The sequence below is a fragment of the Paracoccus marinaquae genome (genome assembly GCF_018860165.1).
Lineage (GTDB): Bacteria > Pseudomonadota > Alphaproteobacteria > Rhodobacterales > Rhodobacteraceae > Paracoccus > Paracoccus marinaquae.
The window spans coordinates 1-54712 of sequence record NZ_JAHKNG010000023.1 but is presented as its reverse complement, the minus strand read 5'-3'; the positions used below and the strand labels follow the sequence as shown (position 1 = coordinate 54712).

The 54712-nt window shown below is 67.0% G+C and carries 59 protein-coding genes (1 of these 59 cut by a window edge); 26 read left to right on the top strand and 33 right to left on the bottom strand.

What is annotated here, in order from left to right; translation table 11 throughout:
- Positions 1-211, bottom strand: partial view of an aromatic amino acid ammonia-lyase gene (locus KNW02_RS13205; protein ID WP_216033748.1) — the start only. Its footprint begins 1238 nt before the window's first position; only the first 211 of its 1449 coding nucleotides appear in the window; it begins with the start codon at positions 209-211; the stop codon falls past the left edge of the window.
- Between the two features lie 191 nt (positions 212-402).
- On the opposite strand from KNW02_RS13205, the gene KNW02_RS13200 reads away from it, so the two are divergent.
- On the top strand, positions 403-1203 hold the full coding sequence (locus tag KNW02_RS13200; RefSeq protein ID WP_216033747.1) for a helix-turn-helix domain-containing protein: 801 nt from the start codon (positions 403-405) through the stop codon (positions 1201-1203).
- On the opposite strand, the gene KNW02_RS13195 is transcribed toward KNW02_RS13200, so the two are convergent.
- The 7 genes from KNW02_RS13195 to KNW02_RS13165 all read right to left on the bottom strand — a co-directional run bounded on the left by KNW02_RS13195 (position 1167) and on the right by KNW02_RS13165 (position 7500).
- Positions 1167-2048 carry an amidohydrolase family protein gene (locus KNW02_RS13195; protein WP_216033746.1) on the bottom strand — a complete coding sequence of 294 codons (882 nt, stop codon included), beginning with the start codon at positions 2046-2048 and terminating at the stop codon, positions 1167-1169. The two genes, KNW02_RS13200 and KNW02_RS13195, sit on opposite strands and share 37 nt — an antisense overlap.
- Before the next feature lie 27 nt (positions 2049-2075).
- Complete coding sequence (locus tag KNW02_RS13190; RefSeq protein WP_216033745.1) at positions 2076-2894, bottom strand: cupin domain-containing protein; 819 nt, start codon at positions 2892-2894, stop codon at positions 2076-2078.
- 11 nt (positions 2895-2905) lie between these two features.
- On the bottom strand, positions 2906-3556 hold the full coding sequence (locus tag KNW02_RS13185) for a flavin reductase family protein (protein ID WP_216033744.1): 651 nt from the start codon (positions 3554-3556) through the stop codon (positions 2906-2908).
- 68 nt (positions 3557-3624) lie between these two features.
- Positions 3625-4377 (bottom strand): amino acid ABC transporter ATP-binding protein, encoded by a 753-nt coding sequence (locus KNW02_RS13180; RefSeq protein WP_216033754.1) that lies wholly within the window; start codon positions 4375-4377, stop codon positions 3625-3627.
- Between the two features lie 35 nt (positions 4378-4412).
- The gene (locus KNW02_RS13175; RefSeq protein WP_348524730.1) at positions 4413-5351 is read right to left on the bottom strand and encodes an amino acid ABC transporter permease; all 939 of its coding nucleotides are present in this window, start codon (positions 5349-5351) and stop codon (positions 4413-4415) included.
- Between the two features lie 177 nt (positions 5352-5528).
- Entirely contained in the window at positions 5529-6509 is a 981-nt protein-coding gene (locus tag KNW02_RS13170; protein ID WP_216033743.1) for an ABC transporter substrate-binding protein, read from the bottom strand.
- A 217-nt stretch (positions 6510-6726) separates the two neighbouring features.
- Positions 6727-7500 (bottom strand): FCD domain-containing protein, encoded by a 774-nt coding sequence (locus KNW02_RS13165; protein ID WP_216033742.1) that lies wholly within the window; start codon positions 7498-7500, stop codon positions 6727-6729.
- A gap of 233 nt (positions 7501-7733) precedes the next feature.
- Here KNW02_RS13165 and dld point away from each other — a divergent pair, with 233 nt between their 5' ends.
- From dld to KNW02_RS13140, 5 genes are all read left to right on the top strand, one after another.
- The gene (dld, locus tag KNW02_RS13160; RefSeq protein ID WP_348524729.1) at positions 7734-9395 is read left to right on the top strand and encodes a D-lactate dehydrogenase; all 1662 of its coding nucleotides are present in this window, start codon (positions 7734-7736) and stop codon (positions 9393-9395) included.
- 92 nt (positions 9396-9487) lie between these two features.
- Positions 9488-11257, top strand: a complete 1770-nt coding sequence (locus KNW02_RS13155; protein ID WP_216033740.1) for an L-lactate permease — start codon at positions 9488-9490, stop codon at positions 11255-11257.
- 7 nt (positions 11258-11264) lie between these two features.
- On the top strand, positions 11265-12038 hold the full coding sequence (locus KNW02_RS13150) for a (Fe-S)-binding protein (RefSeq protein ID WP_216033739.1): 774 nt from the start codon (positions 11265-11267) through the stop codon (positions 12036-12038).
- Positions 12035-13456, top strand: coding sequence for a lactate utilization protein B (locus KNW02_RS13145; RefSeq protein ID WP_216033738.1), 1422 nt, complete (start codon positions 12035-12037; stop codon positions 13454-13456). The genes KNW02_RS13150 and KNW02_RS13145 overlap by 4 nt, the downstream gene beginning before the upstream one ends.
- Complete coding sequence (locus tag KNW02_RS13140) at positions 13453-14100, top strand: LutC/YkgG family protein (protein WP_216033737.1); 648 nt, start codon at positions 13453-13455, stop codon at positions 14098-14100. Before KNW02_RS13145 ends, KNW02_RS13140 begins: the two co-directional genes overlap by 4 nt.
- A 78-nt stretch (positions 14101-14178) precedes the next feature.
- Here KNW02_RS13140 and KNW02_RS13135 read toward each other — a convergent pair whose 3' ends face one another.
- Genes KNW02_RS13135 through KNW02_RS13120 form a run of 4 tightly spaced genes read right to left on the bottom strand, consistent with a single transcriptional unit; the run spans position 14179 to position 17718 of the window.
- Positions 14179-14952 (bottom strand): ABC transporter permease, encoded by a 774-nt coding sequence (locus KNW02_RS13135; RefSeq protein WP_216033736.1) that lies wholly within the window; start codon positions 14950-14952, stop codon positions 14179-14181.
- Positions 14949-15890 (bottom strand): ABC transporter ATP-binding protein, encoded by a 942-nt coding sequence (locus KNW02_RS13130; RefSeq protein WP_216033735.1) that lies wholly within the window; start codon positions 15888-15890, stop codon positions 14949-14951. The genes KNW02_RS13135 and KNW02_RS13130 overlap by 4 nt, the downstream gene beginning before the upstream one ends.
- A gap of 54 nt (positions 15891-15944) precedes the next feature.
- Positions 15945-17120: an MFS transporter gene (locus KNW02_RS13125; protein ID WP_216033734.1), complete on the bottom strand. Its 1176-nt coding sequence runs from the start codon at positions 17118-17120 to the stop codon at positions 15945-15947.
- A 1-nt stretch (position 17121) separates the two neighbouring features.
- Positions 17122-17718: an NADPH-dependent FMN reductase gene (locus KNW02_RS13120; RefSeq protein WP_216033733.1), complete on the bottom strand. Its 597-nt coding sequence runs from the start codon at positions 17716-17718 to the stop codon at positions 17122-17124.
- A 333-nt stretch (positions 17719-18051) separates the two neighbouring features.
- On the opposite strand from KNW02_RS13120, the gene KNW02_RS13115 reads away from it, so the two are divergent.
- Positions 18052-18777 (top strand): rhomboid family intramembrane serine protease, encoded by a 726-nt coding sequence (locus KNW02_RS13115; RefSeq protein WP_216033732.1) that lies wholly within the window; start codon positions 18052-18054, stop codon positions 18775-18777.
- On the opposite strand, the gene mnmC2 is transcribed toward KNW02_RS13115, so the two are convergent.
- The gene (mnmC2, locus tag KNW02_RS13110; protein ID WP_252733831.1) at positions 18767-19456 is read right to left on the bottom strand and encodes a tRNA (5-methylaminomethyl-2-thiouridine)(34)-methyltransferase MnmC2; all 690 of its coding nucleotides are present in this window, start codon (positions 19454-19456) and stop codon (positions 18767-18769) included. The two genes, KNW02_RS13115 and mnmC2, sit on opposite strands and share 11 nt — an antisense overlap.
- A gap of 29 nt (positions 19457-19485) precedes the next feature.
- Here mnmC2 and KNW02_RS13105 point away from each other — a divergent pair, with 29 nt between their 5' ends.
- Complete coding sequence (locus tag KNW02_RS13105; RefSeq protein ID WP_216033731.1) at positions 19486-20532, top strand: NAD(P)/FAD-dependent oxidoreductase; 1047 nt, start codon at positions 19486-19488, stop codon at positions 20530-20532.
- Between the two features lie 62 nt (positions 20533-20594).
- On the opposite strand, the gene KNW02_RS13100 is transcribed toward KNW02_RS13105, so the two are convergent.
- Positions 20595-21116 carry an NnrU family protein gene (locus KNW02_RS13100; protein ID WP_216033730.1) on the bottom strand — a complete coding sequence of 174 codons (522 nt, stop codon included), beginning with the start codon at positions 21114-21116 and terminating at the stop codon, positions 20595-20597.
- A 68-nt stretch (positions 21117-21184) separates the two neighbouring features.
- Between KNW02_RS13100 and KNW02_RS13095 the strand changes: the two genes are divergently transcribed.
- The 9 genes from KNW02_RS13095 (at position 21185) to KNW02_RS13055 (ending at position 29320) form a co-directional block, all read left to right on the top strand.
- A complete protein-coding gene (locus KNW02_RS13095; protein ID WP_216033729.1) occupies positions 21185-21748 on the top strand; it encodes a DUF4202 domain-containing protein in 564 nt (187 codons plus the stop codon).
- The gene (locus KNW02_RS13090) at positions 21748-22452 is read left to right on the top strand and encodes a sirohydrochlorin chelatase (protein ID WP_216033728.1); all 705 of its coding nucleotides are present in this window, start codon (positions 21748-21750) and stop codon (positions 22450-22452) included. Before KNW02_RS13095 ends, KNW02_RS13090 begins: the two co-directional genes overlap by 1 nt.
- Positions 22453-22655: 203 nt before the next feature.
- Positions 22656-23105, top strand: coding sequence for a cupin domain-containing protein (locus KNW02_RS13085; RefSeq protein WP_216033727.1), 450 nt, complete (start codon positions 22656-22658; stop codon positions 23103-23105).
- The gene (locus KNW02_RS13080) at positions 23102-23491 is read left to right on the top strand and encodes an acyl-CoA thioesterase (RefSeq protein ID WP_216033726.1); all 390 of its coding nucleotides are present in this window, start codon (positions 23102-23104) and stop codon (positions 23489-23491) included. Before KNW02_RS13085 ends, KNW02_RS13080 begins: the two co-directional genes overlap by 4 nt.
- Before the next feature lie 58 nt (positions 23492-23549).
- Complete coding sequence (locus KNW02_RS13075) at positions 23550-25169, top strand: AMP-binding protein (RefSeq protein ID WP_216033725.1); 1620 nt, start codon at positions 23550-23552, stop codon at positions 25167-25169.
- 150 nt (positions 25170-25319) lie between these two features.
- Positions 25320-26462 carry a porin gene (locus tag KNW02_RS13070; protein ID WP_216033724.1) on the top strand — a complete coding sequence of 381 codons (1143 nt, stop codon included), beginning with the start codon at positions 25320-25322 and terminating at the stop codon, positions 26460-26462.
- 69 nt (positions 26463-26531) lie between these two features.
- Positions 26532-27353, top strand: coding sequence for a tryptophan 2,3-dioxygenase (gene kynA / locus KNW02_RS13065; protein ID WP_216033723.1), 822 nt, complete (start codon positions 26532-26534; stop codon positions 27351-27353).
- Between the two features lie 23 nt (positions 27354-27376).
- Complete coding sequence (locus KNW02_RS13060; protein ID WP_216033722.1) at positions 27377-27826, top strand: cupin domain-containing protein; 450 nt, start codon at positions 27377-27379, stop codon at positions 27824-27826.
- 3 nt (positions 27827-27829) lie between these two features.
- Entirely contained in the window at positions 27830-29320 is a 1491-nt protein-coding gene (locus KNW02_RS13055) for a flavin-containing monooxygenase (RefSeq protein ID WP_216033721.1), read from the top strand.
- On the opposite strand, the gene KNW02_RS13050 is transcribed toward KNW02_RS13055, so the two are convergent.
- Complete coding sequence (locus KNW02_RS13050) at positions 29321-30031, bottom strand: GNAT family N-acetyltransferase (RefSeq protein WP_216033720.1); 711 nt, start codon at positions 30029-30031, stop codon at positions 29321-29323.
- Entirely contained in the window at positions 30031-30771 is a 741-nt protein-coding gene (locus KNW02_RS13045; protein ID WP_216033719.1) for a competence/damage-inducible protein A, read from the bottom strand. Before KNW02_RS13045 ends, KNW02_RS13050 begins: the two co-directional genes overlap by 1 nt.
- 104 nt (positions 30772-30875) lie before the next feature.
- On the opposite strand from KNW02_RS13045, the gene map reads away from it, so the two are divergent.
- Positions 30876-31676, top strand: a complete 801-nt coding sequence (gene map / locus KNW02_RS13040) for a type I methionyl aminopeptidase (protein ID WP_216033718.1) — start codon at positions 30876-30878, stop codon at positions 31674-31676.
- Between the two features lie 108 nt (positions 31677-31784).
- Here map and KNW02_RS13035 read toward each other — a convergent pair whose 3' ends face one another.
- A complete protein-coding gene (locus KNW02_RS13035) occupies positions 31785-32378 on the bottom strand; it encodes a YqgE/AlgH family protein (RefSeq protein ID WP_216033717.1) in 594 nt (197 codons plus the stop codon).
- A gap of 103 nt (positions 32379-32481) precedes the next feature.
- Here KNW02_RS13035 and KNW02_RS13030 point away from each other — a divergent pair, with 103 nt between their 5' ends.
- Positions 32482-33258, top strand: a complete 777-nt coding sequence (locus KNW02_RS13030) for a protein-disulfide reductase DsbD domain-containing protein (RefSeq protein WP_216033716.1) — start codon at positions 32482-32484, stop codon at positions 33256-33258.
- Here KNW02_RS13030 and KNW02_RS13025 read toward each other — a convergent pair.
- Genes KNW02_RS13025 through KNW02_RS13005 form a run of 5 tightly spaced genes read right to left on the bottom strand, consistent with a single transcriptional unit; the run spans position 33200 to position 40067 of the window.
- Positions 33200-36583 (bottom strand): efflux RND transporter permease subunit, encoded by a 3384-nt coding sequence (locus KNW02_RS13025; protein ID WP_216033715.1) that lies wholly within the window; start codon positions 36581-36583, stop codon positions 33200-33202. The genes KNW02_RS13030 and KNW02_RS13025 overlap by 59 nt on opposite strands.
- A complete protein-coding gene (locus KNW02_RS13020) occupies positions 36576-37901 on the bottom strand; it encodes an efflux RND transporter periplasmic adaptor subunit (RefSeq protein WP_216033714.1) in 1326 nt (441 codons plus the stop codon). Before KNW02_RS13020 ends, KNW02_RS13025 begins: the two co-directional genes overlap by 8 nt.
- A 55-nt stretch (positions 37902-37956) precedes the next feature.
- Positions 37957-38790, bottom strand: a complete 834-nt coding sequence (locus tag KNW02_RS13015; protein ID WP_216033713.1) for a uracil-DNA glycosylase — start codon at positions 38788-38790, stop codon at positions 37957-37959.
- A 38-nt stretch (positions 38791-38828) separates the two neighbouring features.
- Entirely contained in the window at positions 38829-39539 is a 711-nt protein-coding gene (locus KNW02_RS13010) for a response regulator (protein WP_216033712.1), read from the bottom strand.
- A 9-nt stretch (positions 39540-39548) separates the two neighbouring features.
- Positions 39549-40067 (bottom strand): MarR family winged helix-turn-helix transcriptional regulator, encoded by a 519-nt coding sequence (locus KNW02_RS13005; RefSeq protein ID WP_216033711.1) that lies wholly within the window; start codon positions 40065-40067, stop codon positions 39549-39551.
- Between the two features lie 151 nt (positions 40068-40218).
- Here KNW02_RS13005 and KNW02_RS13000 point away from each other — a divergent pair, with 151 nt between their 5' ends.
- The gene (locus KNW02_RS13000) at positions 40219-41088 is read left to right on the top strand and encodes a branched-chain amino acid aminotransferase (protein WP_216033710.1); all 870 of its coding nucleotides are present in this window, start codon (positions 40219-40221) and stop codon (positions 41086-41088) included.
- Between the two features lie 16 nt (positions 41089-41104).
- Positions 41105-41515, top strand: a complete 411-nt coding sequence (locus tag KNW02_RS12995) for a VOC family protein (RefSeq protein ID WP_216033709.1) — start codon at positions 41105-41107, stop codon at positions 41513-41515.
- Between the two features lie 85 nt (positions 41516-41600).
- On the opposite strand, the gene KNW02_RS12990 is transcribed toward KNW02_RS12995, so the two are convergent.
- From KNW02_RS12990 to KNW02_RS12940, 11 genes are all read right to left on the bottom strand, one after another.
- Entirely contained in the window at positions 41601-41789 is a 189-nt protein-coding gene (locus KNW02_RS12990; protein ID WP_216033708.1) for a hypothetical protein, read from the bottom strand.
- Positions 41790-41853: 64 nt separating this feature from the next.
- Positions 41854-42318, bottom strand: a complete 465-nt coding sequence (locus tag KNW02_RS12985) for a PTS sugar transporter subunit IIA (protein ID WP_216033707.1) — start codon at positions 42316-42318, stop codon at positions 41854-41856.
- A 79-nt stretch (positions 42319-42397) separates the two neighbouring features.
- On the bottom strand, positions 42398-42973 hold the full coding sequence (gene hpf, locus KNW02_RS12980) for a ribosome hibernation-promoting factor, HPF/YfiA family (RefSeq protein WP_216033706.1): 576 nt from the start codon (positions 42971-42973) through the stop codon (positions 42398-42400).
- A gap of 184 nt (positions 42974-43157) precedes the next feature.
- Complete coding sequence (gene lptB / locus KNW02_RS12975; RefSeq protein ID WP_216033705.1) at positions 43158-43907, bottom strand: LPS export ABC transporter ATP-binding protein; 750 nt, start codon at positions 43905-43907, stop codon at positions 43158-43160.
- Entirely contained in the window at positions 43907-44383 is a 477-nt protein-coding gene (lptA, locus tag KNW02_RS12970; RefSeq protein ID WP_216033704.1) for a lipopolysaccharide transport periplasmic protein LptA, read from the bottom strand. The genes lptB and lptA overlap by 1 nt, the downstream gene beginning before the upstream one ends.
- Positions 44384-44402: 19 nt before the next feature.
- Positions 44403-44999 carry a hypothetical protein gene (locus tag KNW02_RS12965; protein WP_216033703.1) on the bottom strand — a complete coding sequence of 199 codons (597 nt, stop codon included), beginning with the start codon at positions 44997-44999 and terminating at the stop codon, positions 44403-44405.
- A 4-nt stretch (positions 45000-45003) separates the two neighbouring features.
- Positions 45004-45948, bottom strand: coding sequence for a KpsF/GutQ family sugar-phosphate isomerase (locus KNW02_RS12960; protein WP_216033702.1), 945 nt, complete (start codon positions 45946-45948; stop codon positions 45004-45006).
- A 9-nt stretch (positions 45949-45957) separates the two neighbouring features.
- Positions 45958-46572 (bottom strand): ribonuclease D, encoded by a 615-nt coding sequence (locus tag KNW02_RS12955; protein WP_216033701.1) that lies wholly within the window; start codon positions 46570-46572, stop codon positions 45958-45960.
- A gap of 292 nt (positions 46573-46864) precedes the next feature.
- Positions 46865-47419: a hypothetical protein gene (locus KNW02_RS12950; protein ID WP_216033700.1), complete on the bottom strand. Its 555-nt coding sequence runs from the start codon at positions 47417-47419 to the stop codon at positions 46865-46867.
- 150 nt (positions 47420-47569) lie between these two features.
- Complete coding sequence (locus KNW02_RS12945; RefSeq protein WP_216033699.1) at positions 47570-47941, bottom strand: helix-turn-helix transcriptional regulator; 372 nt, start codon at positions 47939-47941, stop codon at positions 47570-47572.
- A 213-nt stretch (positions 47942-48154) separates the two neighbouring features.
- On the bottom strand, positions 48155-48781 hold the full coding sequence (locus KNW02_RS12940; protein WP_216033698.1) for a J domain-containing protein: 627 nt from the start codon (positions 48779-48781) through the stop codon (positions 48155-48157).
- Between the two features lie 80 nt (positions 48782-48861).
- On the opposite strand from KNW02_RS12940, the gene KNW02_RS12935 reads away from it, so the two are divergent.
- From KNW02_RS12935 to KNW02_RS12915, 5 genes are all read left to right on the top strand, one after another.
- Positions 48862-49113, top strand: coding sequence for a BolA family protein (locus KNW02_RS12935; protein WP_216033697.1), 252 nt, complete (start codon positions 48862-48864; stop codon positions 49111-49113).
- 81 nt (positions 49114-49194) lie between these two features.
- Positions 49195-50160 (top strand): class II fructose-bisphosphatase, encoded by a 966-nt coding sequence (gene glpX / locus KNW02_RS12930; RefSeq protein WP_216033696.1) that lies wholly within the window; start codon positions 49195-49197, stop codon positions 50158-50160.
- Between the two features lie 77 nt (positions 50161-50237).
- Complete coding sequence (recJ, locus tag KNW02_RS12925) at positions 50238-51974, top strand: single-stranded-DNA-specific exonuclease RecJ (RefSeq protein ID WP_216033695.1); 1737 nt, start codon at positions 50238-50240, stop codon at positions 51972-51974.
- 77 nt (positions 51975-52051) lie between these two features.
- Complete coding sequence (locus KNW02_RS12920) at positions 52052-52744, top strand: metal-dependent hydrolase (protein WP_216033694.1); 693 nt, start codon at positions 52052-52054, stop codon at positions 52742-52744.
- Positions 52741-54540 carry an aminopeptidase P family protein gene (locus tag KNW02_RS12915; RefSeq protein WP_348524728.1) on the top strand — a complete coding sequence of 600 codons (1800 nt, stop codon included), beginning with the start codon at positions 52741-52743 and terminating at the stop codon, positions 54538-54540. Before KNW02_RS12920 ends, KNW02_RS12915 begins: the two co-directional genes overlap by 4 nt.
- The last annotated feature ends 172 nt before the right edge of the window (positions 54541-54712 follow it).

Here is a 54712-nt window from a genome sequence, read left to right as displayed (position 1 = left end):
GGTCGATGCGGGTCGTGGTTTTGAGGCCGACGCTGGTGGTCGCGCCATAGATCCGCTCGCCACGCGCGATGGCGGTATCCAGAGCCTGACGGCCGCGCTCCATCTGATCGATCGCGGTGGCGCCGATGGCCACCCGCCTGCCTTGCCGCGCGACCGCGTCAATCATCTCCAGCGTAAGATTGTGCCCGGTAACTTCGACGATCATGTCCATTCAGGCCCCTCCCGATGCCCGCCCGTTTCGGCAGGCTTTTCAGTGCCGAAAGGCTAGGACGCAGCCTGTCAAAAGGGAAATGCAGATCGGCACCGTTTCATTGGCTGAAACGATCGGTCAGCAAGTGTAACCTCGGCAGGTCGGTCGCGGAAGGGTCTGCGCGCCGAGTTCCAAAAATCAGGGCCGAGATCATGGCATTCGCTCCCGTCCAGGCGGTCACCAAGGCGCTGTCGGTACTGGCCGCGTTGAATCGCGGCGGCCTTTCGACGGTCGGGGACCTGCACGCCAGGACCGGCATCCCCAAGCCGACCATCGTGCGCCTGTTGCAGACGTTGATCGCCGCCGGTTATGTCAATCAGGACGAGAAGACGCGCGGCTATCAGGTCACCTCGGCGATCGAGCAACTGAGCGCCGGCTTCCATGGCGCCCCGATGGTCGTTGAGATGGCGCGGCCCTATGCCGACCAGCTGACCAAGGATATCCTGTGGCCCTGCGCGATCTGCACGCTGGATCTGGACGCGGTGATCGTGAATTACAGCACCATCCCCGACAGCCCCGTTTCGCCCTTCCATGCCTCGCTCGGGCGGCGGCTCAGCCTTGGCGGCCGAGGACTTGGGCGCGCCTATGTCCACTTTTGCCCGCCGAAGGAACAGCAGATCCTGCGCAATATCATGCGGTCCTCGGAGGATCCGGAGAACTATCTCGTCGATGACCGGAATTTCGCGATGACCGTCGCCCAATCACGCGCCCATGGCTATGCCGAGCGGGACGAGCGCCTTGAGCCGCGCAACTCGGGCACCATCGCCATGCCGATCCGGCTGGGTGAGCGTGTCCTGGCGACCTGCGGGGTCACCTATTTCCGGTCGGCCCTGAAGCAGAGCGAGAGCCGAAATGCGGTCATCGAGGCGCTTCGCGCGACGGTGGAGCAGATCGAGGCCCGGCTGGGCGCGGGCGGCTATCCGGTCAGGCCGGACGGGCCGGGGAACCTGTAAAGCCGCGCCGGATTCTCGACCAGGATCCGGCGGGCAAGCGCCTCGTCGGGGACCCAGTCCAGGAATTGCTGCAAAAGCCCTTCCACGGTCGGGGGTGTTCCGGGATAGCGCACGAAGGGGTTGTCCGTGGCCCAGATGAGGCGCTCGGAATTGGCCTCGACAAGGTCATCGTGAAACGGGCGCAGCACGTCGTAATCCGTGCCCGCGACGCGCCGGCAGATCGCCAGCTTGACCCAGACCGCGCCGTCGCGCAGCATGGCCAGAAGACGCTGAAAATCCTTGTGCTCGCGGCCGGCCTCGACATTGAACCCGGCCATGTGGTCCAGAACGACGGGAATTTTCGTCCGCTCGATCACCGGCCACTGGGCGAGGATATCCGCCAGCGGGCCCCAGATCTCGGCATGCATTCCGAATTCGCGCAGCAGCGCCCCGAACCCGCCTTCCAGATCGGACATGGGGACGGTACCCGGCATCCGCTCTCCGTTCGGCAGACGGGTCTCGACAAAGCGCAGGGCCACGATGCCGGCCCAGGTTATTCGGGAAAGCGCTTCCGGGCTGGTCGATTTTCCGGCGACACCGACACCCCGCGCCCGCCCCCTCAGGGTTGCAAGCGACGCTTCCAGCAATGACAGATCGTCGGCATAAGGCGTCGGCTGCACGAGGACAAAACGCGAGACCGAGGCGCGGGCGGCGCGCTCGAGCAGTGAACTCACCGGCGCGAAGGGCGGCTCGTAGGCAGGCTTGATCGGCATCGGATAGCGGTTCCTGTCCTCGAAGACATGAACATGGCAGTCGGTGATGTTGCCGATCGCCTGCGCCCGCTTGGCTGTTTCTGCCCGGTTCATCCGGCTCTCCCGTCGCGTTTGCGGCGCTCAGGCCGGCTCGCGCGGAGCGTAATCATCCGCGTTGTGAACCCAGCCCTTGGCGATGAAGTCCTCGCGCGCCGGCGCGAAGATGTCGATGAGGATATGCTTGCCTTCACCGACGCCCTCGGTCGTGTGGACAAGTTCCGGTGGGATGATCAGCAGGCTGTCGGCGCCCGCGTCGATATGCTGGTCCTCGCGCCAGGTATCGGCATCCGGCCCCCAGGGTGTGCGGATATGGTGGATGAACGTGCCGGCGATGGCGAGCGAACCCTGTTCGAAATCGGTATGGGCATGGGGCGAAAGCTTCTGGCGGTTCCTTGGCCCGTCATATTCCACCCAGTTCACGCTCATCGTCGCGGTGCGCAGGAACTTCAGGCGCGGATTGCCTTCCGGAAACGGCACCTCGTCGATCGGGTAGATGCGCAGCCCGGTCTGGCTTTCCCCGGAGGTGGCGGAACTCGCGCTGACCGGACGCACGCGCGCGTCGGGTGTGGCATAGTCGGCCGCATTCACGGCATGGCTCCGATCCGGGCCGGCGCCGGTGGTCAGCGCATAGGCCGGCTCGGGTCCATCAAGCTCCAGCTCCGTCGTGCCCTGCGGCGCGATGACCAGCGAACGCGGCGGAACCCGATGCGCGGCCTGCCCGATCCGGATGGTGCCGCCACCGCCCGGCAGGATGAACAGCACTTCCTCGGCGCTGGTGATCGCGCTGGTCTGCCCGGGCGCGGGGTCGAAACGGTGCACCGTGAAGTTCTGCCCGCGGATCACGGCCGGGGACTGCTGCGCCTGAGCGAAAAGGGACAGGTTGGCGGGGCGAAGTGTCATGGCGGAAACCCTCAATAGGTGCTTTCGTTCGCGCGGCTGAACTGGCGGGCAAGCTCGAATGTCGGCTGCGAGATGGCGTATTCGGCGCCGCCGAGGCGTGTCACCGGCTGGGCACGCTCGGTCAGGAAACGGCCATCCTTGTCAAGATAGTCGGGATGCAGATGCATGCCGACGACCCGGCCGAAGGTGACATTGACCTCTGGCTCGTTCGACTCGCCCTTGATCCGGACCGTGTCGATCACCTTGCATTCCAGCGCTGCCGGGGAACGGGCCACGCGCGGCGGCTTGACAAAGCGGCTGGGGGCCTTTTCCAGCCCGGCATGTTCGAACTCGTCGACGCCGACCGGCAGCGGCGCCGAAGTCATGTTCATCTCATGGACGAGGTCGAAGGTGACCAGGTTGAAGACGAATTCGCCGGTCTCGCGCACATTGCTGAGCGTGTCCTTCGCCGGCCGGTCCTCGGGCGTGTTGCAGGAGAAGACCAGCACCGGGGGATCGTTGGACACGATGTTGAAATAGGAAAACGGGGCGAGATTTGTCTTTCCGTCCGCATCAACCGTACTCATCCATCCGATGGGACGGGGTGCGATGATCGCGTTGAATATGCCCCGCTTGAAATTTCCCGTCGCAATGTCGATGAAGATCGGGTCTGAGGTGTTCATGGTTCAACTCCAAAGAAAATCCAATAATCCGGCTGATCGGCACCGCGGGCCTGACCCGCGCCGGGGCCCTAGAGCACCCGGCCGAGGAAATCCCGTGTGCGCTGCGAGGTCGGGTTGGCGATCATTTCCTTCGGGTCGCCCTTCTCGACGACCACGCCGCCGTCCATGAAGACCAGCGTGTCGGCGACTTCGCGCGCGAAACCGATTTCATGGGTAACGACCACCATCGTCATGCCGCCCTGCGCCAGATCCTTCATGACCTCCAGCACCTCGCCCACCAGTTCCGGGTCCAGCGCCGAGGTCGGCTCATCGAACAGCAGCACCTTGGGCTTCATGGCCAGCGCGCGCGCAATGGCCACGCGCTGCTGCTGCCCGCCCGACAGGTTGCGCGGATAGACATCGCGCTTGGCTTCCAGCCCGACGCGCCGCAGCAGTTCCAGCGCATGTTCGCGCGCCTGCGCCACCGGCTCCTTGCGCACCCGCACCGGCGCCTCGATGAGGTTTTCCAGCACGGTCATGTTGGGGAACAGGTTGAAGTGCTGGAACACCATGCCGATCTCGGCCCGGCGCTGGCAGATCGCGCTGGCGGGCAGTTCGTGCAGCGTGTCGCCCTGCAGCCGGTAGCCGACGAAATTGCCATCGACCAGGATCAGGCCGCTATTGACCTCTTCAAGGTGGTTGATGCAGCGCAGGAACGTGCTCTTGCCCGAACCCGAGGGGCCGATGATGCAGGCCACGCTGCCCTTGCTGACGGTCAGGTCCACGCCCTTCAGAACCTCCAGCGGGCCGAAATTCTTCCGCACGCCCGCGGCATGGATCATCGTGTTCGGGTCAACCCCGAAGCGTTCGAAATGGTTCATGACCGCGACCTCCTGCGGAAGCTGAATAGCTGGGATGCGATCGAGTTCAGCAGGCTGGGCTTGGCCTTTGCCTCGTCACGCGAGAAGTGGAATTCCAGATAGCTCTGGCCGACCGTGGTGACCGAGACGATGGCGAGATACCAGGCCGAGGCCACCAGCAGCAGCGGGATCGTCTCGAAGGTGCGGGCATAGATCGACTGGGCGGAATACAGCAGGTCGCCAACGGCGATCGTGCTGACCAGCGAGGTGGTCTTCAGCAGGTTGATCATCTCGTTCCCAGTCGGCGGAATGATGACCCGCATAGATTGCGGCAGGACGATCCGGCGCATCAGCAGGCTCGGCTTCATGCCAAGGCACAGCGCCGCCTCGGTCTGGCCGCGGCCGACGGATTTCAGCCCGTTGCGCACGATCTCGGCCATGTAACCCGATTCCTGCAACGACAGGGCGATCACAGCCGCGACAAAGGGCGTGATGATATCGTTGGTGGGGATCGAAAAGACCATGCCATAGAATGGTATGAACAGCCCGATCTGCTTGAACAGCAGCGCCATGTTATACCAGAAGATCAGCTGCACCAGCGCCGGCATCCCGCGGAAGAACCAGACGAACAGGTTCGCCGGAACCGAGAGCAGCCGGCTTGGCGAGATGAGCATGAGGGCGACCAACGTCCCGCCGACACAGGCCAGCACCATGATGATCGCCGTCAGCACGAGCGTCATCACGACCCCTCTCAGGATCAGCGGGTCGAACAGATAGCGACCGACGACCGGCCACTGGAATTCCGGGTTGGTTGCCACGGAATACAGCAATGCCAGAACGAGGACGAGGACGATCGCCACCGCGACGTTGCGCCACGGGTGGCGCAAAGGGGCAATCGTCAGCTGCTCCACGTCCTGAATGCCCGTATGAGCGTGTTTAGAGATGTCTGTAGCCACGCACAAATCCTCCCTTGATTTTGGCCTGACGGATCCTGGCCGTGCCGATACCGACCGCCTTCGGCGGCCCCTCGCCTCCCGGGGGCACGGCCTTCCGTCCTGTGGTCGAGTAACCGTCTCGCTTGGTCTTGACGCGCTTCCAGACGCAGGACCGGAAGCGCCTTCGTGTCCGCTGCGTCAGTTCTGCAATTGCGACATATCGGAATAGACGACCGACTCGGTCACGGCGGCGGCGCTCATCCCGTATTTCTCCAGGATCGTCGCGTAGGTGCCATCGGCCATCAGCGCGTTCAGGGCGGAGGACAGCATCTCGCCCATGGCGCTGTCGCCCTTGCGGATCGCCAGGCCGAGCGGCGCCGGATCGATCGGATCGCTGGCGACGACGTTCTTGCCGTTCGTGGTCGCCTCGTAATACCCCGCCGAGGTGGCGTCATCGAGGCGCGCATCCACGCGGCCGGTCAGCAGAGCCTGGATCGTATCCTTCTGATCCGGGAAGATCTGCTTTTCGATTGCGGCCAGGCCGCCTGCTTCACAGTCTGCGCTCAGCCGGTCGGCAACGGCGTCGGCGGCATTGCCATTCGCGACCGCGACCTTCTTGCCGCAGATGCTGAGCGGGTCGGCAAGACCGTCCTTGGTCTCGGGAAGCCCGACGATGACGGTCCCGGAGCTCATGAAGCCGACAAAATCGACCTGCTCCAGCCGCTCGGGCAGAATGGTGTAGCCGGCCCAGCCGATATCCGCCCGCTCCGAGACCAGCGCGGGAATCTGCGCCTTGAAGGGGATCGTGACGATTTCAAGCTCGACCCCCAGCAGCTTGGCGACGGCCTGCGCCATTTCGACATTCATGCCGGCCGGCTGCCCCTTCTCGTCGACGAACTGCATCGGTGCATAGTCAAGGCCGCTGGCAATCGTCAGAGTACCGTTGCTCTCGACCTTTTCCGCCAGCGGAATGCTCTGCGCATTGGCGCCGCCGGCGACGCCAAGGGCAAGGGCAATGGCACAGGCCAATCCGGTTCCACCCGATCTGATCATTTCTTCCCCCCAGTAATACGGCTTCCTTGAGCGAAAGCCGGTTTGTGCAAAGCCACTGCCATCGCAAGCAGCAATGGCATCCGTATTGTTCCATGTCCGTTTCTGATAAACGGCGGCAGGGACCACGAGGATCCTACGCAACAAGGATATTATGGCAGGTGCTCGAGTTGCGGCAACGGGATGTCAGAGCCATTTCACCTGTTGAAACAAACTGGCCTGGTCGCAGGCCTTGGCTGTGCCGGCCAGCCGCTGTTCGGGGGTACGCCCGGAATTCGGCCCGCTCCGGCTGATTGCCGTCTGCGTTTGGCGCGGCCATCTTGGCCTCGTGCCGCCGACGGCAAGGCTAACCCCGCTGGGTGATGGTGCCGCCATCGATCCGCCGCAGCGAGATTTCCAGCCTCGCCTCGGCCGCCGCGATCTCGGCAAGGACGCGGCGCGTATAGGCCATGTGATCCTCGGTCGCGCGCGCGGCGGCGGCGGGATCGCGGGCCATGACCGTATCATAGATGGCGCGGTGCTGATGGCGCAGAACCTCGCGCACCTCGGCGCGGGCATACAGCTTTTCGCGGTTGTGGAACACGCCCTTGCGCAGCATCCCCGACAGGGCGCGCATGACCTGCAGCAGCACGATATTGTGGCTGGCCTCGTAGACCGCGACGTGCAGATCGATATCGGCCTCGGCCTCGTTGCGCGCATCGGCCTCGTCATGGGCGCGGTCGATCCGCTCCATGCAGCTGGTCAGCGTGGCGCGGTCAATGTCATTGGCGCGCACCGCCGCAAGGCTGGCCGCGAATCCCTCCAGCGTCCCGCGCAGTTCCAGATAGTCGCCCACCACCTCCTTGCGCGAGGACATCAGCTCGATCAGCGGGTCGGTGATGCTGGTGGCCAGCGGTGCGACGCTGCGCGCGCCCCCGGGTTCGGCATTGATCAGCCCCTTGTCTTCCAGCATCCTGATCCCCTGTCGCAAGGTCGGGCGCGAGACGTTCAGGCGCAGCGCCATCTCGCGTTCGGGCAGCAGCGGATCACCCGGCCGCAACGAGCCCTCGAGGATCAGATCCTCGATATGGCGCGCGGTGCTTTCCGCGGCCGAAGCGCCCTTGTCGACTTCCCTGCTCACACCAACCCCCGCGCCCCTGTTTCGGACATCAAGCCTAACCGAGCCCACCCAGAAGGACAATGAATTTTCCATTTGACATATGTGGTAAAATTAATTTACCAATCATGAAATTGAGGTCAATGCGATTCTCGGGCGATGATGGAGGTCGGCCCGGCCTGTCGGATCGCAGAACCGCATTCAGGGGGGCGCTTGTGACATCGACCGAAAGCACTGAAATTCCGCGGGACCGACTGGTGGAGCGGTTGCGCCAGATCGTCGGCGCCGCCGGTGTCCTGACCGCGCCGCGCCGGACCCGCCGCTATACGCGCGGTTTCCGCTATGGCGGCGGCCCGGTGGCGGCGGTGGTCTGCCCCGGCTCGCTGGTCGAGATGTGGCGCGTGCTGAAAACGGCCATCGCCGCTGGTCGCACCGTGATCCTGCAGGCGGCGAATACCGGGCTGACCGGCGGCTCGACCCCCTGGGGCGAGGATTACGACCGCGAGATCGTGCTGATCAGCGTGATGCGCCTGAAGGGTGTCCATCTCTTGTCGGGCGGCGAGCAGGTGGTCTGCCTGCCCGGCGCCACGCTGGACACGCTGGAAAAGCGCCTGCGCCCGCTGGGGCGCGAGCCGCATTCGGTGATCGGGTCCAGTTGCATCGGCGCCTCGGTGCTGGGCGGGATCTGCAACAATTCCGGCGGCGCGCTGATCCATCGCGGGCCGGCCTATACCGAAATGAGCCTCTATGCCGAGATCCGGGCCGATGGCTCGGTCGCGCTGGTCAACCATCTGGGGCTGGACCTGGGCGACGAGCCCGAGGAAATCCTGACCCGTCTGGAGGCGGGCGACCTGCCCACCCCGGCGCCGACCGATGCCTGGGCCTCGGACCGCGAATATGCGACCCATGTGCGCGAGATCGACGCCGAGACACCGGCCCGCTTCAATGCCGATCCGCGGCGGCTGCACGAATCCTCGGGCTGTGCCGGCAAGCTGGCGGTCTTTGCCGTGCGGCTGGACACCTTCGAGGCCGAAAGGGACACGGCGGTCTTCTATGTCGGCAGCAACGATCCGGCCGAACTGGCCGAGATCCGACGCCATATCCTTGGCCGGTTCGACAACCTTCCGATCGCGGGCGAATACATCCACCGCGATGCCTATGATGTCGCCGCGAAATACGGCAAGGACACCTTCCTGTTCATCCGGAAGGCCGGCACCGACCGGATGCCGGCGCTGTTCAACGCCAAGTCCCGCACCGATGCCCTGACCGAGCGGCTGGGGCTGGGCGCGACCCTATCCGACCGGATCGCACAGGGGATCGCCGCGCTGGCGCCCCAGCACCTGCCGCGGCGGATGAACGATTTCCGCGACCGCTATGAGCATCACCTGCTGCTGCGCATGGGCGGGGACGGCATCGCCGAGGCCCGCGACTATCTGGGCGGGCTGTTCCCCTCGGCCGGAGGCGACATGTTCGAATGCACCCCGGACGAGGGCAAGGCGGCCTTCCTGCATCGCTTTGCCGTGGCCGGGGCGGCGGTGCGCTATCGTGCCATCCATGCCCGCGAGGTCGAGGATATCGTGGCGCTGGACATTGCCCTGCGTCGCAACGACCGCGACTGGGTTGAAAGCCTGCCGCCGGAACTGGACGCCAAGATCGCGAAAAAGCTCTATTATGGCCATTTCTTCTGCCACGTCTTCCATCAGGATTACGTGGTGAAGAAGGGCCATGACTGTCTGGAGGTCGAGCACGAGATGTGGCGGCTGCTGGACCGGCGCGGCGCGGAATACCCGGCCGAGCACAATGTCGGCCATCTCTATCATGCCAAGCCGGAACTGGCCGGCTTCTACCGCTCGATCGACCCCACGAACAGTCTCAATCCCGGGATCGGTCAGACCTCGAAATGCGCGCATTGGCATTAGGCCCTGCGCCGGAACGCCCGCCCCGCAGGGGCGGAACCCTTGAAATTGAAAATTGAACGGGGTGCGACTGCCCCGCCTGAGGAGGAGGAAAGATGGCTGGTTTTGTGACCTTCTGCCTGGCCCTGCTGCCCATCGCCACGGTATTTCTGCTGCTGGTGGTGCTGGCACGTTCGGCCAAGTTCTCGATGCTGGTGGCCTATGTGGTCACGGTTGCAACCGCGCTGCTGGTCTGGGGGACCGAGCTGAACAAGGTGCTGGGGGCGACGGTCAATGGCGCCGTCACCGCGGTCAGCCTGCTCTATATCGTCTTCGGCGCGATCCTGATGCTGTACACGCTTGAGGAAAGCGGCGGCATCCGCGCGATCCGCAACGGCTTTACCAGCATCTCGCCCGACCGGCGGGTGCAGGCGATCATCATCGCCTGGCTGTTCGGGTCGCTGATCGAGGGCGCCTCGGGCTTCGGCACGCCGGCGGCCATCGCCGCCCCCCTGCTGGTCGCGGTCGGGTTTCCGGCCATGGCGGCGGTCATGGTGACGCTGATCATCCAGTCGACGCCGGTATCCTTCGGCGCGGTCGGCACGCCGATCCTTGTCGGCGTGAATACCGGGCTTTCGGGCCAGCCGCTGGTCGAGCAGACCATCGCGCCGATGGCCTTCCCCGACTACCTGTTCGAGATCGCGGTGAAGGTCGCCACCATCCACGGGCTGATCGGTTTTCTGATCCCGCTGATGCTGGTCGGGATGCTGACCCGCTTCTTCGGCGCCAACCGGTCTTTCGCGGAAGGTTTCCGAATCTGGAAATTCGCGCTGTTCGCCGGGCTGGCCTTCACCATCCCCTATTACATCATCGCGGTGTTTCTGGGCCCCGAATTCCCCTCGCTTCTGGGCGGCATCATCGGATTGCTGATCGTCGTCCCGGCGGCCAAGCGCGGTTTCCTGATCCCGACCGAGGTCTTCGACTTCCCGCCGCGCCGGCAATGGGACGACGCATGGGTCGGCAAGCTGGACGATCTCGAGGATCACCGCGCAGGCCAGCCGATGATGCCGCTGCTGAAAGCCTGGGCACCCTATGTCTTTGTGGTCGCGCTGCTGGTCCTGACCCGCACGGTCGCGCCGGTCAAGGCATGGCTCACCTCGCCGCAGACGACGCTGACCTTCGAGAACCTGTTCGGCTCGGGCATCACCTCGAAGGTTCAGGTCCTCTACCTGCCGGGCACGGTCCTGATCCTCGCCTCGCTGTTCACCCTGATCCTTCACCGCATGTCGGGGCGCGACTATGTCCGGGCGCTGCGCTCGTCGGGCTCGACCATGATCGCGGCGGCACCGGCGCTGCTGCTGGCGGTGCCGATGGTGCAGGTGTTCCTGAACTCGGCCTCGGACAGCCTCGCCAGCATGCCGATCGTTCTGGCCGAGGGCGTCTCGGCCGCGGTGGGCGAGGCCTGGCCGATGTTCGCGCCGCTGATCGGCTCGATGGGCGCCTTCGTGGCCGGATCGAACACGATCAGCAACATGATGTTCTCGCTGTTCCAGTTCTCGACCGCCGAGCAGATCGGTCTGGGCGCGGCGGGCGCCGGTACGGTGGTGGCGCTGCAGGCCATCGGCGGGGCCGCCGGCAACATGATCTGCGTGCATAATGTCGTCGCCGCCTCGGCCACCGTCGGCCTCGTCGACCGCGAGGGCGAGTTGATCCGCAAGACCCTGATCCCGATGTTCTACTACATCATCCAGGGCGGGCTGATCGGCTTTGCGCTGCTGGCCGGAGGCTTCAACATGTGGTGGATCGCGGCGGTGATCTGGGCGGCTGCGGTGCTGTTCGTCATGTCGCGCAACCGCGGCCCCGCCCCTGCCCCCGTTCACAGCTGAGGTCGCCATGTCCGGACAGCCAAATCCTCGGGTCGGTCTTTTCGTGACCTGCCTCGTCGATGCCATCCGCCCACAGATCGGCTTTGCCACCATCCAGCTTCTGGAAGAGGCCGGCTGCGTGGTCGAGGTGCCGCAGGGCCAGACCTGCTGCGGCCAGCCCGCCTTCAACAGCGGCGACGATGCCGACGCGGCACATCTGGCCCGCCAGACCATCGCCGCCTTCGAGGGCTACGACCAAGTCGTGCTGCCCTCGGGCTCCTGCGCGGCGACGATGGTGCATGGCTATCCCGAACTTCTGGCGGGCGACCCGGTCTGGGCCGCCCGCGCCAGGGCCTTCGCGGCAAAGACCCATGAGATCACCAGTTTTCTGGTCGATGTCATGGGCTTCCGCCCCGATGGCCGCAGGCTGAGCGCCTCGGCCACCTATCACGACAGTTGCTCGGGCCTGCGCGACCTGGGCGTGGCGGCCCAGCCCCGCGCGCTGCTGGCCGAGATCGACGGGCTCGAGATGCGCGGGCTTGAGGGCAACGATGTCTGCTGCGGCTTCGGTGGTACCTTCTGCGTGAAATACTCGTCCATCTCGAACGCCATCGTCACCGAGAAGGCCGAGGCGATCGAGAAGACCGGCGCCGATCTGCTGCTGGCCGGCGATCTGGGCTGCCTGATGAACATGTCGGGCAAGCTGCACCGGCGCGGCGCGAAGACCCGCTGCTTCCACACCGTCGAGGTGCTGGCCGGCCTCGCCGACGGCCCGGCCATCGGCGAGGAGGATCGGGGATGACCGCCGCGCAACCATCCTTCAAGGCCCGGGCCGAGGCCGCGCTGGCCGACCGCACGCTGAAGCTGGCCATCGACCGCACCACCGGCAATGCGGAACGCAAGCGCGCGGCGGCCCTGGCGGCCTTTCCGGAATTCGAGGCGGCCCGCGCCCGCGGCAAGGCGATCAAGGACCACGTCATCGCCCATCTCGACCACTATCTGGAGATGTTCGCACGCAACGCCACCGCCTCGGGCGCGCAGGTCCATTGGGCCGCGGACGACGCCGAGGCCCGCGCCATCGTCACCCGCATCTGCCTCGACGCAAAGGCGAAGATCGTCACCCGCGCCAAGTCGATGCTGGGCGAAGAGATCGGCCTGCCCCATGCGCTGGCCGACGCCGGGATCGAGCGGGTCGAGACCGATCTCGCGGAACATATCATCCAGCTTGCGGGCGAGCATCCCTCGCACATCATCTGGCCCGCCATGCACCGCACCCGCGAACAGGTGGCCGACCTGTTCCGCGAAGGCCACAACCCACCGCCCGAAGCCGAGGATCCGGCGACCATGGTGCAAAGTGCGCGGCGCGTGCTGCGGGAAAAGTTCCTCGGCGCCGATATCGGCATCTCGGGCGCGAATTTCCTCGTCGCCGATACCGGGGCCACCTGCACCGTCACCAACGAGGGCAATGCCGAACTGACCACCACGCCGCCGCGCATCCATATCGTGACGGCGGGGATCGAGAAGATCGTGCCGTCGACCGCCCATGCCATGGCCCTGCTGCGGTTGCTGGTGCGCTCGGCCACCGGGGGCGAGTTGACGCAATACACCACCTTCCATTGCGGTCCGCGCCGTCCCGGCGATGCCGACGGCCCCGAGGAAATGCATATCGTGCTGGTCGATAACGGCCGCACGAAGATGCTGGCCGACGAGTTCCGCGAGATGCTGCGCTGCATCCGCTGCGGCGCCTGCATGAACCATTGCGTCGTCTATCGCCAGATCGGCGGGCATGCCTATGGCGGCACCTATCCCGGCCCGATGGGTTCGGTCCTGACGCCGGTGCTGGACGGGCTGGCGGGTTCGCGCGATCTGCCCCATGCCTGCACCATGAACGGCCGCTGTCAGGAGGTCTGCCCGGTCGGCATCCCGCTGCCCACGCTGTTGCGGGCATGGCGCTCGCGCGGCTGGCGCGAAGGGCTGGAACCCGGCGCGGTGCGCGCGGGCCTGGGGCTCTGGGCGCGACTGGCCCGGCGCCCGGCGCTCTACCGGCTGGCCAGCCGCATCGGCGTGCGGGTGCTGCGCCTGTTCGGCCGGGGCGGCTGGATCGGCAGCCTGCCGCTGGCCGGGGGCTGGACCGGATACCGCGACCTGCCCCGCCCGCCCGGCCGCACCTTCATGGAACAGTACCGCGCCGATCAGGCCCGAAAGGAGGTCCGCAAATGAACCCCCGCGACCGTATTCTTGCCGCCATCCGCGATGGGCTGACCACGCCGCGCCCCGAACCCGAGGCCATCGCCGCCGAGGCCGTGGCGCTGCTGGCAGATCCCGATCAGGCCCGTCCGCGCCTTGCCGCGCCGGATCTGGCGGAAGCGTTCGGCATCAAGGCCACGGCGCTTGGCACGACGCTGGAGCGGGTGGCGCGGCTGGCCGATATCCCGGCGGCGGTCGGGCGCTATCTTGCGGCCCACGGCCTGCCGCCCGGACTTGCGCTGCAACCGACGCCGGCGCTGACCGATCTGGACTGGAACGGCGTCGCCGTCCATCAGGGCATCGCCCCGGACGAACCTGCCGCCCTCGGAATGGCGCTTTGGGGCATCGCGGAAAGCGGATCGCTGGTGATCCATTCCGGCCCCGAGACGCCGATCCTGCTGTCCTTCCTGCCGCTGCATCACATCATCGTGCTGCACGAGGCGGATCTGCTGCCGCATCTCGAGGATTACACGGCGCGCATGACCGGGCAGGCTGCACCGCGTAACGCCATCCTGATCACCGGCCCCAGCGGCACCACCGATATCGAGGGCAGCTATGTCCGGGGCGCCCACGGGCCGGGCTACCTGCATGTCATCCTCGTCACCCGGCAAGGATGACCGGGCAGATTTGGCGGCAGTCCGGCGCCGACAGCACATGGGCGGGGCGACGCGCGCGACCCGCCCTGATGTGTCGGCCTATTCGCGCAGCCGCCAGCCGGTGGCGAAGATGCGGCGGATGATGGCGAAGCAGATCCCGACCATCAGCGCCACCGCGATCAGCGACACGCCCACCGGCACATCTGCCAGCCCGAAGAACGACCAGCGAAAGCCCGAGATCAGGTAGAGAACCGGGTTCAGCTTGGCCACCGCCGCCCAGAAGGGCGGCAGCATGCTGGCCGAGTAGAAGGCGCCACCCAGAAAGACCAGCGGCGTGATGACCATCATCGGCACGATCTGCAACTGCTCGAAGCTTTTCGCCCACAGCCCGATGATGAAACCCAGCAGGCTGAAGCCAAGTGCAGTCAGGAACAGGAAGGCCAGCATCCAGAACGGGTGCAGGATATGCACGCCGACGAAGAAGAAGCTGGTGCCGAGGATCACCAGCGCGATCAGGATCGCCTTGGCCGCGGCCGCGCCGACAAAGCCTGCGGTGACCTCGATCCAGCCCACCGGCGAGACCAGATATTCGTAGATCGTGCCCGAGAATTTCGGGAAGAAGATGCCGAAGCTGGCATTGGCGACCGATTGCTGCAGCACCGTCAGCATCATCAGGCCCGGCACGATGAAGGCACCATAGGCGACGCCGTCCACCGACTGGATGCGCCCGCCGATGGCCGCGCCGAAGACCACGAAATACAGCACCGTCGAGACCACCGGCGAGGCCAGCGACTGCCAGATGGTGCGGAAAAAGCGCATCATCTCGTGATGAAAGATCGCCCAGACACCGGGCCAGTTGATCGCCGCGTTCATGCCGCGTCCTCCGCCTTGCGATCCGCAATCAGCGACATGAACACCTCTTCAAGGCTGGACTGCTTGGTCGAGACATCGCGCACGGTGATCCCCTGCGCCGCCAGATCGCCCAGCAGCCGGGCGATGCCGGTGCGCGCCGCCCGTGTGTCATAGTCATAGGTGACGGCGCGACCACCCTGGGTCAGCGTCAGCCCGCGCCCGGCCAGATCGGCCGGGATCGCCGCCAGCGGCACATCCAGCTCGATCGTCAGATGCTTTCTGCCGAATTCTCCCATCAACTCGGCCTTGGGCTTGATGAGCAGAAGCTGGCCCTTGTCGATGACGCCGATCCGGTCGGCCATTTCCTCGGCCTCTTCCAGATAATGCGTGGTCAGGATGATGGTCACGCCGTCGCGGCGCAACTGCTCGACCACCTGCCACATCTCGCGCCGCAGGGCGACATCGACGCCGGCGGTCGGCTCGTCAAGAAACAGTACCTTCGGCCGGTGCGACAGCGCCTTGGCGATCAGCACCCGGCGCTTCATGCCGCCCGACAGTTCCTTGGTCACGGCGTTGCGCTTGTCCCACAGCGCAAGGCTGCGCAGGACCTGCTCGATATAGGCATCATCAGGCGGCTGGCCATAGAGGCCGCGGGTAAAGCGGACGCAGTTGATGACCTTCTCGAACGGCTCGAGCGCGATCTCCTGCGGGACCAGCCCAATCAGCCGCCGCGCCGCGCGCCAGTCGCGGCGGATGTCATGGCCGCCAACGCGCACGGTGCCGCCGGTCGGCACCACCAGCCCGCAGATGATCGAGATCAGCGTGGTCTTGCCGGCCCCGTTCGGACCCAGCAGCGCCACGATCTCGCCCTCTTCGATGGACATGCTGACATTGCTCAGGGCTTTTGTGCCGCTGCCATATTGTTTCGACAGATCGTCGATCTCGATGATCCCGGCCATGTCCCGGCTCCTCGTCCCGACAGGTCCGGCACGGATGCGTGCGCCATGGCCTGTTCATATGTGATGTTTCCGCCGCAGGGTCACGGTCAGGGCAGCCGCCAGTGCCAGAAAGGCAAAGGCGCCGACGCCGAAGGCACCGGAATAGCCGAGATAGGCAACCAGAGGCTGCGATGCCAGAGGCGACAGGAACTGGCCCAGAAAAATCGCCGCCGTGACCAGCCCCGACACCAGCCCCCGGTGGTGCCCGGGCGTGACGTTCAGCGCCGTGGTGATGAAGGTCGGCATGCACAGGCCCAGCCCGGCGCCGATCAGCGCGGTCGAAACCATGGACAGCGCCAGCGAATGCCCAAGCGCCAGACCGGCAAAACCCGCCCCCATGGTCAGATAGCCCGAAACCGGGGTGCCGATCCGGCCCAGCCACTGCCGCAACCAGCCCGAGACGATCGACATGACCGCAGCCGCCAGCATCATCGCCGCCATGACGAAGCCCACGTCGCGCGGATCGGTGAGGCCCTCGGCCTGCAGCAGATAAGGCAGCTGCGTGGGCACCGCGTAGAAGATGACGAAGGTCAGCCCGGCCGCGACCGACATGATCGCCACGGTCAGCTGCCATCCCGGCTCGGCCCCGTCGGCCTGCGCCGCGGCCCCGCCTTCGCCCGCAAACCGCGCCGGTTCGGGCAGGACCGCCGCCAGCGGCGGCAGCAGAAGCGCCGACAGGCCATAGATCGCGAAGGGAAGTCGTGCGTCAGTTGCGGCCAGAACCCCGGCAAGGCTGACGAAGACCAACCCGCCCAGATTGACCGCAGCCATCTGATAGCCCAGCAGCCGTCCGCGCGCCGGGCCATGGAAATAGTCGCCGACCAGCGCCGCCTGCGAGGTCATGACCGCCGCAACGCCCAGCCCCAGTGCCAGACGGCTGGCCAGGATCGCCTCCAGTGAATCGAGATACAGCCCGGCGGTTCCGGCCACGGCATAGACGATCATCCCGATCAGCAACGGCTTGCGCCGGCCCAGCCGGTCGGTCAGCCCGCCCGCGAAGGGCGCGATGATGGCGACCAGCAGCGAGGGCGCGGTGATCAGCAACCGCGTCAGCATCGGCGCCTGCGGGTTGTCCGCGAAAATCTGCTGCAAACCCGGCAGCGATGGGGTGATGGTGGCGTTCGACATGATCGTCAGCATCGCCGCCAGCATCAGCCCCCAGGCCCGCGGATCGCGCAGCAGAGGATCCATCTCAGCCCTCCGCCTCTTCCTCGACCGGACGATCATAGGGGCGCGCGGCGCGGGCATCGGTCAGCGCGTCGGCCCACCAGCGCAGGCGATGCGCGAAGACCGCCATGGCGGCCTCGGCGGCGGCGGCATCCTCGGGGTCGGTGATGCGGCCCATCTCGTCAAAGCGGCGCCAGGGCGAGGCGAAGCTCAGCGTGTCGCGGATGGTGACCGTGTGCAGTTCGGCCAGGATCACGCGCAGCGCCTCGATGGCGCGCAACCCGCCCGAGATCCCGCCATAGCCGATCAGCCCCACGGGCCGCGCCCACCATTCGGCGGTGACCGAATCGATCAGCGTCTTCAGCGTTCCCGGCTCGGCGTGATTGTATTCGGGCGTGACGATCACGAAGCCGTCCGCCCCCACCATGCGCTGCCGCAACCGCTCGACCGCGGCCTTGTCGCCGATCTGGACCGGCAGCAAGTCGGGATCCGCCGGATCCAGCAGGACGGGCGCGAAACCATGCGCCGACAGCTGGCCCGTAACCCAGGCCGCCACCCGGTCATTGATCCGATCCTCGCGGATCGAGCCCAGGATCACCACGATCCGATTGCCATGCGTCATCCGGTCTTCCCCGTCATCCTTGTCATCCCGGGTGGTGGATCGCCTGCCCGGCCCCAAAATCCGTGATCGGGACGGCCCGCGCCCGCCCCGCGGCACCGGTTCCGCCCCCAGTTTCACACTGACCGCGTGGCCGATGCGCCTTCCTTCTGTCGCGCTATAACCGCTTCGGCCGCCCATTGCCATGAGCCCGGGGCGCCGGTGTCAGTCAGGGCGGCAATCTTGCCCGGTTGCCAGCCGGATCGCCGCGGGCCAATATCGCCCCACCCGACGCGCGGCCAGCCACGGCCCGCCCGCATCCACAGACCCTTGCGGCACCAGCCCGCCGAGGCCGCCATGTTTCCGATCCGCGACCACAACCCGTCCCGGTCCACCCCGCTTGTCACCTGGCTGCTGATCGGCGCGAATGTGGCGATGTATGTTCTGACCCTGCCGATGATGCAGGAGGGCGAGGCGCTTTGGGCGCAACTCGCCCTCTATCCGGTCGCGGTCGTGCATGGCGAGTATGTGGGAGGGCTTTTCACCCATATGTTCCTGCATGCCGGGCTGCTGCATCTTGCGGGCAATATGCTGTTTCTGTGGATCTTCGGTGACAATCTGGAAGAACAGATGGGCCATCTCGGGTTTCTGCTGTTCTATCTGGCGGCGGGCCTTCTGGCGGCGGCGGCGCAGATCGCGGCCGAGCCGCTGACCCCGGTCCCGATGGTCGGGGCCTCGGGTGCCATCGCCGGGGTCATGGGCGCCTATCTGCTGATGTTCCCGCGCGCCCGGGTCGATGTTCTGGTGATCTTCATCGTCTTCTTCAAGGTGTTCCCGATGCCGGCCTGGCTGGTGCTGGGACTCTGGTTGGGGCTGCAGCTGGTCGGCGGTTTCCGCATGTCGGGCGGCGAAGGCGGGATTGCCTATTGGGCCCATGCCGGCGGCTTTCTGGCCGGCCTGCTGCTTTGCCTGCCACTGTTCATCCGGCGCGGCGGTCCCGGTTTCTGGGCCCGCAATCACGGCCATCCACCGCATCCGGCGGCGATCTATTCCTCGACCCGGATCCCGCGTGTCAATCGCTGAGCGCGTCCGCGCGCATCCGCCCCGCACTCATATGCCGCTTCGAGCCGAAACCCGGTCGCCGCTCGACCTCGAAGCCGGCCGCCTCCAGCGCGCGCCGCACATGACCGGCGGCGGTATAGGTCGCGAAACTCGCCCCCGGCGCGCTGTGTCGCCCGACCTCGGCCATCAGCGTCCCGGACCACATTTCGGGATTCCGGGCGGGTGAGAACCCATCAAGGAACCAGGCATCCGCCCGGCCCGTCCACGCCGGCAGGGTCTCGCGGGCATCCCCGACGATCAGCCGCAGATCGACCGGCCCCACCTGCATCCGCCCCTGCCCCCAGCCGGCCCGCAGCTGCGTGGCCAGATCGGCCAGTTCGGGAAAGGCCGCATGCGCCTGGGCCAGTTGCGCCAGACTCATCGGATAGGCCTCGAAACTGGTCATGATGACCGGAACCGGCGCCATGCAGGCCAGGGCGAGGCAGTTCAGCCCGGTTCCGAAACCAAGCTCGGCCACATGGAACCCGGGCACCAGACGCTCGGGCAGGCCATTGCCCTCAAGAAACACATGCCGGGTTTTCGCCAGCCCGCCGGCAAGGCTGAAATAGGGATCGTCGAAACGGGTCGAGACCGGCACTCCGCCTGCCCGCCATCCCAGCCGTGGCTGGCCCATCCCGCCACAATCCGCTACGTCGCCCATGCGGGCAGCTATGCGGGGACGAGCACGGTTTGACAAGCATCACCATCATCGGCGGCGGCATCTTCGGGCTGACCTGCGGCTGGGAACTCTGCCGGCGCGGGGCACGGGTCCGGGTGATCGAGGCCGGCCGCATCGGCGCCGGCTCATCCGGCGGCACGGTCGGCGCCCTCGCCCCGCACGCCCCCGAAAACTGGAACCACAAGAAGGCCTTCCAGCTGGACAGCCTGCTGATGGCGCCCGATTTCTGGACCGGGGTCGAGGCCGTCTCGGGCCGGCCGACGGGCTACGGTCGCACCGGACGGCTGCAGCCGATGCCCGATCCCGCAATGATCGAACGCCTGCGCGACCGCATTGGCGCCGCCGGACGGCGCTGGCCCGCGCATCTGCAGATGCGCCTGACCCGCAGCCCCGAAACGCCGCTGCTGCCGGCCAGTCCGACGGGGATCTGGCTTGAGGACCGGCTGACCGCGCGGCTGAATGCCCGCGCGGCGCTGGCCGCGCTGGCCACGGCGATCCGCGCCCAAGGCGGCGAGATCGTTGAGGGGGAAACCGCCCATCCCGACCGGATCGGCGGCACCGTGCTATGGACTGCGGGGATCGCGGGGCTTGAGGTCTTGTCCGAGGATCTCGGCCGCGCGATGGGCAAGGGGGTGAAGGGCCAGTCCGCGCTTCTCGATCATGCCGCCCCGCAGGCACCGCAGATCTTTGCCGACGGGCTGCATATCGTGCCCCATGCCGATGGCAGCACCGGGATCGGCTCAACCTCCGAGACCGCATTCGCGCATCTCGAACCGGATGCGCAGCTTGACGATATCGTGGCCCGCGCCCGCCGGCTCTGCCCGGCCCTTGCCTCGGCCCCGGTGGTGGATCGCTGGGCGGGCATCCGCCCCCGCGCGACCAGCCGCGCCCCGCTGCTTGGACCATGGCCCGGCCGCCCCGGCCACCATGTCGCCAATGGCGGCTTCAAGATCGGCTTCGGCATGGCCCCGAAGATCGCGCAGGTGATGGCTGATATGCTGCTTGACGGGCACGACACCATCCCCGACGATTTCCGGCTGACCGGCGCCGCGCGCTGACGCGGGGCGGATCACGCCGGATATCGCCCCCGGACAGGCAGGCAACGCGCTGCAGCCCGATCTCAGCCAGGCAAGGGCGACACCCCCACCACCGGCAGATGCAGCATCAGCAGGGCCAGCCAGATGGCCACCGCCAGCAGCAACCGCGGGACGGTCACCCGAAAGGCCCGCGGCACCCCGCTGCGCGCCAAGCCGGTCAGGGCAAAGACCAGCATGCCGCCGAACAGGATCACATGCGCCAGATCGCCATTGGCGACCAGATGCGCGCCGGCCCAGATGGTGAAGGCCGCGATCAGCCCCGACATGCCCGTTGCCAGCGACGCGGTCAGGATCGCCAGCGGCATCGCCAGATTGACCAGCCATCGGCTCCAGCCGCCAGCCTCCCACAGCGGCAGATAGGGCGTCCCGCCCGAGGCCCGGATCAGCCAGATCAGCAGGGCCACCGACAGCAGGCTGAAGCCCGCCAGATAGCCGCCACGCCCCAGCCGTAGGATCAGCCAGCCGCGCGGCCCCGGTGCCGCCGGAATGACATGCGCGCCCAGAAAGCAGGCCCATGCCAGCGCATATTCGCCCCATCCATCCATGTCCTACCGATAGCTGCTTGCGGCCCGCCCCGCCAGTGGGCGACACTGCGGCAAAATGGAGGACTGACATGACCACACGGCTCGACCGGGCCTTTGCCGCCATCGATGCGGCCAATGCGCGCGACCCGAAACATGAGGGCGGGCAGCCCGCCAACCTGCTTTACGGCCAGCGCATGACGGCCGAGCAGGAGCGGCTGTTCCCCGACGCCTCCGAGCCGCTGCGCATCGCCTGCCGTGGCCAGCATGTCGAACGCTGGCTGCTGCCCCGCAGCGACTACCCGATGGACCGCGCGGGCTATCTGCAATGGCGGACCGAACAGGGCCGCCGCCATGCCGATCGCATCGCTGGGATCATGGAAGAGGCCGGCTATGACGGCGATGCCATCGACCACACCCGCCGGATGCTGACCAAGCAGGGCATCAAGCGCGATGCCGAGGTTCAGGCCGTCGAGGATATCATCTGCTTCACCTTCATCCGCTGGTATCTGGGCGATTTCGCCGCCGAGCAGCCCGACGAGAAGATGCCCCGCATCATCGAGAAGACCGCCCGTAAGATGTCGGCCGAGGGCCGCGCGCGGGTGCTGGCCGAATTCGCACTGCCCGAACCCTTCGCCCAGTATTTCCGCGACTGATGCCGGCCCGGATTCGCAGGGCAGTCATCGTCTCGCACGGGCAACCCGGCGATCCCGGCCCGCAGCAACAGGCGATCGAGGATCTGGCGGCGCAGGTCGCGCGGCACGATCCGGGCTGCGAAATCCTCGGCGCCACGCTGGCCATGCCTGGCGCCCTGGCGGCGACCGCAGGCCCCGAGGCGCTGATCTACCCGATGTTCATGGCCGAAGGGTGGTTCACGCGCACCGAACTGCCCCGCCGCCTCGCCGCAGCCGGGATTGCCGGGGCGCGGGTCATGCGGCCCTTCGGGACCGACCCGGCCCTGCCCGCGCTGATCGCCCGCAAGGCGCTTGAAGCGGCGGCCGCCGCCGGCTGGGCCGGGCATGAGACGACCCTGCTGCTGAGCGCCCATGGCTCGCAACGCTCGCAGGCCAGCTTTACCATCACCTGCGAACTGGCCAACCGCATCGCGCCGCATTTCGCCCGCGTGGTCACCGGCTTCATCGAACAGCCCCCGTTTGTCGCCGAAGCCGCGCAAGGGCTGGACCGCGCCGTCAGCCTGCCGCTCTTCGCGCTTGGCGCCGACCATGTGACCGACGATCTGCCCGCCGCGCTGGACGAGGCAGGCTTCACCGGCCCCAGGCTCGACCCGATCGGCCTCGCCCCCGAGGTGCCGGGGCTGATCGCCGCCGCGCTTCGCCTGGAAACTTCAAGCTTGAAATAACCACCGCCCTGTGCCAGTTTTTCCGGCGAGGAGGCGCCCACGGTTGAGGGTTATGCGCGCGGTCCCGACAGACCTCGTCCCGCAGGACCAAAGGCAGGCCCGACACGCGGCAGGGGGAGTGACGCGACGGGATCCGGGAACGCCAATGAACACGGTCGCAAGGCCGATGCCGGTCACGTCGGCGACCATCAGGGAGGACGGCCATGACGGAACTGAAAGGCGGAATCACCCGTGACGGCGAGGGGATCGAGGGGATCGAATGGAACATCCTCGGCCAGCGCTATTTTCCCAAGGCCGATTGCGACGCGGCCTTCGCCTTCGAGACGAACAGCGATCCGGGCCAGTTCGTGCCGGTCCATGTTCACCCTACCCAGGACGAATTCATCCTGGTGCAGGAGGGCGAGTTGCATCTGAAACTGGACGGCGAATGGAGCGTGGCACGCGCGGGCGATCTGGTGCGCATGCCGCGCGGGGTGCCGCATGGCTATTTCAACAAGTCCGACAAGCCGGCACGGGCACTGTTCTGGGTATCGCCTGCCGGTCGGTTGCGGGCGCTGTTCGAAGGGCTGCACGGGCTGACCGACACGGTCGAGGTGGTGCGCCTCTCGGCCGAACATGACGTGGATTTCCTGCCACCGGATGCCAATGAATGAGCTACCAGCGAACCATTGCCATCGAGTTCTGCCATTGCGACCCGGCCGGGATCGTCTTCTATCCGCGCTATGCCGAGATGGTGAACCACATGGTCGAGAACTTTTTCCTCGACGAGGTGGGCTATTCCTTCGGCCGGATGATGGATGAGGGCTTCGGCATGCCCACGGCCCGGCTGGAAGTGGATTTCCGCAAGCCCTCGCGGCTTGGCGACCGGCTGGACTGGACGCTGGTGCTCGACCATATCGGCCGGACCAGCGCCCGGTTTCTGGTTCGCGCCGAAGACCGGCTGGAGGCGCGCAGCACCGTCGTCTGGATGGACCGCGGTTTTACCTCCGCGCCCTGGCCCGACCATATCCGCCCGGTTCTGGAGGCCCATCTTGCGTGACGCGCCTCGGCCGGGGCCGGAACCACGGCCATCCTGAACCCAAGGGGAGAAGGCAAGAATGCAGCAACTGGGCCCCAGCGGGCATATCGACACCTATTCACGCGACAACCTGCCGCCGGCCGATCAATGGCCGCTGATCGATCTCAGCGGCTTTGACTATCCCGACTGGATCAATGTCGGCGCCGAACTGACCGATCACATGGTCGAGCGCGGCTTCGGGGACCGCAATGCCCTGATCGGCAATGGCCGGGCGCGGACCTACAAGGAGCTGGCCGACTGGACCAATCGCCTCGCCCATGCGCTGGTCGAGGTCTATGGGGTGAAGCCCGGAAACCGGATTCTGATCCGCTCGGCCAACAACCCGGCCATGGTGGCCTGTTGGCTGGCGGCGACCAAGGCCGGCGCGGTGGTCGTCAACACCATGCCGATGCTCCGCGCGGGCGAACTGGCCGCGATCGTCGACAAGGCCGAGATCAGCCACGCGCTCTGCGACACCCGGCTGATGGACGAACTGGTGGCGGCGGCCAAGGGTTCGCGGTTCCTGAAGACGGTGGTGGGCTTCGACGGCACCGCCAATCACGATGCCGAACTGGATCGCGCCGCCCTGACCATGCCGGTCAGGTTCGACGCCGTGCGGACCGGCCGCGACGACGTGGCGCTGCTGGGCTTTACCAGCGGCAGCACCGGCGAGCCGAAGGCGACGATGCATTTTCATCGCGATATCCTCATCATCGCCGACGGCTATGCCCGCGAGGTGCTGGGGGTCACGCCCGAGGATGTGTTCGTGGGCAGCCCGCCCTTGGCCTTCACCTTCGGGCTGGGCGGGATGGCGGTATTCCCGCTGCGCTTTGGCGCCTCGGCGGTGCTTCTGGAAAACGCCTCGCCGCCCAGCATGATCGAGATCATCCAGAAACACCGCGCCACCATCTGCTTTACCGCACCGACCGCCTATCGGGTAATGCTGCGGGCGATGGACGAGGGTGCCGATCTCTCAAGCCTGCGTGCCGCGATCAGCGCCGGCGAGACGCTGCCCGGTCCGGTCTATGAGGAATGGATGGCAAAGACCGGCAAGCCGATGCTGGACGGGATCGGCTCGACCGAGATGCTGCATATCTTCATCACCAACCGTTTCGATGACAGCCATCCGGCCTGCACCGGCCGTCCCGTCGGCGGCTATCGCGCAAAGATCGTCGGCGACGACGGCCAGGACCTGCCCCGGGGCGAGATGGGCAGGCTGGCGGTCGTCGGTCCCACCGGCTGCCGCTATCTGGCCGATGCGCGGCAGCGCGATTATGTTCTGGATGGCTGGAACCTGACCGGCGATACCTTCGTGCAGGACGAGGACGGCCGCTTTCATTTCGCCGCCCGTTCCGACGACATTATCCTGTCCTCGGGCTACAATATCGCCGGCCCGGATGTCGAGGCGGCGCTGCTGGCGCATGCCGATGTGGCGGAATGCGCCGTGATCGGTGCCCCGGATCCGGACCGGGGCCAGATCGTCCAGGCCCATGTCGTGCTGGCCGAGGGGGTCGCCCCCGATCAGGCGACGATCGAGCGCCTGCAGCGTCATGTGCGGGATACCATCGCGCCCTACAAATATCCACGCAGCGTCGTCTTTCACACCTCGCTGCCCAAGACCCAGACCGGCAAGATCCAGCGTTTCCGGCTGCGCGAATAGGAGACCCGTTTGCCCGCTGCCGGATCGCCCGCGACCAGCCATTTCCCGCCGCCCCGCGGTTTCAGGTTGCGACAGGATTGTGCCCGGCTGAACATTTCAACTGCAAGTGCGCGCCCGGAAGGGACGCATTTCACTTTGAAAGGGAGCCACATGATGAAAACGAAGTCTTTCGCCGGAACCGCCGCCATGATGCTGGCCGGTTTCCATGCAGCCGCCCCGGCCCTGGCGCAGGAGAAGACGTCCGGCATCCAGCCGCTGGAATGGGTCAGCGGCAACACGACCATCCGGATCTATGGCCAGATCGACGAGGGCGCACTGAGTTTCGATGACGGCGAGAAGACCACGAATTATGGCCTCGTCGGCAACAAGAACTCCAGCAGCCGGCTGGGGCTCAGGACCCTGACCGCGCTGGACAGCGGCTGGGACATGACGGGCAATTTCGAGTTCGAGTATGTCCCGCATGGCTCGACGGCGGTTGACCAGACCGACCCCGACGAGGCCGATTACGACCTGAGGAAGACCAATATCCGCAAGATGGAACTGGCCTTTTCCAGCGACCGCTATGGCAAGTTCTGGCTGGGTCAGGGCAGCATGGCCTCGGACGGATCCGCCAAGTCCGACCTTTCCGGCACCACCGTCATCGCCAGTGCCGCGGTCGCCGATATCGGCGGCGGTCTGTTCCGCATGGATGACGGCGTCCTGTCGGATATCTCGACCAGCGACGCCTACAGCGACTATAACGGGCTGGGCCGCAAGATGCGCGTCCGCTATGACAGCCCGTCCTTCAACGGATTCAGGATCATGACCTCGTTCGGGCAGGACGTTCTGGCCGAGAAGGACGGCAACTACTACGATATCGCGGCCCATTACCAAGGCGATCTCGAGGCTTTCGACCTGGAAGGCGGGCTGGCCTATTCCCGCAAGCAGGCCGAGGATATCGATATCCTTTCGGGCTCGGTGTCGGGGCTGCACAAGGCCTCGGGGTTGAACCTGACCCTCGCCGCCGCGCAGGAAAGCGCCGCCGGCGATGGCAGCTACGGCTATGTGAAACTGGGCTGGAAGCGCGATTTCTTTGCCATCGGCACGACCGCACTTTCGCTCGATTACTACACGGGCGACGATGTGGTCGAGGACGGATCGGACAGCCAGTCCTATGGCGTGGCCATGGTCCAGAGGGTCGATCGCTGGAATACCGACTGGTATCTGGGACTGCGCAACTACGATTACGACGACGATACCGCCGATTATCAGGATGGCCTTTCCACCATGATCGGTTTCCGGGTGCAGTTCTGACCCGGAAGGGGCGGCCAGACGCGGACCGGCCGGCGGCCGGTCCGGCAACAACAGAAGGGAGGAACAGGGATGAGCTATGATCCCGCCGGCGAGGGCGCGCGCATGTCATTTCGGGACCGGATGTCCTATGGCGACTATCTGGGCCTCGACGCGATCCTGACCGCCCAGCACCCGCTGTCGCAGGCGCATGACGAGATGCTGTTCATCATCCAGCACCAGACCTCGGAACTGTGGATGAAGCTGGCCCTGCACGAGATGGGCGCCGCCCGCAGCCGCATCGCGGCGGGCGATCTGCAGACCGCGTTCAAGATGCTGACCCGAGTCGCCCGGATCATGGAGCAGCTGAATTCGGCCTGGGACGTGCTGCGCACGATGACCCCCAGCGAATATACCGAATTCCGCGAAAGCCTGGGCGAAAGCAGCGGCTTTCAGTCCTACCAGTACCGGATGATCGAATTCGTCGCCGGCAACCGCAACATGGCGATGATCCGCCCGCACGAGCATCGCGAGGAACTGGCCGCGCCGCTGCGCGAGGAGGCGACGCGACCCTCGCTCTACGACACCGTTCTGGCGCGTCTGGCGGCGGCGGGTTTCGATGTGCCGCCACGCGACCGGCTGGACCAGCCGCACCAGCCCGACGCGAAGGTGCGGGCGGCATGGGCGCAGGTCTATCGCGACACCGCCCGCTACTGGCAGCTTTACGAACTGGCCGAGAAGCTGGTCGATTTCGAGGATTATTTCCGCCGCTGGCGCTTCAACCACGTGACCACGGTCGAGCGCATCATCGGCTTCAAGCGCGGCACCGGCGGGACGATGGGCGTCAGCTATCTGCGCCGGATGCTGGATGTGGTGCTGTTTCCCGACCTGTGGGAACTGCGCACCGAACTATAAACAGGTCCAACAGGGAGAGTGACATGAACCAGCCGGATACCGGGATCACCGGCGCGGACGAGGCCTATGGCGGCAAGTCATGGAATGTCGTCGGCCATACCTACACGCCCAAGCTGCACACCGAGAACGCGATGATCTGGCACGCCGAGATCCCCGACGGGACCTTCGTGCCGCCGCATGTCCACCCCACGCAGGACGAATGGATCGTCATGATTGAAGGCAATCTGGAGATCGAGTTCGGCCCCGATCTCCACAGGGCCGGCCCCGGCGACACGATCCGCATGCCGCGCGGCATCGCGCATGGCATCTTCAACCGCTCGGGCAGGACGGCGACCTGCGTCTTCGGCGTCGCCCCCTCGCGCAAGCTTTTCGCCCTGTTCGGGCAACTGGACGGGGTGACCGACCCGGCCGAACTGGTGCGCATCTCGGCCGAACACGAGGTCGATTTCCTGCCGCCCCCGAACGAGGGCTGAAACATGGCCCAACCGCAACGCAGGACCGTCGCCGTCATCGGCGGCGGGGTCAGCGGCCTTGCCGCCGCCAAGGCCTTCGACGAACGCGGGCATCGTGTCCTGGGCTTCGAGCGCAGCCATGATCTGGGCGGCGTGTGGGAACCCTCGCGCAGCTATCCGGAGGTGCAGACCCAGTCGCCCAAGGACCTCTATCGCTATACCGACCACCCGATGCCGGCCGACTACCCGGAATGGCCCAAGGGTCCGCAGGTTCACGCCTATCTGCATTCCTATGCGGCCAGGCACGGGCTGCACCGGCTGTTCCGCCTGAACACGAATGTCACGTCGCTGGATCGCCGCCCCGATGGCCTGCCCGGCTGGCGGCTGAGCCTGCAGGCGGGCGATCACATCTGGACCGAGGATGTCGATTTCGTCGCCATCGCCACCGGCCAGTTCTCGGACAAGAACATCCTGACCTTTCCGGGGCAGAGCGAGTTCACCGCCGCCGGCGGGCAGGTCATGCATTCGGCCGAATATACCGATCCGGCGATCGCGCAGGGCCGGCATGTGCTGGTTCTCGGCGGCTCGAAATCGGCAACCGATCTGGTCGTGAACGCGGCGCGGAACGGCGCGAAATCGGTGACGATGGTCTATCGCGAACCGGTCTGGCGCATCCCCTATTTCATCGGCGGCATCAATTTCAAGCGCCTGCTCTACCCGCGCTTTCAGGAGGCGCAGTTCAACGGCTGGAACCCGACAGCGGGCCAAAGGTTGCGCGCGGTGCTGCTGAAGCCCCTGATCTGGGCCAATTTCCGCGGGCTGGAGACATTGCTGAAGCTGCAACTCGGGCTGAAGAGATGGAACATGGTTCCCGACATCCCGATCGAGAAGGATATCTCGTGTTCGGTCCCCATCGTCACGCCCGGCCTGTTCGAAAGCTTCCGCGAGGGCCGCGCGAAACCGGTCCGCGGCACCATCGAGCGGTTCGAACTCGGCCATGTCGTCCTGACCACCGGCGACCGGGTGCCCTGCGACGTGGCCGCGCTGGCGGTCGGCTGGAAGCTGGGCATCCCCTATCTGGCCGAGGAATACCGCCGCAAGCTGATCGAAGCCGACGGCCAGTATCGCATCTACCGGCTGGCGGTGAATCCCGACCTGCCGGATCTGGGCTTCGTCGGCTTCAATTCCAGCTTCTGCACCGTGCTGTCGGCCGAGATGATCGCCAACTGGCTGGTCCGCTTCATGGACAGACAGCTTGCCCGGCAACCCAGCGAGGCCGAGATGCATGTGGGGATCGAGGACAATCTGCGCTGGCGGCGGCAGGAACGCCCGGCCGCGCAGATCTATGGCGGGCTCTGTTCGGCGCCATTCCACTTCCGCCATCTCGACGAGATCGTGGCCGATATCGGCGCGACGGAGACCCGGCGCGGCTGGCTTGCCGAAACCTTCACGCCGCCCGACGCGGATGCCTATGGCCGCTTTCTGGCAAGCGCGCCCCAATACCGCGCGGGCTGATCAGGCCCGCGCGTAATAGGCATATCCCGCAGCCTCCCGAAAGCCGAGGCTGCGGTAGAAGGCCACAGCCCCCTCATTCGCCCGGCTGACGGCCAGTGCCAGCCTGTCCGCGCCAGCCTCGGCCGCCCAGAATGCCGCCTGCCGCACCATCCAGCCGGCCAACCCCTTGCGCCGCCAGTCGGGCAGGATCTCAAGCCCGTGCAACAGGGCCACGCCGCCATACGCGGCCACGAAACCCGCGCCCGCCGCGCGATCCTCGATCCGGCCCAGAATGGCGGCCCTGTTCGCCTCTACCCGTTCCATCACCGCCTGACGCGCGGGGCCGATATTGCCCGCCGCCCAGATCTCGCGCTGGATCGCCAGCGGCGGCCAGATCGCGAACGCGGTCACCGGCGGAACCGGCCGATCCGTCAGCGCCGCGATCGCGGTTTCCATGACGGCTGTCGGATTCTCGCGCCGAAAGCCCTGCGCCTCCAGCGCCGCGATCAGCCGGCTGTCGTCGTCCTGGGCGCGAAAAAGCGCCCGCTGATCCCAGCCCTCGTGCAGCGCGGCGGCCACATCGATATCGGCCGCGCGCCAATCCCCGACCGCCCGGGCCGAGCCGACACGCCCGCCCGCGCCCAGCCCCCGGCCGACCCGGAATCCGCCCGCGTCCCGGTATTTGGCGGCAGGCCAGGTCCGTTCGAAAGCCTCGCTCAGCGCCCGGTCCATCACAGCGACAGCCTGCGCTTCAACGCGTCCATGGCGACGCCGACCCGCGCCGCATCCAGCCCCCGCACGACCAGGTTGGTGCCCCAGCCGCGCTCGTCGTGATAGGGATAGGAGCCCAGCGACAGGTCCGGAAATTCGGCGGCGACGGCCTTCAGTTCCTCAGCTACCTCGCTTTCGCCGCGCCGCACCTCGACGGTCTGCGACTGCACCGGTCGCCCGGCGGCCAGACGCGGGATCAGCCAGTCGACCATGCCGCGAAACACCTCGGGAACACCGGCCATCACATGCGTATTGCCGATGGAAAAGCCGGGGGCCGCAGAGACCGCATTGTCGATCAGCCGCGCCCCGACCGGGATACGCGCCATGCGCAGCCGATTTGGCGTCAGTTCGGTTCCCATCCGATCACACCGCGCCTGCAGGATCGCGCGCGCCTCGGGATCGACCTCGGCCACCGTGCCATGCGCGGCGGCAACCGCATCGGCGGTGATATCGTCATGCGTCGGCCCGATGCCGCCGCTGGTGAACAGCAGATCGAAGGCCCCGCCAAGACTGCTGTCCAGCGCCCGGACCGCGGCCACGATCTGGTCCTCGTCATCCGCCACCACCCGGATCTCGCGCAGATCGAACCCGGTGGCCGACAGCACCTGCGCCAGATGATGGGCATTGCCCTCGCGCGTGCGGCCCGACAGGATCTCGTCCCCGATCACCAGAATCGCCGCGGTGGGATTGTCCGACTGCATGGCCCCTGCCCCCTCTCTGACATGGTTTCCTTCTATGCCGCCCCACGGCACTGGAACAAGGGCCGCGACGGGTCTATCTATGCGGTCAGATGAAAGGACGTGCGATGGACGAAGAAAGCCGTATCACCCGCGAAGGCATCCGCATTCACATCCCCGAGGATTTCGCCGGGATGCGCAAGGCCGGGGCGCTGGCGTCGCAGATCCTCGACCAGGTCGGCCCGATGGTCGAACCCGGCACGACCACCGGCGCGCTGGACGACTTCATCCGCAGCCGCATCGAAGAGGCCGGCGCGACCTCGGCCACGATCGGCTATCGCGGCTATCAGCATGCCAGCTGCATCAGCGTCAACCATGTCGTCTGTCACGGCATCCCCGGCGACAAGCTGCTGCGCGACGGCGATATCCTGAACATCGACGTCACCGTCATCGTCGATGGCTGGTATGGCGATACCAGCCGCATGTATGTGGCCGGCAGGCCCTCGATCAAGGCGCAGCGGCTGATCCAGGTCACCCATGATTCGCTGATGAAGGGGATCGAGGCCGTCCGGCCCGGCGCCACCTTCGGCGATATCGGCCACGCCATCCAGGACTATGCCGAAGGCCATCGCATGTCGGTGGTGCGCGACTTCTGCGGCCACGGTCTCGGCCGGGTCTTCCACGCGCCCCCCAACGTCCTGCATTTCGGCCGCTCCGGCAAGGGCCCGGTGCTGGAGGAAGGCATGTTCTTCACCATCGAGCCGATGATCAATCTCGGCCGGCCCGAAACCAAGGTGCTGGCCGATGACTGGACGGCGGTGACCCGCGACAAGTCGCTCTCGGCCCAGTTCGAACACTCGATCGGCGTCACCGCCAGCGGCTTCGAGATCTTCACCCCCTCCGACAGGTTCTTCCCGACCCTCGACTGACCGCCTCCCCCTCGCGCTCTTTCCAAATACCTCGGGGGAGTCGCGCCAGCGACGGGGGCAGAGCCCCCTGACACATCCCCGGGGGCCGCCGGCCTCGACCCGGCAGGATCAGGCGCGGCCCGCCGCGCCCGACAGAAGCGACGGGTCGATTCCCTGGGCCTTCAGCGCCAACGGCCATTTCGCGTCGTGATCCTCGCCGAAGATCAGTTCCTCGGCGCCTTCGCCCGTCAGCCAGCCATTCTTCAGCATCTCGTCCTCAAGCTGGCCCGGCCCCCAGCCCGCATAGCCCAGCGTCAGGACCGCGGTCTCGGGCCCCTCGCCATGGGCAAGATCCTCGAGGATGTCGCGCGTGGTGGTCATCGCCAGCGCCCGGCCGATCCGCAGCCGGCCCTCGGGGTCCTCGCCATGTTCGGGCACGCTGTGCAGCACGAAACCGCGCCCGGGCTCGACCGGGCCGCCAAAGCGGACCTCGATCCGGCGGGCGCTGTCATCGGCCTCGATGCCCAGCTGTTCCATCAGATCGCCGAAATCGATCTCGGGCAGGGGCCGGTTCACGATCAGCCCCATGGCGCCATCCTCGGAATGGGCGCAGACCAGCACGACCGAGCGCCGGAAACGCGGGTCGCTCATGCCCGGCATGGCGATCAGGATCTTGCCGGTCAGGTTCCGGCCGTCATCCGTGCTGTCGGGGCTTCTGCTCATCGGGCCTCCTTTCGATGCAAGATCGGCCCTCGTGGCCGATCTTGCAAGGCCCCCGCGCGTTTGTGACTTCTCTGGCGCCATGCAAGCGACTAAATTCTGAAACATGAGACGCATCGTCCTGCTGGCCCTGTTCCTGCCGCTGACCGCCACGGCCGAACCATTGTCGCCCGGGCTGCAATCGGCACGGCTGCTGCCCGGCTGGACCGATGCCGAGGGCAACCGTGTCGCCGCGCTGGAACTGCGGCTCGAACCCGGCTGGAAGACCTATTGGCGCCAGCCCGGCGACAGCGGGTTGCCGCCCAGCTTCGACTGGAGCGGTTCGCAGAACTTGGCGGATGTCACCTTCCACTGGCCCGCCCCCGAGGCGATCCGGTCGGGCGACGCGCTGACGCTCGGCTATCACGACACGCTGCTTCTGCCCTTCACCGCCCGGCCCAGGGATCCGGCGCAGGCGCTGGTTCTGGATGCGGCGGTGGATTTCGGCCTGTGCGAGAATATCTGCGTGCCGGCCCGTGTCAGCCTTCAGGCACCGGCCCCGGCGGCGTCGCGCGATCCGCGGATCGAGGCCGCGCTGGCCGACGTTCCGGCACGGCTGGATGCCCGCCCCGCCTGCCGGCTGTCCGAGATCGCGGACGGCATGCGGCTCAGCGTGGATCTGCCTCAGGCCGGGGCCGAGGTCGCGGCGATGGAGGTGATCGGCCGGCCCGAGATCTGGGTCTCGACCTCGGAACTCGAGGCCCGGAGCGGCGGCAGCCGCGCAACCGCCGATTTCGTCCCCCCCGCCGCCGCGCCCTTCGATCTGGATACGGGCGCGGTCCGCATCACCCTGATCGGCCCGGATGGTGCGGTCGAGATGCAGGGCTGCGACCGGCAAGGCTGAGCCCCGCCGCGACCAGAACCGCGATCAGCAGACCGAGGACGTAGAAGCCAAGCGCCGACAGCGCCGATCCCGCCACCGGCCACCAGCCCGGCAGCGCCAGTCCGAGGGCCGGCAGCAGCGTCGCCGGCACCAGGGTCACGAGGAAGGCGATGGTGGCCAGCACCACACCCACCCGCACCGGTCCGCGCAGGGCCGGCGCACGGATGCCGCGCCGGAAGCCCTGTCTTGCGCGACCGATATCCTCGCCCACCCCCAGGACCGCCGGCACCACCAGCAGAACCACCACCATGCCGAAGCCCAGCCCGTAGGCCAGCGTCACCACCGTCGGCTTCAGGAACAGCGCCTGCGAGGACCGTTCGTAAAGCAGCGGTGCCAGCCCCAGAACGGTCGTCGCGGTCGTCAGCAGCACCGGCCGGAAACGGTTTGCCACGGCATCGATGATGGCCGGGCGCAGGCCGCGATCGGTCGCATATTCGTCGATGGTCGAGATCAGCACGATCGAATCGTTGATGATGATGCCCGACATGCCGATCAGCCCGACGATCGAGAACATCGACATCGGCAGATCCCAGAGGTGATGCCCCCAGACCGCGCCGGTCAGACCGAAGGGAATCACCGACATGACCACCAGCGGCCGGGTCCAGCTGGCGAAAATCCAGGCCAGCACCATGTAGATGCCGGTCAGCGCCACGGCGAATCCCAGCAGGGCCTCGCTCAGGAATTCACGCTCCTGCTCGGCCAGCCCGGTGGTCTCGAAGCTGATGCCGTATTCGGCGGCGATCGCGGGCATGATGGCGCTTTCCAGGCTGCGCGAAATCTCGGCGGCGCGCGCCGGATCGTCGTCCGAGATGTCGCCGGTCACGGTGATCATCCGCTCGCCGTTTTCGCGCCGGATCTCGGAAAAGCCCGCATCGGTGCCGACCGTGACGATATCGCCCAGCGGAACCCATTGCCCCGACGAGGTGCGCATCATCATCCGATCGAGGAAATCGCCGCGCCGCTCGTCCTCGGGCAGTTCGACCCGGATCGCGCCGGTGCGGGTGCCGACCGGATAGGTCACCGCCTCGATGCCGGCCAGCCGCTGGCGCAACTCGCGCGCCAGCGTCTCGGTGGTGAAGCCCAGGGCCTCGCCCTGTGCGGTCAGTTGCAGGGCCAGTTCATCCTTGTCATAGGACATGCTGTCTTCCAGCGCAGATACCTCGGGGAAGGCCGACAGCTGCAGTTTCAGCGCCTCGGCCGCATCCTTCAGCTGCTGCGCCTCGGCGCCGGTCATGCGCACCGAGATCGCGTCGCCGCCGGGGCCGTGCCGGAAGCCGCGGAAACTGATCGTCTCCAACCGGGGATCGCTGGGCATCGCCGCCTGCAGGGCGTTCACGAAATCAAAGCTGGAATAGGGGCGGAAATCCGGGTCGATCAGTTCCATCTGCACCGCGCCCAGAAGGTCGGCATCCTTGGTATCGGCGCCGGGCAGCGGGCGGCCGGAATTGCTGCCGACCATGGTCATCGCATGGGTGATCGGATTGATGCCGTATTCCGCCTCGTATTCCGCGGCCACCTGTTCGACCGCCGCCTGCACCATCCCCATGACGCGGGTGGTATCCTCGCGCGTGGCGCCGGGCAGCATGGCAAAGTTCCCGGCCACGCTGCCCTGTTCGGGGGCGTCGAAGAACCGCCAGGGAACCTTGCCGGTCATCAGCGTGGTGGCCGACCAGGCCAGCATGGCGATGGCCGCCGCCAGGACCGGATAGCGCAGCACCAGAACCACACGGGTCACAGGCCGCAGCAGATGCTCGATCAGCCAGTCGAGGCCGCGATTGACGATCTTCGAGGGCCGGTCATACCAGTTCCGCCGCGCCGCCCGGGTCAGCGCATGCGACATATGGCTGGGCAGAACCAGGAAACACTCGACCAGCGAGGCAGCCAGCACCAGAATCACCGTCAGCGGAATATCGCGGACCGTCTCGCCAAAGCGCCCGCCGATCGCCATCAGCCCGGCGAATGCGATAATGGTCGTCAACGTCGAGGAGACCACCGGCGCCGCCATCCGCGCCGCCGCCCGCTCGGCCGCGATCACGGCGGGTTCCCCCAGCTTGCGGGCGCGGAAATCGGCATGCTCGCCGACCACGATCGCATCGTCGACAATGATCCCCAAGGTCAGGATCAGCGCGAAAAGCGAGATCATGTTCAGCGTCATGCCGGTCAGGTACATCAGCCCGACGGCGGCCAGCAGCGAGGCGGGGATGCCGGCGGCGACCCACAGCGCCGTGCGCGCGTTCAGAAACAGGAACAGCAGCACCAGAACGAGGCCCAGGCCCACGACCGCATTGTCCAGCAACAGTTCCAGCCGGGCGGCGATCACCTCGGCCCGCGCCCGGACCAGTTCCATGCCGACGCCCGCAGGCAGCGATGGCTCGATCCGGGCGACGACCTCTTCGACGCTGCGCTGCATGCCGATGGCATCGCCCGAGGCGCTGCGCTGGACCCGCACCATCACCGCCGGCTTGCCGTCGACGTAATAGGCGACGTTACGGTCCATGCCGGACTGCCGCACATCGGCAACGTCGCCCACGGTCAGTTGCGTGCCATCGGGCAAGGCCTTCAACAGCAGCGCGGACACCGCGGCCGGGTCCCGGGTTTCGCTGCCGGTGCGCACACGGGCGGCACCCGATGAGACATCTCCGGCCGGGCTGACCGTGGCGGCCGCCGCGACCACGCCGGCGATCTGTTCCAGCGTCACGTCATGGCGGACCAGATCGGCCATGCGCACCTCGACCAGTACCTCGGGCGCGGCGATGCCGGACAGGCTGAGACGGGTGATTCCCTCGGCGTAAAGCCGGTTGACGAAATCGTCGGCGATGCGCGCCAGCTGATCCAGACCGACCGGCCCCGAAATGACCACATCGGCCACTCCGTCACGCCAGGCGCTGCGTTCGATTTCGGGATCCTCGGCATCCTCGGGCAGGTCGCCGGCCGCCGCGATGGCGACCTCGACATCGGACATGGCGCGGGACATGTCCCAGCCCGGCTCGAACTCCATCTCGATCTCGGCCGAGCCCTGGACCGAGCGCGAACTGATCAGATCGACGCCCTCGACCCCCATCAGGGCGGGTTCCAGAACGGCGACGACGGCCCGGTCCATGTCCTCTGGACCGGCGCCGTCCCAACGCAGTTCGACATCGATCTCATGCGCGACGGAATCGGGAAAGAACTGGGCGCGCAGTTGCGGGGCGGCGTAAAGGCCACCGACCACCATCACCGCCATCACCAGATTTCCCAGCGTCGCGTGCCGGGTGAAAATCGACAGCAGGCCGCGACCGTCAGCCATTGCCCTGCCTCCGATGGCTTTGCGCCTGCTGATCCTCGGCCGGTGCAGGGGCGGCGGCGTCGCGCACCCTGATCCCCGCGCCTAGCTGCGGCGCGCGTTCCGCGACGATGCGCGCGTCCCGCAGCGCGGCGGGCACCTCGATGATGACATCGTCGCCCTGCCGGCGCAGCACCCTGACCGGCACGGCGGACAGGCGCCCTGCAGCATCGGCGACCAGCACCGCACCGTCCGATCCGACCGCCGCCGCCGGGATCTGGGCGGCATTGGCAAGCGGCGGCTCGGCGATCTCGACGCTGACGAAATCGCCGGGCCGCAGCGCCGCGCCCCCCGACAGAACGCGGGCATAGACGATCCGGCCGGCGCTGCCCTCGGCCACCGAGGCGGCCGCCCGGTCCAGTTGCGCCTCGGCTGTCAGCCGCCCGGCCGAACCGTCGAGGATCACCCGCGCCGGCCGCTCTTCAAGCCCGCCGCCATCGGCAAGCAGGCGTGAGAACTGGTCCAGCGACAGCGGCACCTGCACCTCCAGCGCGTCGGGGTCGATGATCTCGGCCAGCTGCTCGTTCAGGCTGACCAGCCCGCCCTCGACGGCAGTGACGGCGGTGACGCGGCCGGCGAATCCGGCCCGGATTTCGGTATCGGCAAGATCGCGGCGGGCCTCGGACAGCGCGATCTCGGCCCGGCGAAGGGCGTTTTCGGCCACCGTCACCGCGCTTTCGGCAGCCGCCAGCCCGGCCCGGCCGGACACCACCGCCTGCTCGGCCTCGGAGACGGCCAGTTCGGCCGCCTCGCGTTCGGAACTGATGCCAAGGCCGCGCTGCTGCAGGGCCAGATGCCGCTCGACCGCGGCGCGGCGCAGTTCCGCCTGACGTTCGAGCGTGGTCTGGTTCTCGGTGGCCACCTCGACATTGCGGCGCGCGTCGCGCAGCGTCGCCTCGGCATCGTCGCGGGCGGCAAGCTGGCTGTCCAGCGCCGCCTGGGCCGAGGACGGATCGACCCGGACCAGCAACTGACCGGCCTCGACCCGGCCACCCTCCTGCAGGGCCGGATCGAGATGAACGATCTGGCCCGCCGCCCCGGCCCGCAACTGCAGCCGGCGGCGCGATTCGACATTGCCGAAGACCTGCATCACCGGCTGCACCACCTGCGGCGTCACCGTCAGCAGGCGCGCGGTATAGACCTGTTCGGCCGCATCGCGCGCCGGCCCGCCGCCGTCGCGCGCGACTACCGCCTGCCACAGCTGGAACCCGGCCAGAAACAGCAGGCCGAAGGTCAGGAAGGTGATGAACAGCCCGCTGAGGCTGCGAAAGAGAAAGCGCATGAGTAGGTTCCGCCTGGTGCCGGCCCAGCATTATCCCATGATGCGGAAACGAAAGCTAAACGGAAAGCGTTTCCAGCCTGGCGGCCAGCGACAGGAGGTCTGCCCATGCCTCACGCTTGGCGGGCGGGTTGCGCAGCAGGTAGGCGGGATGGGCCATCGGCAGCGCCGGGCGCCCGAAGGCCTGTGTCCATTGGCCCCGCAGCCGCAGGATGCCGCGCCGCCCCAGGGCCGCCTGACAGGGAATATTGCCCATCAGGACGATCAGATCGGGCGCGGCCAGTTCGATATGGCGGCGCACAAAGGGCATGCTCACGGAGATTTCATCGGCGGCCGGGTCGCGATTGCCGGGCGGACGCCATGTCAGCACGTTGATGATATAGAGCGCCTTCTCGGCATCGACCGCCCCCCGCGACAGGCCGATGGCGCCGAACATCCGGTCCAGCAATTGACCGGCGCGGCCGACGAAGGGGCGGCCCTGACGGTCCTCCTCGTCGCCCGGCGCCTCGCCCAGGATCAGCAGCCGCGCCTTCGGATTGCCGTCGGCAAAGCAGAAATTCCGGGCGCCCTTCTTCAACTCGATCCCGTCAAAGCCTTCCTGCGCGGCGGCCAGCGCATCGAGGCTGTCCGCCGCGGCGGCCAGAGCCTCGGCCTCGGCCACCAGGGCGGACGGATCCGCCTCCCCTTCGGCGGCGGGCGCTGCCGGAACCTGCGCCTGCACCTGCAACGGCAGAGGCGACGTGGCGGGTTGCGCCCGCGCGGCCAGTTCGAACCGGTCGAGCGGTGCATCCAGAATTGCCTCGTCCGCGCCCAGCTCGGCCTGCCATTCCAGCAGCGCCAGCGCGGTTTCGGCGTCCGGTTCGATTCCCTGATATGTCGGATTGGCGTCCATCGGCGGCAGGCTAGGCCGGGCGCGCGGCGCGGGCAAGCTCAGTCGGCGACCAGCATGTAGCCGGTGCCGCGCACGGTCTGCAGAAAGCGCGGCTCTTTCGGATCAGGCTCGATCTTGCGGCGCAGGCGGGTGATCTGGACGTCGATGGCGCGTTCCGAATTCTCGGCCTCCTCGCCGCCGCCGCCGCGGCCCAGATCCTCGATCAATTCGGCCCGGCTGACCGGCTGGCCACGGCTGGCCGCAAGACGCCGCAGCAATGCCTGTTCGGTGCCGGTCAGGCGCAGATGCGTATCGCCCTGCCACAATTCGCCCTTGTCGGTGTCATAGCGCAGCATCCCCAGCGTCAGGTATTTCGGCTGCGCCAGTTCGGCCGTCGGCATCCGCCGCAGGATGGCGGCGATCCGCAGCAACAGTTCGCGCGGCTCGAAGGGCTTGGCCAGATAATCATCGGCGCCGCTTTCCAGCCCGGTGATGCGGTCGTCGGTCTCGCCCTTCGCGGTCAGAAGCAGAATCGGCGTATTCATCCGCGCGCGCAATGCCCGGGTCAGCGAGAAGCCGTCTTCGCCCGGCATCATCACATCCAGAACGATCAGGTCGAATTCCAGCCCCGACAGCAAACGCCGCGCCTGAACGGCATCGCGCGCCGTGCTGACCATATAGCCGTTCTTGCGCAGAAACCGCCCCAGCAGGGCGCGAATGCGTTCGTCGTCGTCGACAACGAGGATATGAGTGTCGGGGCTGATGCTCATGGCGGATCGTCAACGCTCCTCGGGCAAGTCCTTCATCGCCTGATACTGCGACCGCGTTTCGGGGTCCATCATCGCCTCGAGCACCTGTCGGAAACCCGCGACCGCCTGCGGGCCGGCGTTGCGATAGGCGGTTCGCATCCGCACCCGCTGGGCCTCGGACAGGCGGCGTTCCAGCGAAACCCCCTTCTCGGTCAGGTGGAGTTGCCGCTCGCGCCGGTCACGGATGCCGACGCGGCTCTGGACCAGATCATCCTCGATCAGCGTGCGCAGGACCCGGTTCAGCGACTGCTTGGTCACGCCCAGAACCGCCAGCAGCGAGGTGACGGTCAGCCCGGGCTCGCGGTTGATGAAATGCAGCGCGCGATGATGGGCGCGGCCGTAATCCAGATCGGCCAGAATCATGTCGGGATCGGCCGTGAAGGCACGATAGGCAAAGAACATCGCCTCGATGCCCCGGCGCAACTGATCGTCGGTCAGAAACAGCAGATCCTCACCGACCGTCGTCTGGGCGCGCGCCTTGTCCCGCATTCCTATCCCTTTCACGTTTCCGCCCTTGATAGGACAGCCTTGTTGACTTTCCAAGATACGGTTGCTAGCCGTCAAGGGCTTCGCGCAACAAAAGGGTGGATTCGGGTAGCCTTGCGCAAGATCTGAAAATCCCGATCCGATGGAGAGAGACATGACGGCGGCATATGACGATCGCGACGGCAAGATCTGGATGGATGGCGAACTGTGCGAATGGCGCGACGCAAAGGTGCATATCCTGACCCACGCGCTGCACTATGCCAGTTCGGTCTTCGAGGGCGAACGCTGCTATGATGGCAAGATCTTCAAGGGCCACGAGCATTCGCTGCGGCTGATCGAATCGGGCCGGCTGCTGGACATGCCGATCCCCTATTCCGCCGAACAGATCGATGCCGCCAAGGACGCCGTGCTGAAGGCCAACGGGTTCGAGAATGCCTATGTGCGCGCCGTCGCCTGGCGCGGGTCGGGGCAGGACATGGGCGTCTCGGCCCGGCGCAACCCGGTTCATCTGGCGGTCTGCGCCTGGAAATGGGGCAGCTATTACGGCGATGCCAAATGGCAGGGCGCCAAGCTGGATATCGCCAAGTGGAAGCGCCCCAGCCCCGAAACCATCCCCACCGCCGCCAAGGCCGCCGGGCTTTACATGATCTGCACCATGTCCAAGCACGCGGCCGAGGAAAAGGGCTGTTCGGATGCGCTGTTCATGGACTGGGAAGGCTATGTGGCCGAGGCGACCGGCGCCAATATCTTCTTCGTCAAGGATGGCGAGGTGCATACGCCGCTGGCCGATCGTTTCCTGAACGGCATCACCCGGCAGACCGTGATCCAGATGCTGAAGGACGGCGGCACCACCGTGCATGAGCGCCGCATCAAGCCCGAGGAACTGGACGGATTCCAGGAATGCTGGCTGACCGGCACCGCGGCCGAGGTCACGCCGGTCGGGCAGATCGGCGACTGGCATTTCCAGGTCGGCCAGACCACCCGCAAGGTGGCCGAGGATTACGAAAAGCTGGTCCGCAGCTGATACGACAACCGCCGGCATGGCCCAGCGGCTTGCCCATGTGACGATCGTCGTGCCCGATTACGACGCGGCGATCGCCTTCTACACCGGCGTGCTGGGCTTCCGGCTGGTTGTCGATGAATACCGGCCTGCACAGGACAAACGCTGGGTCGTGGTCCAGCCTTCGGGCGGCGGCACCTCCTTCGTTCTGGGCCGCGCCAAGAATGACCGCGAGGCCGCCGCGATCGGCAACCAGTCAGGCGGGCGAGTCTTCCTGTTTCTGGATACCGACGATCTGCACGGCGATCTGGCCCGGCTGCGCGCCCATGATATCCGCATCGTGCGACAGCCGAAGGTAGCCGAATACGGCACCGTCGCCGTTTTCGCGGATCCGTTCGGCAATCTCTGGGATCTGATCCAGCGCGACCAAGGGCAGTACCCCGAGGGCTGACCTCGCAGATGCAAAGGCCGCACCCGACGGATGGGGACGGCCTCACATGTTCCTGCCGGTTCGTATTCCCGCACCGGGCCTGTGGTCAGGTCAGATGGCCACGCTCGATCCGCACGTATTCGGCCGTCTTGCGCCCGTCGCCATCGCGCGTTTTCGGACGGCTGCGCAGCGCGGCCACGGCCGGATGCAGCCCCGTTTCACGCTCTTTCTTGGTGAATTCGCGCAGCCGGGCAGCGCCGTGGCTGCGGGGTTGATCGCTGATATGCTTGCTCATCGTCGCCCTCCTCCCAGGTCAAGGGAACCTGAATATAGGGCCGAATCGGTCCGATTCAAACCTTTCAGGCCGCCTTTATGCCCTGGGCGGCAGCCAGAACTGCATACAATGTCGCGGGATTGTCATTGGCGCGCAGCTTGCTGCGCAGATCGCCCTCGCGCAGCGTGCGCGAAACCAGCGCCAGTGCCTTCAGGTGATCGACACCGCTGGTCTCGGGCGCCAGCAGCGCAAAGACCAGATCGACCGGTTGCCGGTCCACGGCGTCGAAATCCAGAGGCTTTTCAAGCCTGAGGAACAGGCCCACGACCTTGTCGAGGCCATGCAGCCGCGCATGCGGCAAGGCCACGCCCTGCCCGACGCCGGTCGGCCCGAGGCTTTCGCGTTCCTGCAGCGCATCCAGCACCTCGGAGGCGCTCAGCCGGTATTCGGACTGGGCCAGATCGGCCAGTTCCTGAAACATTCGCTTCTTCGAAGTGACCTGGCCCAGAGAACGCACGGCCCCTGGCTTGAGGATTTCACTAAGTTGCATGATAGAGTGTCTTTCCCAAGCTTTCCGCCCCCGGGCGGCGGTTCCGGGGGCGGCTCAGTCTGCCTGGCGCGGGCGTGGCTCAGCCGTTTCCGCGCGGATCGATCCAGCCCACATTGCCGTCGTCGCGGCGGTGGACGACATTCACGCCGCCGTGTTTCTCGTTGCGGAAGACCAGCAATGGCGTGCCGGCCAGTTCCATCTGCATTACCGCGTCCCCGACCGACAGGGTCGGCACGCGCGCTTCCATCTCGGCGATGATGATCGGCTGCAGGCCGCTGCCATGCGATTCCCATTCATCCTCGTCAGCGGCCAGCACATACATGCCCGCCTGACCGAATTCAACCGGTTCGGAACGGTCCTTGTGATGATCCTTCAGCCGCCGCTTGTAGCGGCGCAACTGCTTGTCCATCCGCTCGCGGCAGGCCTCGAAGGCATCATAGACCTCGTTGGCCATGCCCTTTGCCTGGACGGTCAGCCCGGTGGACAGATGCACCACCGCGTCGCAGATGTATTGATGCGCATCGCGGGAGAAGGTGACAGCCGCATCCGTGGGGCGTTGGGAATATTTGCTGACCGTCTCACCCAGTTCCCTCTCGACATGGGCGCTGAGCGCATTGCCGACATCGATGTGTTTTCCGCTGATGGTGTAGCGCATCGTCCTTCCTCTCCGGTTGCCCGTCTTTCCGCATGCGCCGACCCGTTTGAGGCAGCCGGCTTGCGGCGGAAAACGGGGGTGGCGGGGTACGGCGCGATACCGCACCCGCATAAGTCAATTTGGTGACAGCAGCCGCACGATGTCAACGGGGTGCAGGCAGCCGCCGGAAAATTCCGCTGCCGCCTCATCCCAGCCGGAAACCCTCGCCCAGATAAACCTCGCGCACCTTCGGATCGGCGACGATCTCGGCGGTCGTGCCCGACATCAGGACATGCCCGTCATGCAGGATATAGGCATGGTCGACGATGCCCAGCGTCTCACGCACGTTGTGGTCGGTGATCAGCACCCCGATGCCGCGCGACTTCAGGTCATGGACCAGTTCGCGGATCTCGCCCACGGCGATCGGGTCAACCCCGGCAAAGGGTTCGTCCAGCAGCAGGAAGCTGGGTTCCGAGGCCAGGCAGCGCGCGATCTCGACCCGCCGCCGCTCACCGCCCGACAGTGCCAGGGCCGGGGCGCCGCGCAGATGGGTGATCGAGAAATCGCCCAGCAATTCCTCCATCCGGTCGCGACGATGACGCGAATCGTCCAGCGTCACCTCCAGCACCGCCATGATGTTCTGTTCGACCGTTAGACCGCGGAAGATCGACATTTCCTGCGGCAGATAGCCGATGCCCAGACGCGCACGGCGGAACATCGGCAGATGGGTCGCATCCTGCCCATCGATCAGCACCTGCCCGGCATCCGCCGGCACCAGTCCGGCGATGCAGTAGAAACAGGTGGTCTTGCCCGATCCGTTCGGCCCCAGCAGCGCCACCACCTCGCCCCGCCGCAGCGTGACCGAGACGTCATGGATCACCGGCCGGTTGCGATAGGACTTGCGCAGCCCCAGCACCCGCAGCCCGTCACCCTCCTTGCGTCCGCCGCGCCGCATCAGTTGTTGTCCGGCTGCAGGATCGACCGGACCCGGCCGTCGACCTGCGCCGTGCCCTCGGCAAGATCGGCCGTCATCCGGTCGCCGGTCAGCACGTTCTCGCCCTGCACCAGCACCACATCGCCGGTCAGGGTAACGTGACCCGATTCGACATCATAGACCGCCTCGCGCCCTTCAGCCGCATCCGGCCCGGAAACCAGCGTCACATTGCCCTTCGCATGCAGCGAGCGGATGCGGGTCCGGTCGCCCTGGGCATATTCCACCGTGACCCGTTCGGCCGACAGGCGCATTTCCCCCTGCCCGATCACGACATTGCCGGTGAAAAGGGCGGTGCCATCGCCCTGATCGACCGTCAGGTGATCGGCCGCGACCTCGACCGGCAGGGAGGTGTCGGCCTTGATCCCGCCGAAGACGACGCTCTGCGCAACGGCCGGGCCAGAGGCGAAAACCAGGGCGATCATCAGGGGGCGCAGCATGAAACAGTCCTTCGGTGGCTCAGGGCTGGTATATCAGACGGACAGAGCCGGAAAAATTCAAGACGGCAGAATCGCCTGCCCTCTCGCCCTCGGCCGTTTCGGGTCCGGGGATCAGTTCCATCTCGTCCGAGGTGATCCGGCCGAAGGGCGCGGTCGCCTGCACCCCGTCACGCGCGCTCAGCCGCGAGCGGTCGGTCGCCGCGTTCATCTGCGGCGCCTGCAGCGTCCAGCCGGTCGAGGTGGACATGTTGACCCCGCCAAGCAGCGTGATCAGCCCCTCGGCAAGCTCGGCCGTGGGCGCGGTCAGATCGGCGGCCAGCCCGTCGGGGCGCCGCCAGTCGAGACGCAGATCGCTGATCGAGCCGTCGCTGTCGTCGCGCGCCGGCTGCGCCTCGCGCGCGATCAGCGCGATTTCGGCGCCATCATCGGTCACGCCCGAATATTTCGGGGCCACGATCCGCGGCTCGCGCGCCATCTGCTCGGCATCGAGGCTGGTATAGGGGATGCGCGATTCGCCCTCGGGCTTGCGCGAGAACAGGAACATCGTCGAGAGGATCGTCAGCGCGACCAGCGGCAGCAGCAGCCGCAGCCAGCGAACGATGCGGGTGCGGTTCATCGTCTCAGACCATGCCGGCGCGCAGGCAGTCATGGATATGCAGGATGCCGCGTGGCGCGCCGTCCTCGACCGCGAACAGACAGGTGATCTTGCGCGACTGCATCTCGGCCAGCGCCGCCTCGGCCAGCGCCTCGGGCTCGATCACGCGCGGCGCGCGCGTCATCACCTCGGCCGCGCTGCGCTCCAGCAGCCCGTCCATGTGGCGCCGAAGGTCACCATCGGTGATGATCCCGCTCAGATGCCCGTCGCCATCGGTGACGCCGGTGACCCCGTAACCCTTCTGGCTGATGACCAGCAGCGCCTCGGTCATCGGCGTGTCCTCGCCCACCAGAGGCATGTCCTCATGCATCAGGTCGCCGACCTTGGAGAGCCGCGCGCCCAGCTTGCCGCCGGGATGGAAGGTGCGGAAATGCTCGGCCGTGAAGCGACGATGCTCCATCAGCGCGACGGCCAGCGCATCGCCAAGCGCCAGCGTCATCGTGGTCGAGGTGGTCGGCACGATGCCGCTGCCGCAGGCCTCCTCGGCGGCGGGCAGGACCAGCGCCACATCGGCCTGCCGCAGCAGGGTCGACTCGGGCCGCGAGGCGACCCCGATCAGCGGGATCTCGAAGCGCCGCGTATGCGCGACCAGATCGGCCAGCTCCGGTGTCTCGCCGCTGTTCGACAGGACCAGCGCCACATCGGCGCGCGTAACCATGCCCAGATCGCCATGGCTGGCCTCGGCGGGGTGGACGAATTGCGCGGGCGTGCCGGTCGAGGCCAGCGTCGCCGCGATCTTGCGGGCGATATGGCCGGATTTTCCCATGCCCGAGACGATCACCCGGCCCTTGGTGTCAAGGATCAGGTCGATGGCCTGCTGGAACTCGGGCCCCAGGCTCGAGGCCAGAAGCTCAAGCGCCTGGGCTTCGGTGCGGATGACGCGGGCGGCGGTGTCGAGATATGCTGTCATGGCGCCAATCTAGTGATGGAAGATGTCGTTTTCATCCCCCCAGCCCAGCAGGTCCAGATGGGCGCGTGCCGGAAGGAAATCGAAACAGGCCTGCGCCAGACCCATGCGGTTCTCGCGCTTCAGCCGCTCTTCAAGCGCCTCTTTCAGCTTGTGCAGATGCAGCACGTCCGAGGCGGCATATTCCAGTTGCGCATCGGTCAGATCGGCCGCGCCCCAGTCGCTGGTCTGCTGCTGCTTGCTGACATCGACGCCGACCAGTTCGCTCAGCAGGTATTTCAGCCCGTGCCGGTCGGTATAGGTGCGCACCAGTTTCGAGGCGATCTTGGTGCACCAGACCGGCGAGGTGACGACCCCGAAACTGTTTTCCAGGGCCGCGATGTCGAACCGGCCGAAATGGAACAGTTTCAGAACCTTGGCATCAGTCAGCATGCGGCACAGATTGGGCGCCTCGGTCTGGCCGCGCTCGATCTGGACCAGATGCGCGTCGCCGTCGCCCGAAGACATCTGCACCAGACACAGCCGGTCGCGGCGCGGGTCCAGCCCCATGGTTTCGGTGTCGATGGCCACGGTCTGCCCGAAAGTCAGATCATCGGGGATATCGTTCTGGTAGAGATGGATGCTCATTGCCTCGTCCGCTTGCATCTGGCCTGCCTTCTCTGACCAGAAATCCGGGGCGTGATCCAGAGGAATCCCGCCATGCCGCGACACGGCAGGACGCGGGACGAACCTCCGCGAGGCGCGAACGACCGTCGGTTCTCAGATGTTTCGACAAAGGGCCGACGACGGAACTACGGTGCGCGCCGCAGCCTTCGGGTGCCTGACGCACCCGTTCTCTGTGACGGCACGGGATTGCCAGACATCGGGTTTCACCGCCCCTGTCGCGCGGAGAAACGGCCTTCCGCCGCAGTTCGGGCTGTCAGTAGAGCATCGCGCGCCGATAAGAGCGCCGCGCCACCCCGGCATAGGACAGCGGGGTCAACGGCATCCCGATGATGTCGATGAAAAGCGATGTCGGCCCGCCAAGAACCGGCATCTCGCCGCCGACGATCTCGACCGTGTAATGCAGATCCTCGCCGATCAGTTCGGGGTTGCGCAGAACGACCACGGCCTGACGCAGCACGCCATCTTCGAGAATCGAGAGATCCGCATTGGGCGGATCAGACAGAAAGCTGTCGCTGCCCTCGCCCCAGAACGGCACGAAGCGATCGGTCTTCATGTTGCCGGCGATCCGCTCGGGCCGGTCCGAGAAGAACAGCGTGACCGGGCTGACATTGCGCAATGTGAGACGGTTCGCATCGGCCGCGAAGGCCATGCCAGAGGCGGTCTGGACAAAGAGGAAATCGGCCATTCCCGCGGGCGGCGCATCCTGTCCCCCGGCAGGTGCATCCTGCGCCAGAGCCGCGCCGCCCGCGGCAAGCGCCGCCGCGCCGGCGATCAGCGCCCGGCGGGTGGGGTGATAGGTCGATGACATTGCGGTCTCCTTGCTCTTGCGGCCGACAGGCGGCCTTGGGTTGCTGGCCGAACGAACCATGGGCCGGAATTCTCCCTGCAGCGACGGCCTCGGACATGACCGAGGCTAGCACCCTGCCGCGCCACTCCACTATGGATTTCGCCAGCCATTTTACGCCAGGCACTCCGGGTCGGGGCGCGGGCGGCCCGCAGCCCTGCGATAGGTCTTCGGCGTGACGCCGGCCCAGCGCCCGAAGGCCCGGGCGAAGGCGCTGCTGCTGTTGTAGCCGATCTGTCTGGCGATCTGTTCGATGCCGAGTTCGGATCGTTCAAGAAACACACAGGCCATGCCCAGACGGGCATCCTCCACCACCCGCCGGAAGCAAAGCCCATGCTCGGCCAGCCGGCGTTGTACGGTTCTGGGGCTTGCGGACAGCCGCTCGGCCACGCTTGCAAGCGATGGCACCCCCGAGGCCGACAGTTCGGCCACGACGCACCGGATCCGGGCGATTCCAAGGTTTTGTGACTTGCGGGGCTCGGGCATGGATGGCGCCGTGAAAGCGGTTCCGGGTGTCCCATTCTGGACCAGAACCGAATCCGGATCCGTCCATCTGACGCCAGAATCGGGGCGCAGTTCACGAAAGGCCCGTCATCACCGCATCCGTGCGCAAGTTTCACCCCGATTGACGGCAGCCGGCGCCCGGGGAACGGGTCGCGGAACCGTCGATGGGGGCGACAGGCTCAGGCGCCGGCCCGGTCAGTCGCGGAAATTGCGGCTGTCTTTCACCTGCTCCCAGGCCCAGACCACCTCGGCCAGCCGGTCCTCATCGGAACGATCCCCGCCATTCATGTCGGGATGCAGGTCCTTGACCAGGGACTTGTACTGCTTGCGGATCTCGGTGCGGGTCCAGCTGTCCCTGGCCTCGAGGATCTCCAGCGCCCGGCGTTCGGTCGGCGGCAGCTTGCGGCCCAGCTTGGCGCGCGCCTCGGGCGAGGTGCCGTTGGCGCCGAGGATTTCATGCGGATCGCTGACCCCGTGGCGCGCCCAGGCCTGTTCCTGCGCGGCGCGGCCAAAGGGTTTGGTCGGGCGTTCCCATACGGTGGCATTGTCGAGGAACTGCTGGAATTCCTCTTCGCTCTGGCCCTGAAAATAGTTCCAGTTGGCGTTGTATTCGCGGACATGTTCCTTGCAGAACCAGAAGTAGTCATCCAGAAGCCGCGGGTTTTTCGGCGCGCGGTACTGGCCAGGCTCGCTGCAGCCTTCCCGCTCGCAGACGCGGGTCGAGGTCTCGAAGGCGCCCGACATACCACGGCGGCCTTTCGACCGGCGCTTCTTGTCCTTGGCGGCGGAAATGTCGAAACCGAACGGGTCGTTACTGCTCATCCTCGGGCACCTTTGCGACTCGGAGGCAGCAGTTTAGGCTATTTCGCGCGACATGAAAGGTCTTGACGAAAGGATATCCGATGATCGCAGACGAGATGCGGACCCGGCTGGCGGAACTGAACCCCACGCGGCTGGATGTGATCGACGAAAGCGAAAGCCATCGCGGCCATGCCGGCTGGCGCGAGGGCGGCGAGAGCCATTTCCGCATCCGCATGGCCAGCCCCGCCTTCGCGGGCCTGGGCCGGGTCCAGCGGCACCGGCTGGTGCATGAGACCCTGGGCGACATCGTGCCGCGCATCCATGCGCTGGCGCTGGAACTGGCGGAAAGCTGAGCCGTTAGCGCCCGCGGTCTTGCCCGTGTCACGGGGCGCGCGTAGAAGCCGGGCGAAGCTGAGCCAACGAGGGAAGAGGCCATGACCGCGCAGAAGGACTTCAACGATCGCATGCTGTCTCTGGGGCTGGCCCGCGTCAGCGAGGCGGCGGCGCATGCCTCGGCCCGGCTGATCGGCCGCGGCGACGAGAAGGCCGCCGACCAGGCCGCCGTGAACGCCATGCGCGACCAGTTGAACATGCTGGACATCAAGGGCGTCGTCGTGATCGGCGAAGGCGAGCGCGACGAGGCGCCGATGCTGTATATCGGCGAGGAGGTCGGCAACGGCAACGGACCCGAGGTGGACATTGCGCTGGACCCGCTGGAGGGCACCACGCTGACCGCCAAGGACATGCCGAACGCGCTGACCGTGATCGCCATGGCGCCGCGCGGCACGCTGCTGCATGCGCCCGATGTCTATATGGACAAGCTGGCGATCGGCCCGGGCTTTGCCAAGGACGTGGTCAGCCTCGACATGTCGCCCGCCGAGCGGGTGCGGGCGCTGGCCAGGGCGCGCGGATGCAAGGATGAGGACATCACCGTCTGCATCCTCGAACGCCCCCGGCACGAGGAAATGATCGCCGAGGTGCGCGAGACCGGCGCGGCGATCCGGCTGATCACCGATGGCGACGTGGCCGGCGTGATCCACACCGCCGAGGCGGAACTGACCGGCATCGACATGTATATGGGCTCGGGCGGGGCGCCCGAGGGGGTGCTGGCGGCCAGCGCGCTGAAATGCATGGGCGGGCAGATGTGGGGCCGGCTGCTGTTTCGCAACGACGACGAACGCGGCCGCGCGCGGAAGGCCGGGATCACCGATCTCGACCGCATCTATGCACGCGACGAACTGGTGACGGCGGATGTGATCTTCGCCGCGACCGGGGTGACCAACGGCTCGATCGTGGCCGGGGTGAAGCGCGAGCCCGGCTATCTGCAGACCGAGACGATCCTGATGCGCTCGAAGACCGGCTCGGTGCGGCGGATGATCTATCGCAACCCGGTCCGCTGAGCGGGTCGAGGGGGGCGCTGCCCCCCGTCCCTGCGGGACTCCCCCCGGGATATTTGGGTGAAGAAGAAGGGGCAGGCGTGGCATTTCTGGGCATCGGGCGATCGCTGAGCGGGCGCTGCTGGGTCGGCCCGGAGGCGGCGCTGGAGCGGCGCGCCGAAGGCCTGGCGCAGCAGGCCGGGCTGCCCCTGGCGGTGGCCCGGGTGCTGGCCGAGCGCGGTGTCGAGGCGGGCGCGGCCGAGGGGTTCCTGACGCCGAGGCTGCGCGATCTGCTGCCCGATCCGCTGATGCTGCGCGACATGGAGGCCGCGGCCGCGCGCCTTGTTGCGGCCGCCACGGGCGGCGAGCGGATCGCGGTCTTTGCCGATTACGACGTGGATGGCGGCACTTCGGCCGCGCTGCTGCTGGACTGGCTGCGGCAGCAGGGGCGCGACGCCACCCTGTATGTTCCCGACCGGATCGACGAGGGATACGGGCCGAATGCGCCGGCCATGGCCGGGCTGGCGGCCGGACATGACCTGATCGTCTGCGTCGATTGCGGCACGCTGAGCCACGAGGCGCTGGCGGCGGCGCAGGGCGCGGAGGTGATCGTGCTGGATCATCATCTGGGCGGCGAGACCCTGCCCCCGGCGCTGGCCGTGGTGAACCCGAACCGGGCCGACGAGGACGGGGCGCTTGGCCATCTTTGCGCCGCCGGCGTGGTGTTCCTGACGCTGGTCCAGGCCGGCCGGGTGCTGCGCGGCATGGGCCGGCCCGAGCCCGATCTGATGGCCATGCTGGATCTGGTGGCGCTGGCGACCGTCGCGGATGTGGCGCCGCTGGTCGGCGTCAACCGGGCCTTCGTGCGGCAGGGGCTGGCGGTCATGGCCCGGCGGCAGCGGCCGGGGCTGGTCGCGCTGTCGGACGTGGCCCGGCTGGACGGGCCGCCCAGTGCCTTTCACCTGGGCTTTCTGCTGGGGCCGCGGATCAATGCCGGCGGCCGGGTGGGCCGCGCCGATCTGGGCGCGCTGTGCCTGTCGGCCCGCGATCCGCAACTGGCCACCCGTCTGGCCGGGCAGCTGGACGAGTTGAACCGCGAGCGCCGCGCCATCGAGGCCACCGTCCGCGACGAGGCGCTGGCCCAGGTCGAGGCGCGCGGCGACGCCGCCCTGTCCTGGGCCGCGGGCGCTGGCTGGCATCCGGGCGTGGTCGGCATCGTCGCCGCGCGGGTCAAGGAGGCGACCGATCTGCCCGCGGTGGTGATCGGCGTCGAGGGCGGGATCGGCAAGGGCTCGGCCCGTTCGGTGCCCGGCGTCGATCTGGGCCGTGCGATCCAGCGGCTGGCCCGCGAGGGCCTGCTGATCAAGGGCGGCGGGCACGAGATGGCGGCCGGGCTGACCGTCGCCCAGGACCGGATCGAGCCGGCAATGGCGCGGCTGGCCGAGTTGATTTCCGCCGATCTTGCGACCCGCAGCGGGGCCGGCGATCTGCGCATTTCGGGCCTGCTGGAGACGGCGGGCGCGACGCCGCAGATGTTCCGCCAGCTGGAGGATGCGGGCCCCTTCGGGCAGGCCGCCCCGGCCCCGCGCTTTGCCTTTGCAGACCAGTTGATCGACAGCGCCGCCACCATGGGCGACAGCCATCTGCGCCTGAGTTTCCGCAGCCCCGGCGCGCCGGCACTGGAGGCCGTCGCCTGGGGCGCCATGAACGGCCCGCTTGGCCCGGCGCTGATCGGCGCCAGGGGTCGCCGCTTTCACCTTGCGGGCAAGCTGGACCTGTCCACCTGGGGCGGGCGCGAACGGGTGCGGCTGCGGCTGGAGGACGCCGCGCCGGCCTGAGGCCCACCCGCATCGGGCGGCTGGTCAGCGCCCCCGCGCCCGGCTAACCTTCGCGCGACATCTGACAGGAGGCAGCGATGAAACTGACCTGGCTTGGACATTCCGGCTTTCGCCTTGAGATCGAGGATGCGGTGATCCTGATCGATCCCTGGCTGTCGGGAAACCCCGTCTTTCCCGAGGACCGGCGCGCCGAGGCGATCGGCGGCGCGAGCCATGTGCTGCTGACGCATGGCCATGGCGACCATTCGGGCGATGCCCTTGCCATCGCCCGGGAGCTGGGGATCCCGGTGGTCGGCATCTACGACCTCATCAGCAGCTGGCAGACCCATCACGCGATCGAGGGGATCGGCTTCAACAAGGGCGGCACCGTCGATCTGGGCGGCGCGCACGTGACCATGGTCAATGCCAGTCACTCAAGCTCGCTCGACGGGGCGGACGGGCCGATCTATGCGGGTCATGAATCGGGCTATATGATCGCCGGCGACGGCCATGTGATCTATGTCTCGGGCGATACCGACATCATGGCCGACATGGCCTGGATGGCCGAATACCACCAGCCCGATATCGGCATCCTCTGCGCCGGCGGGCATTTCACCATGGACATGAAGCGCGCGGCCTTTGCGGCCCGCAGATATTTCGACTTCAGGACCGTGATCCCCTGCCATTACAAGACCTTCCCGCTGCTGGAACAGAGCGCGCAGGCGCTGATTGAGGGGCTGCCCGGCGTACAGGTGATCGAACCCGAAGTGATGAAGGCGGTCGAGCTGTGAGTTTCCAGAGCTTTGAGGATCCGGCCGGCGGCGCGGACCATCCCGCCCGGCTGGCCGCGCTGCGCGTCAGGATGCGGGCAGAGGGGCTGGACGCCTTCGTGGTGCCGCGCGCCGATGCCCATCAGGGCGAATATGTGGCCGAGGCCGATGCCCGGCTGGCCTGGCTGACCGGGTTTACCGGCAGCGCGGGCTTTGCCATCGTCACCATGGACCGGGCCGGCGTGTTCATCGACGGCCGCTACCGGACCCAGGTCAAGTCGCAGGTCGACCTTGCCCATTTCACCCCCGTCCACTGGCCCGAAACCGCACCCTCGGACTGGCTGCGCGAGGCCCTGCCCGCGGGCGGCACGGCCGGATTCGACCCCTGGCTGCATACGCGCAAGGAAATCGAGGCGATCACCAGGGGGATCGCGGGCAGCGGCATCGAGCTTGTGCCGGTTCCCGCCAATCCCGTCGATGCGATCTGGTCCGACCGCCCTGCCCCGCCGGTCGGTCCGACCCGGGCGCATGACGACGCGCTGGCCGGCGAGACCTCGGCGGAAAAGCGCACCCGGCTGGCCGAGCAGCTGCGCCGCGAGGGCCAGGCCGCGGCCTTCCTGTCGCTGCCCGACTCGATCTCGTGGCTGCTGAACATCCGTGGCAGCGACGTGCCGAAGAACCCCGTGGTGCAGAGCTTTGCCATCCTCGCCGACGATGGCCGCCTGACGCTGTTCGCGGACCCCGCTAAATTCGACGACCGGGTGATCGCCCATCTGGGCGGGGACGTGTCGATCCGGCCTCCCGATACCCTCTCGGATGCGCTGCTGGATCTGGTCGATCCGGTGCGGATCGATCCTGCCAGCGCGCCCGAAGCGGCATTCCGCCTGCTGGAACGGGCCTGTTCGGTGATCGCGCCTGCCGCCGATCCGGCCATCCTGCCCAAGGCCCGCAAGAACCGGGCCGAACTGGAGGGGATGCGCGCGGCGCATCGGCGCGACGGCGTGGCAATGGTGCGGCTGCTGGCCTGGCTGGACGGGCAGGATCCCGCGGATCTGACCGAAATCGATGTAGTGACGAAGCTTGAATCCTTCCGCCGCGATGAAGGCATCACCGATATCAGTTTCGACACTATCTGCGGCGCGGGTCCCAATGCCGCCCTGCCCCATTACCGGGTGACCGAGACCAGCAATCGCCGGCTGAGTGCCGGGGAACTGCTGCTGATCGATTCGGGCGGGCAGTATGCGGACGGGACCACGGACATCACCCGCACCCTGCCCTTGGGCGAGGTGCCGCCCGAGGCGATCGCCCCCTATACCGCCGTTTTGCGCGGCATGATCGCGATCAGCCGGGCGCAGTTTCCGAAGGGCGTGGCGGGGGCGCATCTCGACGCGCTGGCGCGGCAGTTCCTGTGGTCGCTGGGCCTCGACTACGATCACGGCACCGGTCACGGCGTCGGCGCGGCGCTCTGCGTGCACGAGGGTCCGGCGCGCATCAGCCGGATCAGCGACCTGCCGCTGGAGCCCGGCATGATCCTGTCCGATGAGCCCGGCTATTACCGCGAGGGCGCCTTTGGGATCCGGATCGAGAACCTGATCGTGGTCGCCGAGGTCGAGGCGGAACCGGGCCGCCGGATGCTGGGCTTCGAGACGTTGACGCTGTGCCCCATCGACACCCGCCTCGTCGATCTTGCAGCCCTGTCCCGGGACGAGATCGCCTGGCTTGACGCCTATCATGCGCAGGTGCGCCGTGAACTCGTGCCGCATCTGGACGGGACGACCCGCGACTGGCTGGACCGCGCCACCGCGCCCTTGGGCTGAGAAGCTCGCATGGCCGCCATGCTTCGGATGGGCGTTGTTGCAGAACTCGGCGCTGGAAGGATTCACACTGCGAATCCGGTAGGTTAAGAATCTCGACATGAGCAAGCCCGAGCCCGCCCGTTACCGCACGACGAACTGGAAATCCTACAACGAAGCGCTGAAACGGCGCGGG

What these genes read in the sequence shown, in the direction of transcription:
- KNW02_RS13200 (WP_216033747.1), top strand. Translation starts at nt 403, where the DNA reads ATGGCATTCGCTCCCGTCCAGGCGGTCACCAAGGCGCTGTCGGTACTG.
- KNW02_RS13195 (WP_216033746.1), bottom strand. Translation starts at nt 2,048, where the DNA reads ATGAACCGGGCAGAAACAGCCAAGCGGGCGCAGGCGATCGGCAACATC.
- KNW02_RS13190 (WP_216033745.1), bottom strand. Translation starts at nt 2,894, where the DNA reads ATGACACTTCGCCCCGCCAACCTGTCCCTTTTCGCTCAGGCGCAGCAG.
- KNW02_RS13185 (WP_216033744.1), bottom strand. Translation starts at nt 3,556, where the DNA reads ATGAACACCTCAGACCCGATCTTCATCGACATTGCGACGGGAAATTTC.
- KNW02_RS13180 (WP_216033754.1), bottom strand. Translation starts at nt 4,377, where the DNA reads ATGATCCATGCCGCGGGCGTGCGGAAGAATTTCGGCCCGCTGGAGGTT.
- KNW02_RS13155 (WP_216033740.1), top strand. Translation starts at nt 9,488, where the DNA reads ATGGCTGGTTTTGTGACCTTCTGCCTGGCCCTGCTGCCCATCGCCACG.
- KNW02_RS13150 (WP_216033739.1), top strand. Translation starts at nt 11,265, where the DNA reads ATGTCCGGACAGCCAAATCCTCGGGTCGGTCTTTTCGTGACCTGCCTC.
- KNW02_RS13145 (WP_216033738.1), top strand. Translation starts at nt 12,035, where the DNA reads ATGACCGCCGCGCAACCATCCTTCAAGGCCCGGGCCGAGGCCGCGCTG.
- KNW02_RS13140 (WP_216033737.1), top strand. Translation starts at nt 13,453, where the DNA reads ATGAACCCCCGCGACCGTATTCTTGCCGCCATCCGCGATGGGCTGACC.
- KNW02_RS13135 (WP_216033736.1), bottom strand. Translation starts at nt 14,952, where the DNA reads ATGAACGCGGCGATCAACTGGCCCGGTGTCTGGGCGATCTTTCATCAC.
- KNW02_RS13130 (WP_216033735.1), bottom strand. Translation starts at nt 15,890, where the DNA reads ATGGCCGGGATCATCGAGATCGACGATCTGTCGAAACAATATGGCAGC.
- KNW02_RS13125 (WP_216033734.1), bottom strand. Translation starts at nt 17,120, where the DNA reads ATGGATCCTCTGCTGCGCGATCCGCGGGCCTGGGGGCTGATGCTGGCG.
- KNW02_RS13120 (WP_216033733.1), bottom strand. Translation starts at nt 17,718, where the DNA reads ATGACGCATGGCAATCGGATCGTGGTGATCCTGGGCTCGATCCGCGAG.
- KNW02_RS13115 (WP_216033732.1), top strand. Translation starts at nt 18,052, where the DNA reads ATGTTTCCGATCCGCGACCACAACCCGTCCCGGTCCACCCCGCTTGTC.
- mnmC2 (WP_252733831.1), bottom strand. Translation starts at nt 19,456, where the DNA reads ATGGGCGACGTAGCGGATTGTGGCGGGATGGGCCAGCCACGGCTGGGA.
- KNW02_RS13100 (WP_216033730.1), bottom strand. Translation starts at nt 21,116, where the DNA reads ATGGATGGATGGGGCGAATATGCGCTGGCATGGGCCTGCTTTCTGGGC.
- KNW02_RS13095 (WP_216033729.1), top strand. Translation starts at nt 21,185, where the DNA reads ATGACCACACGGCTCGACCGGGCCTTTGCCGCCATCGATGCGGCCAAT.
- KNW02_RS13090 (WP_216033728.1), top strand. Translation starts at nt 21,748, where the DNA reads ATGCCGGCCCGGATTCGCAGGGCAGTCATCGTCTCGCACGGGCAACCC.
- KNW02_RS13085 (WP_216033727.1), top strand. Translation starts at nt 22,656, where the DNA reads ATGACGGAACTGAAAGGCGGAATCACCCGTGACGGCGAGGGGATCGAG.
- KNW02_RS13080 (WP_216033726.1), top strand. Translation starts at nt 23,102, where the DNA reads ATGAGCTACCAGCGAACCATTGCCATCGAGTTCTGCCATTGCGACCCG.
- KNW02_RS13075 (WP_216033725.1), top strand. Translation starts at nt 23,550, where the DNA reads ATGCAGCAACTGGGCCCCAGCGGGCATATCGACACCTATTCACGCGAC.
- KNW02_RS13070 (WP_216033724.1), top strand. Translation starts at nt 25,320, where the DNA reads ATGATGAAAACGAAGTCTTTCGCCGGAACCGCCGCCATGATGCTGGCC.
- kynA (WP_216033723.1), top strand. Translation starts at nt 26,532, where the DNA reads ATGAGCTATGATCCCGCCGGCGAGGGCGCGCGCATGTCATTTCGGGAC.
- KNW02_RS13060 (WP_216033722.1), top strand. Translation starts at nt 27,377, where the DNA reads ATGAACCAGCCGGATACCGGGATCACCGGCGCGGACGAGGCCTATGGC.
- KNW02_RS13055 (WP_216033721.1), top strand. Translation starts at nt 27,830, where the DNA reads ATGGCCCAACCGCAACGCAGGACCGTCGCCGTCATCGGCGGCGGGGTC.
- KNW02_RS13050 (WP_216033720.1), bottom strand. Translation starts at nt 30,031, where the DNA reads ATGGACCGGGCGCTGAGCGAGGCTTTCGAACGGACCTGGCCTGCCGCC.
- KNW02_RS13045 (WP_216033719.1), bottom strand. Translation starts at nt 30,771, where the DNA reads ATGCAGTCGGACAATCCCACCGCGGCGATTCTGGTGATCGGGGACGAG.
- map (WP_216033718.1), top strand. Translation starts at nt 30,876, where the DNA reads ATGGACGAAGAAAGCCGTATCACCCGCGAAGGCATCCGCATTCACATC.
- KNW02_RS13035 (WP_216033717.1), bottom strand. Translation starts at nt 32,378, where the DNA reads ATGAGCAGAAGCCCCGACAGCACGGATGACGGCCGGAACCTGACCGGC.
- KNW02_RS13030 (WP_216033716.1), top strand. Translation starts at nt 32,482, where the DNA reads ATGAGACGCATCGTCCTGCTGGCCCTGTTCCTGCCGCTGACCGCCACG.
- KNW02_RS13025 (WP_216033715.1), bottom strand. Translation starts at nt 36,583, where the DNA reads ATGGCTGACGGTCGCGGCCTGCTGTCGATTTTCACCCGGCACGCGACG.
- KNW02_RS13020 (WP_216033714.1), bottom strand. Translation starts at nt 37,901, where the DNA reads ATGCGCTTTCTCTTTCGCAGCCTCAGCGGGCTGTTCATCACCTTCCTG.
- KNW02_RS13015 (WP_216033713.1), bottom strand. Translation starts at nt 38,790, where the DNA reads ATGGACGCCAATCCGACATATCAGGGAATCGAACCGGACGCCGAAACC.
- KNW02_RS13010 (WP_216033712.1), bottom strand. Translation starts at nt 39,539, where the DNA reads ATGAGCATCAGCCCCGACACTCATATCCTCGTTGTCGACGACGACGAA.
- KNW02_RS13005 (WP_216033711.1), bottom strand. Translation starts at nt 40,067, where the DNA reads ATGCGGGACAAGGCGCGCGCCCAGACGACGGTCGGTGAGGATCTGCTG.
- KNW02_RS13000 (WP_216033710.1), top strand. Translation starts at nt 40,219, where the DNA reads ATGACGGCGGCATATGACGATCGCGACGGCAAGATCTGGATGGATGGC.
- KNW02_RS12995 (WP_216033709.1), top strand. Translation starts at nt 41,105, where the DNA reads ATGGCCCAGCGGCTTGCCCATGTGACGATCGTCGTGCCCGATTACGAC.
- KNW02_RS12990 (WP_216033708.1), bottom strand. Translation starts at nt 41,789, where the DNA reads ATGAGCAAGCATATCAGCGATCAACCCCGCAGCCACGGCGCTGCCCGG.
- KNW02_RS12985 (WP_216033707.1), bottom strand. Translation starts at nt 42,318, where the DNA reads ATGCAACTTAGTGAAATCCTCAAGCCAGGGGCCGTGCGTTCTCTGGGC.
- hpf (WP_216033706.1), bottom strand. Translation starts at nt 42,973, where the DNA reads ATGCGCTACACCATCAGCGGAAAACACATCGATGTCGGCAATGCGCTC.
- lptB (WP_216033705.1), bottom strand. Translation starts at nt 43,907, where the DNA reads ATGCGGCGCGGCGGACGCAAGGAGGGTGACGGGCTGCGGGTGCTGGGG.
- lptA (WP_216033704.1), bottom strand. Translation starts at nt 44,383, where the DNA reads ATGCTGCGCCCCCTGATGATCGCCCTGGTTTTCGCCTCTGGCCCGGCC.
- KNW02_RS12965 (WP_216033703.1), bottom strand. Translation starts at nt 44,999, where the DNA reads ATGAACCGCACCCGCATCGTTCGCTGGCTGCGGCTGCTGCTGCCGCTG.
- KNW02_RS12960 (WP_216033702.1), bottom strand. Translation starts at nt 45,948, where the DNA reads ATGACAGCATATCTCGACACCGCCGCCCGCGTCATCCGCACCGAAGCC.
- KNW02_RS12955 (WP_216033701.1), bottom strand. Translation starts at nt 46,572, where the DNA reads ATGAGCATCCATCTCTACCAGAACGATATCCCCGATGATCTGACTTTC.
- KNW02_RS12950 (WP_216033700.1), bottom strand. Translation starts at nt 47,419, where the DNA reads ATGTCATCGACCTATCACCCCACCCGCCGGGCGCTGATCGCCGGCGCG.
- KNW02_RS12945 (WP_216033699.1), bottom strand. Translation starts at nt 47,941, where the DNA reads ATGCCCGAGCCCCGCAAGTCACAAAACCTTGGAATCGCCCGGATCCGG.
- KNW02_RS12940 (WP_216033698.1), bottom strand. Translation starts at nt 48,781, where the DNA reads ATGAGCAGTAACGACCCGTTCGGTTTCGACATTTCCGCCGCCAAGGAC.
- KNW02_RS12935 (WP_216033697.1), top strand. Translation starts at nt 48,862, where the DNA reads ATGATCGCAGACGAGATGCGGACCCGGCTGGCGGAACTGAACCCCACG.
- glpX (WP_216033696.1), top strand. Translation starts at nt 49,195, where the DNA reads ATGACCGCGCAGAAGGACTTCAACGATCGCATGCTGTCTCTGGGGCTG.
- KNW02_RS12920 (WP_216033694.1), top strand. Translation starts at nt 52,052, where the DNA reads ATGAAACTGACCTGGCTTGGACATTCCGGCTTTCGCCTTGAGATCGAG.